Raw genomic sequence first — 57,128 nt, 5'->3', positions numbered from 1 at the left:
CGAAGCCTGCGAGCCCGGCGCCGGACGGGTTGCGTTCATTACATAAAGATAACGGATCGCGGGGCGAGCGCGGCCGCTCCGCACTCGTGAACCAGAAACATCGTCTGCAACCTCGCTGTCACTACCCCACTAGAACGTTCAACGGCGACAGTAGACCACTTCGGTTTGAGCGTGGTGGAGGCAGGCTTCAGACGGTCAGCGCGAGGCTCAGGAGCGCGAGCGGGAGGGCGAGTTCGATGGTCGCGCCGAGGACGTCGCCGGTGGTGCCGCCGAGGGCTGTCTTTGCGCGGTGGGTGGTGGCGAAGCTGGTCCCGACGGCGAGGAGGACGGCGGCTACGGAGCCTGCCAGGTGGGCCGGAGTGGGCCAGGTCAGGGCGAGGGCGGCGGCGAGTACTACGGCTGTTGGGATCGCGGCTGTGAGAGGGCGGACGGTGCCGGCGACGTACACGCCGAGGCCGTCGGGGCGGGCCGCGGGGACCGACGTACGGCAGGACCAGGGGAGGGTGAGGCGGCTCGCGGTGGTGGCGATCAGGACCGCTTGCCAGCCGTAGCCGGACTGGGTGCAGGCGGTGAGGGCGGCGACGTCGAGGAGCAGTACGCCGACGATCGCGACGACGCCGAACGGACCGATGTCGCTCTGCTTCATGATCCGCAACATGGTCTCCCGATCCCGGCGGGACCCGAGCGCATCGGCAAAGTCAGCCAGCCCATCCAGGTGCAAACCGCCCGACAAAGCGGCAACCACCAACACCCCCAGCACAGCCGCCAGCAGCCCCGCCTCCGGCTTCACCAGTTGAACCAGCGCCACCACTCCAGCCGCAACCCCACCAATCACCGCTCCAACAACCGGTGCGAGCACCATCGCCCGCCCACCAACCACCCGATCAACCCGCGACGGAACCCCCGCCGGCAACACGGTCAGCGTGCCGAAGGCGAGCCGAGCCGCATCACCCCAACCGTTGGAGCGGGAAGGGGCAGTCATGTGAGCGGGATGGTTCGGCCGGCGATGGTCCAGAGGGCCTGGTCGGAGGACAGGGAGATGGTGGTGTTGAGGCGGCCCATCAGGTCGCGGAAGAGGCGGGTGCCGGGGTCGGCGGGGACGATGCCGGAGCCTACGTCGTTGCTGACGGCAACGACGCGGCGAGGGGTGGCGGACCAGGCTTCGGCGAGGGCGGCGATCTGTTGTTCCACCTCGTCGGCTCGATGCAGGTCGGACCAGACGTCGACGGCGTCCATCGTGCGGGAGAGCCACAACGTCAGGCAGTCGATCAGGAGCGGGGGCCCGGACGCTTCGAGCAGCGGGACGAGGTCGATGGTTTCCGCGAGACCCCAGGTCGCCGGGCGGCGGGCCCGGTGTTTGGCGACCCGGGCGGCCCACTCGGCGTTGCCCGAGTCGTCTCCGCCGGTGGCGACGTACAGGACGTCCGGCTCGGCGGCGAGCAGGCGTTCGGCGGCGACGGATTTGCCGGAGCGGGCTCCGCCGAGGATCAGGGTTCGGTCAGGCATCGGTCCTCCGCTCGAAAACCACCGGCGCCTCGAAGGCCGCCTTCCGCGCCGTACGGCGGAAGGCGTTCAGGATCGGCCGCCCCAGCACCAGCACGAGTACGGCGGACAGGATGCCGCGCGGGATGTCCCAGCCCAGCGACGTCGCCACCACGAACAGGAAGTACCGGTGCAGGTTCGCCGTCAGCGCGTCGCCGGGGATGAACGAGAAGGCGCTGCCGAACGTCGCGTACGGCCAGAACCACAGGTTCATGATCACGCCGTAGAACACCCCCGACACCAGCGAGTACGCCGCGAGCAGCAGCAACTCCAACCGGCCGCCGACCCGTGGCAGCAGCCCCGCCATGCACCCCACCCACGCGCACGCGAACATCTGGAACGGCATCCACGGCCCGACCCCGCCGCTGATCAATGCCCCGCCGAGCAACGACACCGCCCCGAGCACGAACCCGAACCCGGCGCCGAACGCCCGCCCCGCCAGCACCAGCAGGAAGAACCCGGGCTCGAGCCCCGCCGTACCCGGACCCAACGCCCGCAACGCCGCCCCGACCGCGGCGAGCATGCCGACCAGCGAGATCACCTTCGCGTCGATCCCGGACTCGGACAGCTCCGCGAGCACGACGGCCACCAGCAACGGCAGCAGCAACACGAACAACCACGGCGCGTCGGTCGTATGCCCGATCGCGGACGCACCCGCCTGCGACGTCCGGAAGAACAACGGCCACGCGAATGCGAGTACGCCGACCAAAGACGCAATAACCAACGCCACCGTGCTCCGCGGTTTGAGCCGGATCAGTCTCATGATGCTCGGTCCAAGGCGTCAGCGACCTCTCCGACGGTCAGGAACGGCAACGGGGCAAGGATCTTCGCCACCTGCGGCGCGAACGCCGGCGAGCCGGCGATCACCTCGGCCGTCTCGCCGTCACTCACCAACTCGCCTTCGGCGAGCACCATCACCCGAGTCGCGACCTCAGCCACCATCTCGACATCATGCGTCGACAACACGACCGCATGCCCGGCCGCGGCCAGCTCGCGCAGGATCGCCACCAGCCGCCGCTTGGCGCCGTAGTCCAGCCCGCGCGTCGGCTCGTCCAGCAACAGCAGCGGCGGAGCGCCACACAGTACGACGGCCAGCGCGAGGCAGAGCCGTTGTCCCTCGGACAGGTCGCGCGGATGCAGGTCCACAGCCACGTCCGGCGCCAGCCGCTCGAGGATCGCCCGGCAACTACCTGGGGGCACCTTGAAGTCCGAGTCGGCAGCGGCACACTCTTCGGCGACTGTAGCGGCGTAGAGGATGTCGGCAGGCTCCTGCGGGACCAGACCGACAGCTTTCACCAGCTGCGCCGGCTTCGTCCGAAGGGGGTCTGTTCCGGCCGTTGACGCAGTGCCGGACCGAGGCGGCAGGATGCCGACGAGGGTGTTCAGCAGGGTGGACTTGCCGGCCCCGTTACGGCCCATGAGCGCGACGACCTCACCAGCCCTGATGCTCAACGACACCCCACGCAGGGCCGTCACTGCGCCGTAGCCGACAACCAGATCAGTGCACCGAGTCAGCTCATCGCCCAGCGCAGCAACCGGCCGCACCGGCGCGGCACTGTCCAGCTGACGACGCAGCGCGACCGCTGCCCGGCGAGCGTCCCGCACGGACAGGGGGAGTGGCGACCAGCCAGCCAGCCGCCCCAGCTCGACCACAGGCGGTGCAACCGGTGCGGTGACCATGCGCTCCGCGGGTAGCCCCGTCGACACAGCAGCGGCCCCACCGGGTACTTCGATCACGCGGTCGGCGTACTGGATCACGCGTTCCAGCCGGTGCTCAGCCAGCACCACAGTGACGCCCAGGTCGTGCACCAACCGCTGCAGCGCAGCCAGCACCTCCTCGGCCGCCTGTGGGTCCAGTGCAGACGTCGGCTCATCCAGCACGAGTACGGCGGGATGCGACGTCAGCGCCGCCCCGATAGCCGTCCGCTGCCGCTGGCCACCCGACAAAGACGTCAACGCGCGATCTCGTACGTCGGCCAGCCCCAGTAGGTCGAGCGTCTCCTCGACGCGCCGCCGCATCACGTCCGGCGCCACGCCCAGCGACTCCATGCTGTACGCCAGCTCGTCCTCGACCGTGTCGGTGACGAACCCGGCCATCGGGTCCTGGCCGACCATCCCGACCACGTCCGCGAGGTCCCGCGGCCGGTACTTCCGGGTGTCCCGTCCATCCACGAGCACCCGGCCGGACAGCGTGCCGCCGGTGAAGTGCGGCACGAGTCCGTTGATTGCCCGCAGCAACGTCGACTTTCCGGACCCGGTCCGCCCGATTACCAGCGCCAGCTCACCCTCCGGCACGATGAAGCTCACATCCCGCAACGCCGGCTCGGAAGCGCCGTCGTACGTCACCGTCACGCGGTCGAACTCGATCATGCGACCGCCTCCTTCAACGGCGGTGCGACGACCGCAGGCGCCAGTCCGATCAGTACGCCGACAACCGGCAGCAATGGAACCGGTGGGACCACCAATGGCCCGTCCAGCAGCAGACCGTGCACGCCACGTGCTGCGGCGATCACCATCGCACCCGCAGCCACTGCACCCGACGCCACGACCAGCCACTCGGGCAGAGCCCACGGATCGGGCCGGTACCGCGTCCGTGCCACCCGCTGGCGCCCGACCGCCATAGCGCCGACCGCAAGCAGTACGCCGACCGCCAGTGCGCTCGCGGCGAGCGGGAACGACATGGAGTCGGTCAGCAACGCGTAGACGCCGAGCAGGATGCCCAACAGCCCCAGCAGCACGCAGAGCGCCGTGAGTCGACGCTGTGCGCGGGGCGCGTGCGCCGTACGGCCGTAGCCGCGGGAGTCCATTGCGGCGGCGAGCTCCACCGACCGGTCCAAGGCGCCTTCGAGGACGGGCATGGCCGTCGTACGGAAGGAGGCGTGGGTGCGGCCCCGCAGTCGGCGTGCGGCGCGGATCCGGCGGCCGTCCGTCACCAGCTGGGGTGCGAAGGTCAGTGCGACCACGCAGGCCACACCCATCTCGTAGAGGGCCCCGGGCAACGACTTCAGCAGGCGGCGTGGACTGGCCAGTGCGTTGGCAGCACCTACGCAGCAGAGCATGACGGCCAGCTGGAGACCGTCGTACAGAGCGGTCAGCAGAGCCTCGGCTGTCACCTCTCCGCCGAGCTTCACGCCCGCAGCCCAGTCAGGCAACGGAATCTGCGGCAGCGTGAACAGCACCGTGTTTCCCTGCGAGCGGGTGGACAGGAGCGCCTGCAGGACCACGCGGATGCCGATGACCAGCAGACCGAGCTTGAGGAACGCGGTGAAGCTGTGCGCCCACGGTGCATTGCTCCGGCGCGCCGCCACGACGAATCCGGTCACCGCGAGGATCAGGATCAGCAGGACCGGGTTGCGGGTCCGGCTGGCCGCCACAGCCATGCAGAGCGCCCACAACCACCAGGCCCCCGGGTGGAGTGCCCGGGGGAGCGTGAGGTGGTTGACGGCGCGCACTGCTACCTGGTCGCGGTACGACGGCGGTTGAGGAAGAACCCGCCTCCGCCAAGGAGGACCACGACGACCGCCGCGATGATGATGCCGGTCCACGGCGTACCGCTGTCTTCCTTCGAGGCCGTGGCCGGTGTCGGCTGGACCGCCGTGGAGCCCACCGCCGGTCCGATCTGCAGCGTGACGGGGGCGTCGGTGGCCGGGACGTTGATGCTCTTCACCTGGTCGCCGCAGCCCTTGGACGGGTAGCCGGCGATTCCGCAGGTGAGGCCCTTCTCGATCCGGACCGGCGCGACCGCGGCCAGGACCTGCGCGCCGTTCGACTTCAGGTCCGTCACCACACACGTGCCGGTGGGCTGAGCGGGCGTGTCACCTGTGACGGCGTCCTCCGGCGTACCGGGGTCGACGACCAGGGCTACCCGCTTCTTGCCGGCCTCGGCCGGGGTCTTGCCGCAGATCGCGTCGAAGTCGCCGGCGGCCCGCGGTACCCGCGGCTTGGCGCCGCCGACGGCGAACCGCCAGCCCTCGACGCCGCCGTCGGCCGGGACGAAGGCGTCGGCGCCCTTCTGTGAGAAGGCCCAGGCGCCGTTGGTCCACTGGTAGTAGCCCCAGAAGCGGTAGCCGTCCTCGGCCTGGGCTGTAGTTGCGACCGTCCCAGCCAGCAGGAGACCCGCCAGCAAGCTGAGGACCAGTCGTACGGTCCGGTGTGCAGTCATTCTCGTGTCCTCGTTCGGGCCGCAGCCCGGTGGAGGAGGTCCCGCCTGCACCGGCAGGGTAGGGGCTCTCCCCGCGGACCACGGCGGGTAGGTGAGCCTGTCTGCCTGCGCCACAGTGGTCCGGCTCGCCGCCCTCAGCCAGGCTGAGGGCGGCCTACGGTTGCGGGTCAGCGCCGGACTTGGACCGGCTTCCCTGTGACGCAGGCGTGTGGTTCGACCGGAACTCTACTCTGCCGACGAGAGACTCATCGGCCCGTAGACCTCGCGGTTGTCCTCGAGCAGGTAGACCTGGCTGACGCCGCGGTCGGCCAGATCACGCCAGACCTCGCCCAGCCAGCTCTCCGCGTCGCCCTGGGCCGAGAACTCGGCCCCGCCGACCTCACCGGGGTCGACCAGGGCGCCGGACGCGGTCTCGAACCGCCAGCTCCAGCTCATCACGCCACCCGAGCCTGCGGCGAGTTCTGCGCGGTCTTGGCCGGGTCACGCTCGACGATGCCGCCGAGGACCTCGTCGATCCGCTTCAGCAGGCCGTCGTCCAGCTTCACCCCGGAGGCCTTCACGTTCTCCGTGACCTGCTCGGGCCGGGAGGCGCCGACGATCGCGGAGGAGACGTTCGGGTTCTGCAGCACCCAGGCGACCGCCAGCTGCGACAGCGACAGGTCGACCTCGTCGGCGATCGGCTTGAGCTCCTGGACCCGGGTCAGTACGTCGTCGGTCAGGAAGCGCTTGATGAAGTTCGCGCCGCCCTTCTCGTCGGTGGCCCTGGAGCCCTCCGGCGGCTGCTGACCGGGCAGGTACTTGCCGGTGAGCACACCCTGCGCGATCGGCGAGAACACCACCTGGCCGATACCGAGCTCCTCGGAGGCCGGCACCACCTCGGCCTCGATCACCCGCCAGAGCATGCTGTACTGCGGCTGGTTCGAGACGAACGGGATACGCAGCTCGCGGGCCAGCCGGTGGCCCTCCTGCAGCTGCTCCGCGGTCCACTCCGACACGCCGATGTACAGCGCCTTGCCCTGCCGGACGATGTCGGCGAACGCCTCCATCGTCTCCTCCAGCGGCGTCTCGGTGTCGTACCGGTGCGCCTGGTAGAGGTCGACGTAATCGGTCCCGAGCCGCTTCAGCGAGCCGTTGATCGACTCGTGGATGTGCTTGCGGGACAGGCCGGTGTCGTTCGGTCCCTTCGGGCCGGTCGGCCAGTAGACCTTGGTGAAGATCTCCAGCGACTCGCGTCGCTGACCGGCCAGCGCCTCGCCGAGCACCGACTCGGCCGCCGTGTTGGCGTAGGTGTCGGCGGTGTCGAACGTCGTGATGCCGGCGTCCAGCGCCGCCCGCACGCAGGCCTTCGCCTGCTCGTTCTCCACCTGCGACCCGTGCGTGAGCCAGTTCCCGTACGAGATCTCGCTGACCTTCAAACCGCTGTTGCCGAGAAAGCGAAAGTCCATACCGCCGACCCTACCGTCCGATCAGGATGGCTTCTCGCCGCGTTTCACCATCGGCTTGGGCAGTCGCCAGCGGCGCATCTGCATGGTCCGCCGGACCGCGTAGAACCCGAGGCCCTTGGTCGACTCCTTCGGGAACTTCACCCCGACCTGCTTGCGCAGGCCGGCCGTCAGCAGGAACCAGTCCGCCGCGATCAGCAGGATCATCGCCAGGAACAGCAGGTTGACCATCCCGGCCAGCCAGGGGAACTGCGGCGAGAACACCACGCCGACCAGCGACACCACCAGCAGGATCGGCAGCGCGAACTCCATCACCGAGTACCGCGCGTCGACGTAGTCCCGGGCGAACCGCCGGACCGGGCCCTTGTCGGCGGCCGGCAGGTAGCGGTCGTCGCCGGTCTGCATGGCCGTCTGCATCTTGGACCGCTCGGTCCGGACCTTCTCCCGGCGGATCGCCGACGCCTCCTTGCGGTTGCGCGGCTTCTTGAACGCGGCCTTGCGCGCCGCCTCGGCATCGCGGCGGCTCGGGGTCGGGCGACCCTTGCCTCCCGGCTTGGCCTGGGGCTCGGCAGGTACGGTGGTAGCTGATTCAGACTTGGTACGACGGAACACGGGGTCAGAACCTCATTCGCAGGGCAGGTCGCGACTCGGGGTGGTCCCCGGACCTCACCACTACTTTATCCGGGCCGGTCCTGATGGTGTGGTGAACCTTGGGGACATAGGGTGGATGACACGCACGCTGGGTCTCACACCCGGCACAGAAGGGGTACGGATATCGATGAGCATCTTCAAGCGGATGTCGACGATCTTCAAGGCCAAGGCGAACTCCGCCCTGGACAAGGCCGAGGATCCTCGCGAAACCCTTGACTACTCGTATCAGAAGCAGCTCGAGCTGCTCCAGAAGGTACGGCGGGGCGTGGCCGACGTGGCCACCAGTCGCAAGCGGGTGGAGTTGCAGGCCTCCCAGCTGCAGTCCCAGTCGGCGAAGCTGCAGGAGCAGGCCCAGAAGGCGCTCTCGATGGGCCGTGAGGACCTGGCCCGGGAGGCTCTGACCCGCAAGTCCGGGCTGCAGGGCCAGATCGACGACCTGACCACCCAGCACGCCCAGTTGCAGGGTGAGGAGGAGAAGCTGACGCTCGCCTCCCAGCGGCTGCAGGCCAAGGTCGAGTCGTTCCGGACCCGCAAGGAGACCATCAAGGCCACCTACACCGCGGCCGAGGCGCAGACCCGGATCAACGAGGCCTTCTCCGGTATCTCCGAGGAGATGAGCGACGTCGGTCTGGCGGTCCAGCGGGCCGAGGACAAGACCCAGCAGATGCAGGCCCGGGCCGGCGCGATCGACGAGCTGCTCGCCTCCGGCGCGCTCGACGACGCCAGCGGCACGGTCAAGGACAACATCACCCTGGAGCTCGACCGGATGTCGTCCGGCTCCGACGTGGAGAACGAGCTGGCCGCGATGAAGGCCCAGCTCGCCGGCGGCAGTGCGCCGAAGGAGATCTCCGGTGAGGCACCGGGCGCGGCCCAGCAGCCGGCGCCCCAGACCGCCCAGCAGCCAGTGCAGCCGGCCGCCGAGCCGGTGAGACCTCAGGACGGAGATGTTCGGTGATCGTTCGCATCATGGGTGAGGGCCAGTGGCGACTGGCCGACGAGAAGCTCGACGCGCTCAACACCGTCGACGGCGACCTGGAGAAGGCCGTGTCGTCCGGTGACGAGACGGCGTACCTGTCCGCCTTCGCCGCGCTGCTGGACTTCGTCCGGTCCGGTGAGAAGGTGCCGGACGACGAGCTGCACGACTCCGACGCCATCCTGCCCCCGTCGGACAGCTCGCTCGCCGAGATGCGTGAACTGATCAGCGGCGACGGCTTGATCGCCGGCTGATCACTTCAAGTAATCATTTGAGACCCCTGAGGCCCCGAAACGGGCCTCAGGGGTCTTTTGCTGGGAGTCTGGTGGCACACGGGTAAACACTCGTGATCAGTGCTTTTGTCCGCCGCGTTCCCGGTGTACTGTCTGGACCACGCCGTTGTGGGGGCGGTGTTGGACGAAGTCCGTGACGGGGAGTGGGTTGGTCACGGGTTTCGGGGATCACCTGTGGGGGGTGACTGTGCGTGACTGAGTTTGTCATGTCCGAAGGGCTCGCTGAACCGGCTGATCTACGGCCGGCGCCGTCAGGGGAGCGTCGTCGGCCGGTCTGGGTCGTTCCGGACGAGGTGCCGGCAGTGCTGCCGCGCTCGGCCCGGTTCACCGAGGCACGCTGGGTGGCCAAGTACCGTCGGGCATCGTTGGCGGCTGATCTCGGCGCCGGGGTGATCGGTGCCGCGCTGGCGCTGGTGGCCCGGTTCGGGGCCTCGATCAACCTTGGCTACTTCGTGCTCGGCGCATTGCTGCCGATCACCTGGGTGGCGTGTGTGGCCTTGCAGCGCGGCTACGAGACCAGGTACTTCGGCACCGGACCGGAGGAATTCCGCTCGATCATCCGGGCCGCGGTCGCGTTGACCGCGGTGGTCGCGATCACGTCGTACGCGACCAAGAGTGAGGTTGCCCGAGGATTCGTGATCCTCGCGGTACCGACGACCTGTATCGCGGCCATGGTCGGCCGCTGGTTCCTGCACCGGCAGATCTCCTGGCGGAGGTTCGCCGGGCGCTGCATGCGCCGGGTACTCGTTGTCGGACGCAACGACCAGGTGATGACGCTGACGCGGCACCTGGAGGAGCGGCCGGCCGACGGGTACGTCGTGGTGGCGAGCTGTCTGCCACGCGGCGACGTGTTCGAGGACGCCGAGTTCGAACGGCTGGGCCGGACCGAGATGGACATCCTGGCCGGCGTCGACCAGTTCGACGTCGAAGTGGTCGCGGTGGCTGCCGATCCGGAGCTGGCCGGGCACTCGCTGCGCAAGCTGTCCTGGGCGCTCGAGCAGCGCGGGGTCGAGCTGATCGTCTCGCCGGGCATCGTCGAGGTCGCCGGTCCGCGGATCTCGATCCGGCCGGTCGCCGGCCTGTCGTTGCTGCACCTGGAGCGGCCGTCGGTGAGCGGCGGACCGCACATGCTGAAGAGCATCTTCGACCGTGTGGTCGGATGCCTGCTGCTGCTCGGGGTCTCGCCGATCCTGCTGGTCACCGCACTGCTGGTGAAGCTCACCAGTCGCGGGCCGGTGCTCTTCCGGCAGACCCGGGTGGGCCGTGGCGGCGTGGAGTTCAAGATGCTGAAGTTCCGCACGATGGTGGCCGACGCCGAGGCACGCAAGGCCGAGCTGCACGCGCTGAACGAGGGCAACGGGATCCTGTTCAAGATGCGTGACGACCCGCGGATCACCAGGGTCGGCAAGTACCTGCGGCGGTTCTCGATCGACGAGCTGCCACAGCTGATGAACGTGCTCCGGGGGGAGATGTCACTGGTCGGACCGCGGCCGCCGCTGCCGGCCGAGGTCGCGCAGTACGCGATCGACGACGCGCGCCGGATGCTCGTGAAGCCGGGCCTGACCGGCCTGTGGCAGGTCAGCGGCCGCAGCGACCTGACCTGGGAAGAGTCGATGCGACTCGACCTGCGGTACGCCGACAACTGGTCGATCGCGCTGGACCTGCTCATTTTGTGGAAAACCGCTCGCGCCGTGCTGGGGAGCGACGGCGCGTACTGAAGCGACGCACCAACTTTGTTCTTGCATTCCCGAGGGGGGAATTCGTGACTGCAGTACTGGAAGGATCAGGCGTGGCCCGATCCGAAGCCGCGACCTTTGTGATCGAGGCCGCGGCGGGGGACCAAGGGGCCTGGAGCCGGCTGGTCGACCACTATGCGCGGCTCGTCTGGGCCGTGACCCGCAGCTTCCGGCTGAGCGACAGCGACGCCGCTGACGTCTCGCAGATGGTCTGGCTGCGGTTGCTCGAGCACATCAACCGGGTCGACCCCGAGCGGGTCGGCGCCTGGCTGGTCGTCACCACCCGGCGCGAATGCCTGCGGGTGCTGGCGTTCCGCAAGCGGGTGCTGCTGACCTACGAGGCGACAGCGTTCGAGGACGTCGCCGGTGACCAGCCCGAGCTGGACTACGACCTGCTGGCGGGCGAGCGTGCGGACGACGTACGGCGTGCCCTGGAGAGCCTGCCGGACCGCTGGCAGCAGCTGCTCGGCATGCTGATGGCCGATCCGCCCGCGCCGTACGCCGAAATCTCCGCGACGATCGGGATCCCGATCGGCAGCATCGGCCCGATCCGCGGCCGCTGCCTGGAGAAACTCAGACTGCTGCTTGCCTCCTGAGGCAGCAGAGCCCGGTTCGGGCCGCACGCTCCGGTCGTCCCGATCAGAGCATGATCCACGCGGTCCGGACCGGGCGTTGTGCTGTCCCCGGCCAGCGGAGCAGGAAGCTGACCAGGCGGGCCCCGTTCGGTCCCTCGGCGTCGCCGCCGCGGGACTCGACCACGAGCGGCCCGGACGGCGAGACCCGCAGTTCGATGGTCAGGCCGGTGCGGCCGCTCTCGTGGATGTCGACGTCGAGCGTGATGCCGTGGCCGGAGAACCGCAGCCGGCGTACGTCGCCGGAGCCGGGCGCGTCGATGATGCTGTCGAAGATCAGGTCGAGTACGTCGAGATCCCGCTCGTGCCGCCCGAACGCGGCGTAGCCGACCGAGCGGAGCAGGGCGATCTGCTCACCGACGGCACGCTCCGGCGGCCCGATCATCACCGCTCACCGCTGACTTTGATCACGCTGTCGGAGTCCTGCCCGTACGGCGCACCCTGCCAGCTGGCCCAGTTCACCCCGTTGCCCTGCTCGTGCACGATGAAGTTCCACGGGCCGGAGTACGTGTTGTTGAAGAACCGGTTGCCCTGGTGGAACGTGATCGCGTCCTGGATCGTGGCGTTCTTGTACGGCGACCACTTCGGGAACGTGCCCCAGTTGGAGAACAGCCCGTTGTAGCCGCAGCCGGTGCGGACCGCGCAGGTCTTCCCGATGTTGTCCGGGTCGAGCGAGAACACGTTGTCGTGCACCCGGACGTTCTGCGTCTTCCACCGGCAGTCGCTGAGGTACGGCTGGGTCTTGATCGTGGTCGCGTTGCAAGTCTTGGCGTTGACGACCGACGGGTTGACCAGGGTGCCCGATCCTGTGCTGGTGTTGGCGGCCGACCCGGCGAACCGGTCGGCGTTCTCCCACAGCACCACGCCGGCCCAGTTGTCGGTGAAGGCGTTCCCGCTGATCTCGAAGGTCTGGTTGAACACGCCGGGCGCGCGCGGGTCGCTGCCGGACTCGGAGATGTACAGCGCGGGCGTCGGGAAGCCGGCGTTCTCCGGACCCTTGCCTAGGCCGTTGCGGACGAAGGCGTTGCCGCGGATCCCGGCGTTGTAGCTGGTCTCGTAGATCAGGCCCTCGGCCGAGTTGCCGGAGATGTAGTTGCCCTCGATCACGAAGCCGGTGTTGTTGGTGTCGGCCCACAACCCGGCGCTGTGGTTGTCGTGCACCCAGTTCGCGCGCACGATCGCCCCGGTGACCTCCCAGAACTTGCCGCCGCCGGTGCAGCCGCAGCCGCCCTTCAGCCGCTCCCAGTCGTCGGTGTTGTTACCGGCGATCTCGTTGTGGTCGATGGTGATACCGGACACCTTGCCCGGGTTGTAGGCGTTGAAGCCGTACTGGCCGTTCTCGGCCAGACAGTTGCTGCGGACAACGTTGTGGTCGCCGATCATCAGTCCGGCGCCGGCGTTGTGCTGGATCGTGTTGGCCTGCACCGTCCAGCGGGCGCCCGCGTCGTGGTTCACCACGCCCTCGTCGTTGTTGGTCCGCGGCGCCCCGAAGTTCTGGATGGTCAGGTTCTTGATCGTGACGCCGTTGGCGTACCCGGTGAACGCGTACCGGTTCTTCTTGCCGCCGTCGAGGATCGCGCCGGGCGCCCCGACGTACACGTTGCCGTCCTTCGGGATCACCTGGGCGAACTGCGCGGTCCCGAGCCGGTGCGTGCCCGGTGACAGCCAGAAGGTGGTGCCGGCCGGGTTCGCCGTGGTGAGGTCGTTCAGGTTCTGGGTGGTGCTGACCACGACCGCACCGGGTGGCGCGGTGGCCGGGCCGGACAGTGCGCCCGCGTTGTTGCAGATCCTCGCGGGTGGTGCCGTCGGCGCGGGCGGGGCGGGCGTCGTCGTGCCGCCTGGCGGGGGCGATACGACGGCGTCGGCCTTGTCGGACGAGCCGTTGTTGAAAACCGTCAGTCCGGCAGCGACCAGGGCGGCGGCCACGACGAGGCCGCCGGTGGCCAGCACGGGCGGACGGCGGTACCACGCGCGTGCGGTGGGCGGTTGGCGGCGCTCGGCATTTCGTTCGGGGGGCATGGGTGTCCTCGACCTAGCGGTGGGCGGTGACAGGATGTTCGATCGTGTACCGGTAGATCTCGAGCAGTTGCTCGATGCTCTGTTCCGGCCGGTGTTTCGTCTCGTACGTCGTGCGCGCCTGCCGGCCGAGCTCGTCGTACTTCGCGGGGGACGCGTCGACGTCGAGCAGCAGTTTGGCCAGTGCATCCGGACGGCCCGGTTCGAACAGTGCGCCGTCGACTCCGTCGGTGATCAGTTCCGGGAACGACCCGTGGCCCGAGGCCAGCGGCGGTACGCCGACCGCCATCGCCTCGATCACCACCAGGCCGAACGTTTCCTCCCACTCCGAGGGCAGCACGACCCCGCGGGACTGCCCGATCAGCTCGAACACCTGCTCCTTGCTCATCAGCCCGCGGAGGTCGACGGACGGCCGGGTGGCCGCCCAGGCGGTGACCTCGTCGAGCATCGGGCCGCCGCCGGCGATCACCAGCCGGAGCGCGTCGTCCCCGGCGACGGCGCGGTACGCGTCCCAGCCCTTCATCAGCAGTGGAGCACCCTTGGCCGCATCGAGCCGGCCGACGTACGTCACCTGCCGTTCCCGCGGTCCGCCGACGGGACCGTCGTACGGAACCGCATTGGGTTTGACGAACGACCGCTCCGGATCGAAGTTCATTGCCCCCAGCAACCGACGCTGCGACTCGGAGATGAAGATGTACGCCGACACCAGGCGCCGCCAGCTGCGACGGTGACCGCGTGCGTTGAGCACTGTGGTCGACGTCGCCAGCGCGGATCCCCGGTAGCAGCGGTGGACGACCGCGGCGGTCGGGTTGCCGCCGGCGCAGTCGTGGCACACCTCGCCGTCGCGAAAGAAGTCACCGCTGGCGCACAGCAGCTTGTAGTTGTGCAGGGTGATGACCACGGGTACGCCGGCCGAGTGGCACGCGTACAGCACGGACGGGCTGAGCAACGGGAATGTGTTGTGGACGTGGACGACATCGGGCCGGTCCTCGGCCAGCGCCGCCGCGAGGTCGCGCCGGCTCGCCGGGTTCCAGACGACCCGGCCGGGCAGCGTAGCCTTCTGCCACGCGGGCCAGTTCTCGATGTCGTCGCTGTGCCGTTCGAAGTGGCGGACGTCGTGGCCGAGTGCGGTCAGCGCCGCGCTCTCCTGATCGACGACCCGGTTCTCGCCGCTCGGTGCGGTCGACCGGTATCTGTTGTGTACCAGCAGGATCTTCATCGCGGTCCCTCGCGGGTCGACGTGTTGTAGACAAGTGATGCGGCCAGCGTCAGGTCGAGCAGGTACGACGACGCCTCGCTCAGCCCGCTCTCGGTGAACGACGCGATCACGCAGTACGCGACCAGGAAGAGTGCGAGCGCCCGATGCGGCCCCTGCGGGCGGAACCAGGCGGCGATCAGTACGAACAGCACGAGCATGATCGTGATCGCGACCCCGACCAGCCCGACGTCGTAGTACGTGCCGAGCCAGTTGCTGTCGATCGGCAGGCCGTTGAACGACTTGTTGGACAGCCCGAAGCCGAACAACGTCTCGAAGGTCGATCGCGGCTGGGCCAGGATCGCGTCCCAGACCGCCTTGCGTCCGGTCAGCGCGCCGAGCTCCTGGGCGTCCTGCCCGCGGGCGAGCCAGGTCGTCACCACCGTGCTGAGCGTGAGTGCCCCGACCGAGAAGACGACGATGCCGATTGTGAACGCCTTGCGCACCCGCGAGCGGCCGGTGAACAGGCTCAGCCCGGCGATCAGTACGCCGACCACCAGCGCGAGCAACGCGGTCCGGGTGTGGGTCAGCAGCAGAACCGGAATACAGACCAGCACGCTGGTGAGGGCGATCCAGCGGCGCAGGTGGCCGGACATCCAGAGCACGATCGTCAGGCCGGCGGCCCCTGCGGTGTAGTGACCGACCTGGGTCGGCGGGATCGGCCAGAGGATGCCGGCGAGGCGGTTCTCGGTCATCGCCAGGCCGGGCGCGACCATCAGGCCGACGACCACCGAGCCGACGATCGCCCACAGCACCATGAGATGCGTGCGCAGTAGCAGCAGGTCGCGGCGCGGCCACCAAGGCGTCAGCAGCCACAGCACCAGAGCGAATCCGCACAGCCGTCCGGCCCGGAACAGCGCACCGAACAGGAACTCGGCCCGGATACTGGCCAGCAGCGCTTCCGCGGCCAGCAGCATCACCAGGAACACAAACACGCTCGGCCGGATCCGCACCGGCCGGTTCACCGACAGCGCCACCATCAACGCCCCGACCAGCGCCCCCTGCGCGATCAGCTTTCCGACCGATCCCGGGATCGGCAGGATGTGCGGCGCGCCCGGGAAGAACGTCATCACGTTCAGCACCATCAGCGCCCACGCCAGCTGCACGCGATGCCGCCGCCGTACCTCCGGCGCGACGGCCCGCCGGGTGGGGCGGATCCGCGTGGTCAGCTGGGTACCGAGGCGGGTGGTGATCGTCGTCATCGGCGGAACATCTCGACATCCACACTCAGCGGTCGTCCGGACTCGGTCTCGGTCACGCCGATGCCCTCGTCGGTGCGGTCGGGCCGCAGTACGACGGCGCTGTTGATCTCCAGCCCGGCCAGCCGCAGCATCTCGCCGGTGGCCTGGATCTTGGTGGTGGTCGACTGGCCCGCGGTCACCACGACGGTGGCGTTGGACGCCCACGTGGCCAGGTGATCGGCGCCGAGCTCCGGCGTCAGCGTGCTGAGACTGAGAACGACGTCGGCGACCTCCCAGGCCGAGTCGAGCGCGATGTCACCGGAGCCGGACGGCCGGTTGCTGTCGCTCAGGTGCAGGTAGCAACCCTGCGCCGGACCGCGGGTCTGGTCGGGACGGTAGACGTCGACGCGCTGGCCGGGTGCGCTGAAACGCGACTCGTGCGTACCGGGAGTCTTCGCGCCGAGCATGCCTGCGAGCCGGCCGGACTCGGTCAGGTCGGCAACCAGCACGTGCTTGCCGTCCTCGGCCAGCGCCACTGCGAGCGAAGCCACGACGAGCGCGCAGGTGGTGACGTCGTCGACGCTGACCACGGTCATCGCCGGCGTCGGGTGCTCACCCCAGAAGATGCGCTGATCGAGGTGCTGCATCATCAGCTGTACTTCGGGCGCCTTCCGCTGCGAGGGACGCAGGTATCGCGGCCGCGGCAGCAGTTGCAGACGCGACGGTCGTGGGCTGCTCAGCCGGATCCGGGCGCCCAGGGCCTGCGAGATGTCCTGGCGCTTCCACAGCCGGTCGGAGATCAGCGCGCGTACGACGACGAACGCCAGGCCGATGAACAGACCGGCGATCAGGCCCGTGCCGGCGTTGATCACGAGCGTCTTCTTGAGCGAGACCGGTACTGGTGCGGCCACGTCGAGCACCCGGCTGCTGTTCATCCGCAACGCCTCGACCTGCGAGTCGAGCAGCTGCTGCCGGACGTACACGTACTGGTCGCGGGCGGCGCCGAGCCGGACCCCTTCGGGGCTGTTCGGGTGCTTCAGCTCGTTCGCGGTCGGGTCGTCGCCGGTTGCGCGGACTGCCTGCTCGGCCACGGCCAGGTCGTTCTTGGCCTGGGTCTCGTCACGCACGAGCGGGGCGTCCTGCAAGGCGATCTGCTCCTTACGGTAGATCAGGAAGACCTGCGCGATCACGCCGGCCAGCTTGGTCGCGTCGTCGCTGGTCTTCCCCGCCGCGTTGATCTGGAGCACCCGGTCGGTGTTGGCGACCACGGTGTACTCCTTGAGCAGATCGTCCTGGCTGATCGGCAGCTTCAGCAGGTCGATCACGCGCTGCGCCACGGTGTGCGTGGTCGCCAGGCTGACGTCGGTCGCCATCGCCTTGGTCGGGTCCTCACCGTCGCGATGGGTGATCAGCAACCGGGTGGCGGACACGCTCGGAGCGGGCAGCGCGAAGGTGGATCCGAGTCCGACGAGAAAGCCCGCCATCGCGAGCACGATCCAGATCCGCAGATGCCGGCGGATCGCGTCGCGGAGGAACCGCAGCGTGACCAAGGCGTCCGGCGGGTGCGCGTTCGTCGGCTGGTCGTCGAACAGGCCGTCCTGGTCCGCCCAGGCGGGTTCGCTGACCACCGGTTCCGTGTACGGCTGGTTGCTCATTTGGTCCTCCTCGCGGTGCCGGTGAGGAGGGTGGGCAGCCGCGAGCTCGACCGGCGCATCGACTGGGAGACGCGTCCGATGGTGCGATCCGTCGGGTCCGGATCGGTGACGACGATGCCGTCGATGGAGCGGTCGTCGGCCGCTGCGGCAACCGCCAGCCGGGCGAGTTCCTCGGCGGTGACGGTGCCGGCCGACAGCGCGACGATCGTGTTGGTGGTCGGTTCGGAACCGACCACGATCGGGTCGTCGCGGTCGACGACGATCAGATGGATGCTCAGCGTCGGGTCGCCCGACGGTTCCTGGTGCGAGTCGACCACGATCGAGGTGGAGATGCCGATCGAGTTGGCGAGCGTGGCCAGCTGCGGGCCGAGCGGCAGGGCCTTGTCGTCACCGGCGAACGAGAGGACGGCCAGCGAGACGTGCGACTGGCCCTTCACGTCCAGGCCGAGGTGGTGCAGCGTCTTGCGCAGCCCCCACGCCTCGACCGCGGTCGGCGAGTAATGCTCGAGTAGATAGGTCCAGTCGGACACGTCGTTCGCCTGGTACGACGAGACCGACGCCAGCACCGGAAGCCCGACCGCGTCGGCGATCTCGTCCCGCAGCCGCAGCCGGCGATCGCCGCGCTCCTTGGCCAGTACGCCGATCGATCCGACGATCGCGCCGATCAGCGCGCCGAGCAGACCGTAGATGCCGAGATGAATCGGCACGTTTCCACCACGTGCGGTTGTCGCCTGCTCCAACACCCGTGCCCCCGTTTTCTTCCCCAGATCGCCGGGCAGGTTCTGGTCCGTGGTGACGAAGACCAGATAAACCCCGGCGACAGCGTTCGCCAGTGCCATCGACTGACTGGCCGTCGTTCCCTTGGCGTCGATCTTGATGACGTCGTCGGTGACGGCGGTGACCTTGACCCGGCTGCGGACGACCTCGGTCGACAGCGGCGGGTTCAGGTTCTGCCCGGCGCTCTTCAGCACCGGCTCGCTCTCCGCGATGAACACCTGCGTGTCGGTGCTCTGCGTACCGGCGGCCTTCTCCGCATCGGTCGTCGGTGCCGGCGGTAGCACCACGAGCGAGGTTGCGGTGTGCAGGGGCGGCACCAGGAACCCGGCGGCGACTCCGCCGAGCAGGCCAACGGCCGCCACGGCGGCCACGATCCAGCGATGCCTGCGGATGGCCCGCCAAGATTTCTTGACGTCGAGCTGCTGTGCGCTCACAGCTCCACCTCGCTGCGCTCGGCTCCGCTGTGAGCGCGGGCGCTGCTGTGCTTGATGGTTCGCTCGCTGCGCTCGCTCACGGTTCCCCTCCAGTCGCCGCCACTAACTGTCTTGTTAATAGAGGGCTGCGGACGGAGGGTGATACAGATCAGGACCGGAATCGAAAGGTGCTCACCGCGGGCTGTTCTGCGGCCAGTTTTCCGGTCCCGATCAGGGTCGTGCTGGGCACCTTGCGGCCGAATCGCGGTGAGTACCAGCCCAGCAACGGATCGTTGCCACCGCGGTGTGCCGTCCAGGTCAGTCCGGCCGGCAGCTCGACGATCGCCGAGCCGGTGGACCACTCCAGCCGTCCGGTCGACTGGTCCAGCTCAACGGACACCTCCGGCCCCAGATGCCAAGCAATACGTACGTCAGACGCCGTATCGAGCCGGTCTTCAACCCGCAGTACGCCATGGTCGAGTACTGCGGTCCGCCGGTGCGTGACGGGTGAATCGCCGACCCGGTAGCCGTCGTGCTCGGCCTCCCAGGTGTTCGGCGCATACCGGCGTACCTTGCCTGTCGCCCCGCGCAGCCAGAGGAACGCTCCGCCCAGGGCGGACTGTTCGGCGCCCGCGACCTCGACGGTGTTGTGGGCGATCGTGGAGCGGAAGTAGTTCCGCCACTCCTCTTCGCCGTGGTAGCAGTACGTGCCGGGGTCGGCGAGGATATCGACGCCGTCGACCCGCACCTCGAGCGAGAGCGCGTCGGAGTGGGCGTGGGCTGCAATGGACAGGAAGCCGTGCGGACCCGCGTCCGCGCGGCACCAGATCTCCGGACCGTCGTCGTTGCTCCGCAGAACGGTCAGACCCGCGTCCTCGAAGTGATCCGGTCGTACGGCGGGGCGGTCCGGCTGCTGCTCTTTGACCAACGAGCTGATGATGTACGACGTCGCAGTGGGCGGGCTGTCCGGCCACCAGGGCGCTGCACCGACGGCGGCTGCTCCTAGCGACAGGAACGCCGACCAGTGGTGGATGTCCGGCGGATCGAGGACCAGGACCATGCCCTCGTCGTCGTCGCCCTGGCGTGGTGGGCGGAGCGTGGTGTCGACGATTGCGGCTGCCACGTCGATCGTGCGGGTCAGCAGTGCCCACGTCTTCTGACTGAGTGGGTGGCCGGACCAGTCTGCTTCCAGAGCGGCGTACAGGCCGAGCTCGGAGACGAAACGGTGGTAGTCGGTCGCCAGCTCGCGGTTCACGCCCGATGGGAAGGTGTTGGCGTCGAGTTCCTTCTCCAGCAGGGCTGTCGCGTCCTGACGCCAGCGGGTGCTCTTGGTGAACCACGGGAAGGCACAGGCCGCGACGAGCTGTCCGGCGGCCTCGGCGATCACGTGGTTGTTCGCCGACGAGCCATGGCTCTGGAACGCGGCCAGGTAGCGCTGGTGCCAGTAGATCTGCTGGAGCGCCAGTTCGTTGTGCTCGAACAGGTCGGTGATCTCCGGCCAGTCGTTCAGCAGGCGGCGGATCCACGTCCAGCTGATCAGGCGGATGCCGATCTCGATACCGCTGGCCCAGTGCACTCCGGACAGGAACGGGTTCGTCCGCCACCAGTCGTTGAGGTGGTCGGCGACACGTTCGGCGTACCGGTCGTCGTGGGTCAGGAACCAGGCGGCGGCCAGCTGGGTCAGGTGGTGGTGGCGGGACAGCTCCCACACCTGCTTGATGTTGCCGACGGCTTCCTCGTTGCGGTGGTTCAGCTTGAAGACGTACTGCGCCGGGTCGGACCGGCGGCCCGTGATCGGGTCGCGGAACCAGTCCGGCTCGGTCAGGTCGGTCCGGTCGACGCCGAGGACCTCGAGGTTGCCGGCCATGATCGCGTCGGCTGTCTGGATGACGGCCTTGCGGGCGTCCTCCGGTACGGCGCAGGCGGTGTGCGCCGGCAGCGTCGTACTGAAGGTCAGCTCTTTGCGGAGGGGGAGGTGAACGGCCGTGTTCTGCCCGGGCCTGACCTGTTGGTAGGCCCAGGCAGTACGGCGTCCGGTGTCGCGAGCGCGCAGGATGAGTTCGGTGGGGGACATCCGGCGCAGGCGGCGGACGTACCAGCCCAGGGGCTGGCGGCTCACACCTTCTCCGGTTTGCCACTCGCCAGACTGCGGTCGACCGCGATCGTGGCCCGGGTGGTGGCGACGAGCTCGTCGAAGGAGATCGGCATCGGGCCGCCGGACTTCACCGCGGCGACGAACGCCTCGAGCTCGATCCGCTGACCCTTGTCGGTACTGCGGGTCTTGCGGGTGGACGGTTTGCGGCCGGTCCACACCGACGCGCTCTGGAAGTTGTCCAGCCGCCCGTTGCGGCCGCCGCCGGTGATGTCGAGCGTCTCCTTCGGGAAGCGCGAGTTGCCGCCGGCGACGTAGTTGATCGTGCCGACCGAGCCGTTGGCGAACCGGAGCGTGACGATGACGTCGCCGGTGTCGGGTCCGGGTACGGCGTACACCTCGGTCGGGAGGCTGTTCAGCCACCAGGTCAGGGTGTCGATGAAGTGCCCGCCCTCACCGGCGAACCGGGTGCCTTCCTTGCCGGCGTCGAGGTACCAGCTGGTGGAGTCGAGCGTGCCGGCGTTCACGAGGTAGCGCAGCGAGAACGCGCCGCCGGGGTCGCCGAAGCGGCCCTTGAGGTCGGTCAGCAGCGGGGCGAACCGGCGGTTGAACCCGACCATCAGGCGATCGTTGCCGGTGGCATCAACCGTGGCGACGATGCGGTCGAGCTCCTCGTCGGTCAGCGCGAGCGGCTTCTCGACGAAGACGGCCTTCCCGGTCTCCAGCGCCTGGCACGCCAACTCCGCATGCGAACTGTGGCGGGTCACCACGAAGATCGCGTCAAGCCTGTCGTCCGACAGCACTTCCTGCGCATCCGTAGAAATCTGCTCGAACCCGAACCGCCGCTGAGCATTGGCCGCCGACAACGACTTGTTCGTCGCCACCCGAGCCAACACCGCATCCTCATCCTTCTGCAAATGCGGCAGAAGCATGCTAGACGCATAATTCCCAGCCCCAACAAACCCAAGCCGAACAGATCCTGTGGTCGGGTTCGCAGCTCGGGCGACAGTTGCCGTCGGTGCCGTCTCCTGCTGTGGTACGTCGGGGTACTCGAAGAGGAAGCCGACGCCTGGGAGGGCGCCTGAGCTGAGTTGTTGGTAGACGTCGGTTGCATCGGCGATCGGGAACTGGCCGGCGATCAGCGAGCCTACGTCGATCTGTTCGCGGGCGATGAGGTCGATGAAGCATTCGAGGTTGCGGCGTTCGGTCCAGCGGACGTAGCCGGCGGGGTAGTCGATGCCCTGGAGTTCGTAGCGGTCGTCGTAGCGGCCGGGGCCGTAGGAGCGGGAGAACCGGACGTCCAGTTCCTTGTCGTAGTACGCGTTCCACGGCAGGTCGAGTTTTGTCTTGCCGATGTCGACGACGCGAGCACGGTCACGAGCCAACCGGGCAGCAGTCTCGACCGGACCGTTGGAGTGACCACCGGCAGCCAGCAGGATCCGGTCGGCGCCAAGCCCGTTCGACGCCACGAGCAGAGCCCGCTCCAGGGACGCGATCCCCGCCTCATCAGCCGACGAGCACGCCAGCGCACCAGCCTTCTCCGCCATCCGGCAGCGATCCGCAACGGTGTCGATCCCGAACACCCGCACCCCGGCCGCAACCAGCAACCGCACCACAAGCTGCCCGACGAGACCGAGCCCAATCACCACAGCCGTCTCACCAAGCTGCACCTCGGCCTGCCGCACACCCTGCATCGCGATCGCGCCAACCGTCGAGAACGCAGCCTGCTCAGCCGGCACCCCGTCCGGCACCGGCACGCACAGATTCAGCGGCACCCAGTTGTACTCCGCGTGCAGCGCGAACTCGTTCCCCGCCGCGGCAACCAGCTGCCCGACGCTGAACTCCTCCGCACCAGCCCCGACCTCCACAACGACCCCGCACAACGAGTACCCGAGCGGCGTGTACGAGTCGAGCTTGTTCATCACCTTCTTGTAGGTGTTCAACGCGCCCTGCTGCGCAACGGAGTCCAGCACCTTCCGCACCTGGTCCGGCCGCGCCTTCGCCTTGCCGACCAGCGACAGCTTCGCCTCGCCGACCTTCATCAGTTCGGTGCCGGTCGAGATCAGCGAGTACAGCGAACGGATCAGCACGCCACCGGGCGCACAGGTGGGCGGAGGCACGTCCAGCACAGCCAGCTCACCGGACTTGTAGTTCTGTGCAACCTGCTTCATGTCCGTCCCTCAGAGAGAAGTGATGGTGACGCCGAGGTCACGCATATGCCTGGTCCAGGTCTCCAGCGTCAGCAACTGCCAGATCTGCTTCGAGTAGTCCTCACGCCCGGCCCGCTCGTCGTCGACGAGCTTCTGTACGGCGGCCCGCTGCAGGAACCCGCTGCCGACCAGCTCGCCGCGCAGCAGCGTGTCGTCGACCAGCTCGCGCAGGTCGTTCCGTACCCAGGCCCGCAGCGGCGCACTGAACGACGCCTTCGGCCGGTAGATGATCTCCTTCGGCAGCCACGCCTCGGCCGCCTTCTTCAACGCCAGCTTGCTGACCCGGCGGTGGATCTTCTCGCTGCCCGGGATCGAGAACGCGGCCCGCGCCACGATCGGGTCCACGAACGGCGTCCGCACCTCGGTCGACGCCGCCATGCTGGACCGGTCCGTGTACGCGAGGTTCAGCCCCGGCAGGAACATCCGCGAGTCCGCCAGGCACATCCGGTTCACGTGATCGTCGAGCGTGGTGTCGTGGTAGATGTCGGCGTGCTCGGACAGCAACTTCCCGACGTACGGCTCCAGGTCCGGGCTCAGCAGTCCGGCCAGCTGGTCCCCGTCGTACATCGTGTAGCTGCGCCGGAACGCCGTCTCCTCGGACAGGTTCGCGAACGTCTCGAACCGCTTGGCCCAGCGCGCGTACCGCAGGCCGCGACCGTTCACCGTCACCGGCAACCGTCGTACGGCGGGCCCGATCACCCCGTTCCGCAGTACGCCGGGGAGCCGCTGGTACTGCGCTCCCATCACGCATGCGAGGTGCTTGCGGTAACCGCCGAACAGCTCGTCGGCGCCCATCCCCGACAGCAGCACCTTCACGCCGGCGTCCCGTGCGGTGTCGCACATCAGCAGCGTGTTGATAGCGGCCGGGTCGCCGATCGGCTCGTCGAGAATGTCGACGATCCGCGGGAGCAACTCGACCACATCGGGCGCGATCTCGATCTCGTGCAGGTCGATGCCGAACTGCTGCGCCACCTTGCGCGCGTAGATCGCGTCGTCGGGCATCGCTTCGAGCTTCTGGTCCTGCGCCCGGAACGTGATCGTGTACGAGTCGACGCTCGGATCCATCCGCTTCGCCAGCACAGTCACGAGACTGGAATCCAGACCGCCGCTGAGGAACGTGGAGACCGGTACGTCGGCGACCATGTGCGCGGCGACCGACTCCTCGATGATCGTGCGCAGATCCGCGGGCGGACCGGCGGCAGCCTCGGTGGCGACATCGGTCACCCGCCAGTACATCTCGTGCCGGCTGCTGCCGTCCGGCCGGAACTCGGCCCACGAACCCGGCGGAAGTTTCTCCACCCCGTCGATCGCACAGCGCTGCTCGGGCAGCCAGTAATAGAGCATCGACGCGATCAGAGCGCCGGGCTCGGTCCGCAGCTCGGATCCGACGGCCGTGACGAGCGCCTTCAGTTCGGAGGCGAAGACGACTCCGGCTTCACGGCGGAGGAAGTACAGCGGCTTGATGCCCAGCGGGTCGCGGGCGAGGTACATGCTGCCGCTGTCCTCGTCGAGCATCGCGAACGCGAACATGCCCCGGAACCGCTTCAGCGCGTCCGGTCCCCAGCGGCGCCAGGCCTCCAGCACCACCTCGGTGTCGCCGTTGGTGCGGAAGCCGACGCCGGCCTTGGACAGCTCGGCGCGCAGTTCCTTGTAGTTGTAGAGCTCGCCGTTGTAGCAGATGGTCAGCCCGCGCTTGCTGAACGGCTGGTCGGCCTCCGACGACAGGTCGATGATCGACAGCCGGCGATGCGCGAGGAACGCCCGTACGTCGCCCTCGTCGAACGCGTAGATCCGGTCGGCGTCCGGACCGCGGTGCGCGATCCGGTCGCTCATCGCCTCGGCGAGTGCGAACCCGTCGTGCTGCTGGTAGCAGCCGGCGATGCCGCACACGTCAGGACCCCGTCGCGCGTGCGACGTCCCCGATGTGGCTGACGTGACCGGTCAACGCGTCGTACACCTGCAGGTACGCCCTCTGCTGGTGCTTCCACGCCAGCACCTGCTCGACCCGCTCGCGGCCGAACTTGCCCATCCGGCGCCGGCGTACCTCGTCGTCGAGCAGGTCGACGATCGCCTCGCCGTACTGCGCGACGTCGTTCGGCTCGACGTACACCGCGGCGTCCGCGGCCGAGACCTTGGTCTCGATCAGGTCGAAGGCGACGACCGGCAGCTCGAAGGCCATGTACTCCATGGTCTTGTTCATCGTCGACACGTCGTTGAGCGGATTCTTCGGGTCGGGGGACAGGCCGATGTCCGCGGTCGACATCACCGCGCGCACGGTCTCGTCCGGCACCCGGCCGGTGAACTCGATGTACTCGTCGAGCCCGAGGTCGTGCCGCAGCGCGACCACCTCGTCGAACGAGTCCCCGCCGCCCATCAGCGTGAACGCGATGTCCTTGCGGCCGAGGTTGTTGACGATGTGGTCGGCCGCGCGGACGACGATGTCGACACCGTCCTGCGGTCCCATCACGCCGATGTACGTGACCAGGTAGCGGTGACCGCGGCGCAGCGTCTCGTCCACGGCGGCCGGGTCGCGCTGCAGCTTGTCCGGGTCCGGCCCGGTGCGGACCACGGTCACGTCGTGGTTCGCCTTGCCGCTGCGGGTGATCGCGATCCGGCGGTACGAGTCGTTCGTCGAGGTCACGTGGTCCGCCGTACGGTGCGTGGTCCGCTCGAGGAAGCGCAGGCCCTTGTACGGCAGGCTGGTCGTACCGCCGAAGCGGGACTGGAACAGCTCCGGGCACAGGTCGTGGTGGTCGAAGACGAACTTCGTCCCGTCGAGCCGGCGCAGCAGCATCGCGATCGGCCAGAAGATGTCCGGCGGGTTGCAGGCCTGCATCACCTTGAACTTGCCGGCCTTGCGGGCCCGGAAGACCAGCCGCAGTGTCAGCAGGAACGAGTACGCGTACTCCCAGACGAAGCTGATCTTGCTGCCGCCCGGTGCGTAGGCCTTGTACTTGTGCACGGTGACGCCGTCGATGACCTGGTACGCCGGGTCGCCCGGCCCCTTCGGGCAGACGACCGTCACGTCGTACCCGCTCGCCACCAGCGCCTGGCACTCCAGCCAGACGCGACGGTCGAACGGCACCCAGAGGTTCTGGATGATGATGAGGACCCGCGGACCGCTCACCAGCCCACTCCTTCGTATCCGGGCAGCGCCTCGACGTCGGCGCCGAGCCGGCCGATCAGGTCGATCGTGCGGGCCGGCGGCGCTTCGAGCAGGGCGTTGATCGCGGCCGTGTCGGTGGCCGAGACGATGGCCAGGTCGGCGCCGGCGAGCGCCGCCGTCGGGTCGTCGGTCAGGACGCGCTGCAGATGCGGCAGCTTCGACTGCACGTGGCGGAGGTTCGCGCCGACCAGCCGGGTCGGGTTCACGATCGCGTCGTAGATGCGCAGGTTGTAGCCCTTGCCGATCAGGCGCTCGGCCAGCTCGACGTTCGGGCTCTCGCGCAGATCGTCGGTGGCGTGCTTGAAGCTCAGACCGAGCAGCGCGATCTCGCGGCCGGGGCCGGCGATCACGCGGTCGACGACGTCGCGGACGCTCCGCTCGTTGGTGGCCAGCGTGCCGGCCAGCAGCGGGAGTTCGGTGTCGTTCATCCGGGCCAGGTGCAGGACCGAGCGCAGGTCCTTCGGCAGGCAGGAACCGCCGAACGCGAAACCGGGCTTCAGGTAGTACGGCGAGATGTTCAGGCTGGTGTCCTGGACGAAGATCTTCATCACCTCGCGCGAGTCCACCCCGAAGTGCCGGAAGATCCGGCCCATCTCGTTCGCGAACGAGACCTTGGTGGCGTGGAACGCGTTGCAGGCGTACTTCAGCGCCTCGGCCGTCCGGACGTCGACGACCTCCACCTCCGTGCCGAGGAAGCTGAACAGGTCGGTCAGAGCGGTACCGACCTTCGGGTTGCGGGTGCCGACGACAACGAACGGCGGCGCGTAGAAGTCGGCCAGGCCGGATCCTTCCCGCAGGAACTCCGGGCACATCGCCGTACCGAAGGTCAGACCCTCCGGCGGCGGTACGTCGGCCAGCACCTTCTCGACGATCTCGTCGACCGTGCCCGGCGGAACCGTCGAGCGGACCACGATGCTGTGGAACCCCGACGCCGGCCGGACGACAGTCTGCGCGGCCTCGGCGATATCGCGGACCGCGCGTTTGATGTACGTCAGGTCAGTACTGCCCGCCGGAGTCGACGGCGTACCGACACAGATGAGTGAGACATCGGCCCGCTCGAGCGCGATCCGTGGATCGGTGGTCGCGTGCAGGCGACCCGAGGTCGCTCCCTCCGCCACCAGCTCGTCCAGACCAGGCTCGACCACCGGACTGTGTCCCTGAGTGATCGGATCGACCTTCGCGGTATCGACATCGACTCCCCAGACGTCGTGCCCAGCAGCAGCCAGACAAGCAGCCGTCACCGACCCCACATAGCCCAAGCCGAATACGGCAACCTTCATAACGCCCCCCACAGGCTCATGACGCGGCATCCCCACGTCCGCAGCGCCCATGAGAGCAGCCGCGGCACCGTCCTGATACACGCGATCAGAACAAATTGGCTGTATCAGGCGCTTGTCCCGGGGTTCTTTATGGGCGACAGGGGACTGGGCTGGGGTGAGGGGAAGACGAATGAGGGTTCTGGTCACCGGGGATCGGGGTTATATCGGGGCCGTCATGGTGCCGTTCCTGCGCGCCGCCGGGCATAGCGTCGACGGTCTGGATACGGGCCTGTACGAAGGGTGTGACCTGCTCGGCGGGCCGGACCCGATCGGGGACAGGGCGCCGCGGGACATGCGGGACGTGACCGCGCGGGAGCTCGAGGGGTACGACGCGGTGGTCTGTCTGGCCGCCCTGTCGAACGATCCACTCGGCAACCTGGACAAGGCGGCGACGTACTCGGTCAACCTGGACGGCACGCTGAACGTCGCGCAGGCCGCCAAGGACGCCGACGTCGAACGGTTCCTGTTCGCATCGTCGTGCAGCTTGTACGGCGCGGCCGGTTCCGAGGCGGTCGGCGAGGACGCCGAGATGTTCCCGGTCACGGCGTACGGCGAGACGAAGGCGCTGGCCGAGCAGGAGCTGTCGAAGCTTGCCGACGACACCTTCAGCCCGACGTACCTGCGCAACGCGACCGCGTACGGCGCATCGACCCGGCTGCGGCTGGACATCGTGGTCAACAACCTGACCGCGATCGCGCTGACGTCCGGTCAGGTCCGGCTGGAGAGCGACGGTACGCCGTGGCGCCCGCTGGTCCACATCGAGGACATCAGCCGCGCGTTCCTGACCGTGCTCGAGTCGCCGCGGGACGTGATCCACGACGAGGCGTTCAACGTCGGCCGGTCCGAGGACGTCGTCCAGGTCCGCGACATCGCCGAGATGGTCCGCGAGGCGGTGCCCGGCTCGACGCTGTCGATCGCCGAGGGCGCCGGCCCGGACCTGCGCAACTACAAGGTCGACTTCAGCAAGCTCAACGACACCTTCCCGGAGCTGCAGCTGCAGTGGACCGTCCGCAAGGGCGTCGAGGAGCTGTACGACGCCTACCAGCGGCACGGCCTCACGCTCGACGACTTCAACTCCGCCCAGTTCGTCCGCCTGCGCCGGATCCAGCAGCTGCTCGGCGCCGGACTCGTCGACGGCCAGCTGCGGCGCCAGACCGACGGGCAGTTCCCGGGACCGAAGGAGATGCAGTGATGAACAGCTGCCGGATCTGTGGTGCGGAACTGACGCGCACCTTCGTCGACCTCGGCATGTCGCCGCCCTGTGAGAGCTACCTGCGCGCGGACCAGATCGACAGCGGCGAGACGTTCTACCCGCTGAATGTGCGGATCTGCGACAACTGCCTGCTCGTCCAGCTCCCGGCGTACGTCGCCGCGGACGACGTATTCAGCGACTACCTGTACTTCTCGTCGTACTCGACCAGCTGGGTGGAGCACGCCCGCCGGTTCGTCGTCGACATGCAGGAGCGGCTCGACCTCGGTGCGGAGAGCCTGATCGTCGAGGCCGCCAGCAACGACGGCTACCTGCTGCAGCACGCGACCGCGCTCGGCATCCCGGTGCTCGGCATCGAGCCGGCGGCGAACATCGCCAAGATCGCGAACGAGAACGGCATCCGCACCGAGAGCTACTTCCTCGGCGAGGAGACCGGCAAGGACGCGGCCGCCCGGCACGGGCAGGCGGATCTTGTCGTCGGCAACAACGTGTTCGCGCACGTGCCGGACATCGTCGACTTCGCCAAGGGCCTGCGTGCGCTGGTGAAGGACGACGGCCTGGTCTCGCTGGAGTTCCCGCACCTGCTGCGGCTGATCGAGCGTCGCCAGTACGACACGATCTACCACGAGCACTACCAGTACCTGACGCTGAAGACCGCCGCGCTGGCGCTGGAGAAGGCCGGCCTCAAGGTTGTCGACGTACAGGAGCTCGCCAGCCACGGCGGGTCGCTGCGGCTGTTCAGTACGCCGGTCGAGACCGCCGGCGAGCCGACCGAGCTGGTCGGGAAGGTGCTGCAGGACGAGAAGGACGCCGGCCTGCACACGGTCGAGGGCCACCTGGGGTTCGCCGACGAGGTGTTCGCGATCAAGTCCGACCTGCTGGAGTTCCTGATCCAGGCCCGCCGCGAAGGCAAGACGGTGGCCGGGTACGGCGCTCCCGGCAAGGGGAACACGCTGCTCAACCACTGCGGCATCCGCGAGGACCTGCTGCCGTACACGGTCGACCGCAGCCCGCACAAGCACGGGATGTACCTGCCCGGTACGCATATCCCGATCTTCGCCCCGGAGCGCCTGGCCGAGACGCGCCCCGACTACATCGTGATCCTGCCGTGGAACCTGCGCGCGGAGATCGTCCACCAGCTCGGCTACGCACGGGAGTGGGGCGCGAAGTTCGTCGTACCCATCCCGCAGCTCGAAGTGATCTGAACGAAAGTCGTGGGGGGAAGGAAAGTCAGATGAAGGTCGTGATCTTCTGCGGGGGCCTCGGGCTGCGGATGCGCAGCGGCGTCGATTCCGCACCGAAACCGATGATGACGATCGGCGACCGGCCGGTCCTGTGGCACATCATGCGGTACTACGCGCACTTCGGCCACACCGAGTTCATCCTGTGCCTGGGCTTCGGGGGAGCCGCGGTCAAGAACTACTTCCTGAACTACGAGGAGACCGTCTCCAACGACTTCGTGATGACGAAGGGCGGCGAGCACATCGAGCTGCTCGACTCCGACATCAGCGAGTGGAAGATCACCTTCGTCGACACCGGCATCGACACCTCGATCGGTGAGCGGCTGCGCCGGGTCCGGCCGTTCCTGGAGGACGACGACGCCTTCCTGGCCAACTACGGTGACGTGCTCACCGACGCGCCGATGGACAAGATCGTCGATCACGTGATGACCAGCGACATCACCGCCAGCCTGCTCGCGGTGCCGCCGCAGGCGTCGTTCCACACGGTCGAGTTCGGCACCGACTCCCGGGTCACCGGGTTGCGGTCGGCGGTCGACCTGAACGTCTGGATCAACGGCGGGTTCTTCGTCATCAAGAAGGAGATCTTCGACGTCCTGCACGAGGGCGAGGACCTGGTCGGCGACGCGTTCCCGCGGCTGGCCGCGATGCGCAAGCTCGAGGCCATCCCGCACCACGGGTTCTGGGCGCCGATGGACACGCTCAAGGAGCGGAGCCAGCTCGAGGAGCTGTACCGGTCCGGCAAGAAGCCGTGGGCGCTGTGGAGCCACCAGGTCCGCCAGCAGCAGGCACAGGTGCTGGACAAGGAACCCGCGGTGTCGGCGGACGCGCCGGTAGTGGTGGCGATCTGATGCTGCCGTTCCAGCTCGGCCTGATCGACGGGCCGGTCCACCTGGTTGCCCTCGGCGCGCATCCGGACGACATCGAGATCGGGTGCGGCGGCACGCTGCTGAAGCTGGCCGAGTCGGTGCCGGAGCTGTCCGCCGAGTTCGTGATCGCGACCGGTACGCCGTTGCGCCTGGAGGAGGCCCGCCGCGCGGCGGAGCTGTTCCTGCCGGACTGTGAGGTGAGCGTCACCTCGGCCGAGCTGCCGGACGGCCGGCTGCCGGCGTACTGGAACCAGACCAAGGAGTTGCTCGAGGAAACGGCTCGGGGGAGCCGTCGCCCCGACCTGGTGTTTGCCCCGAGCAAGCACGACGCGCATCAGGACCACCGGCTGATCGCCGAGCTGGCGCCGACCGTCTGGCGCAACCACCTGGTGCTGCACTACGAGATCCCCAAGTGGGACGGCGACATCAGCCGGCCGTGGCTGTACGTCGAGCTGTCCGAGGAGCAGATGCGCGAGAAGGTCGCGCTGCTGCACAAGGCGTACCCGTCCCAGGTCCCGCACGACTGGTTCGACGAAGAGGTCTTCTCCGGGCTGGCCCGGTTGCGCGGGATGGAGTGCCGGGCGACGTACGCCGAGGCCTTCACGACGGCCAAGGCGACATTGACATGGTGACCGAGGGGGCAGCAGTGAGCTTCAACTGTCGCGGGTGCGCGTCGGAGAACGTCGTACTCGTGGTGGACGTCGGCGACCAGCCGCTCGCCGACCACTTCCCGCCGGCCGAGGACGCCGGTCCCGATCCGCGCTGGCCGCTCTCGCTGTGGCTGTGCCGCGACTGCACGCTGGTGCAGCTCGGTCCGGTCGAGGCGCAGCTGGCCGAGGAGCCGCTGGCCGTCGAGTCGGCGACCAGTCGCGCGCATGCGGAGACTTCGGTCAAGGAGATCCTCAGCGATCACCCCGAACTGAGCGGCGGCACGGTCTTCGAGTTCGGGAGTCCCCATGGCGGATCCTGGCTCGACCATCTGTACGTCGCGGGCTGCCGGCTCGCCGGCGACGGTGAGAAGGCCGACCTGGTCGTCGACGTACACGGGATCGTGCACGAGCCGCAGTACGGCGACTCGCTGAAGCTGCGGGCGGATCGGCTCGCGCCCGGCGGCCTGCTGGTGATGGAGTTCCACCACCTGCTGCCGCTGTTCATCGGCAACCAGTTCGACACGATCCGGCACGGCCACTGGGCGTACGTCTCGCTGCGCGCACTGCGGAACATCGCCGCGCTGCACGGTCTGACCGTCGAGTCGGTGACCCAGGCCGAGATGTACGGCGGGAGCCTGATGGTGATGCTGCGGCACACCGAGGACGCCCGGCCGGACGCATCGGTCGACGTGGTGCTGGAGGACGAGGACGCGGCCGGGATCGCCGACGAGGTCCAGCTCGGCAGCCTGCACGAGGCTGCCCGGCACGCGGCCGGCGCCCTGCACGAAGAGCTGACCCGCCACCAGGCGGCGGGTCGCACGGTACTCGGGTACGGCGCGCCGTCGAAGGCGCCGGTGCTGCTGGACCTGAGCAAGGTGACGACGGATCTGCTCCCGTTCACCGTCGATCTGGCGCCGGGTAAACACGGCCGCCGGATCCCTGGTGCCTGCATGGTGCCGATCCGCCCGATCGAGGAGCTGAAGGCCGCGCGGCCGGACGTCGTCCTCGTGCTGACCTGGGATATCGCCGACGAGATCGTCGCGCAACTCGAAGCTGATGGCGGCTGGGGCGCCACCTACCTGGTCCCGTTGCCCGAGCCACACGAGATGGGGACTCGTCGTCAAGACGCAAGGTGAATCGGGAAGAAGGAACGGAATGACATCCGTTGTGAGCAGCCTACGCAGTTCCGGGCTGGATATGTTCAAGCGCGTACTCCGCGGGCCGTTGGCCCGCTTGACAGCTGTGCACCGCCTGCGGTGGCGGGTGACCTCGCGAGAGGCGCTGTTCACCCAGGTCTACGAGACGTCCGGCTGGGACAGCGCGGAGTCGGGATCCGGTACCGGGTCCGAGCTCCGGGCCACCGTCGACATCCGCGAACGTCTGCCCGAGATCCTGACCCGGCTCGGTGTGAAGACGATGCTCGACGCCCCGTGCGGCGACCTGAACTGGATGCGTCACATCGAGCTTCCGGTGGCGAAGTACCACGGCGTCGACATCGTGGCGAGCGTGATCGAGAAGAACCAGCAGGAGTACGGCGACGAGCAGCGCGACTTCGAGGTCCGCGACCTGACCCGGGACACGCTGCCCCAGGTCGACCTGGTCCTGTGCCGGGACTGCCTCGTGCACGTCTCGTTCCAGGACGCGGCCGACATCCTGGAGAACCTCCGCTCCACCGGTGCGGAGTGGCTCGTGATCAACACCTACGACAACGTCGAGCGGAACCACAACCAGTTCACCGGCCGCAACTGGCGGCAGCTGAACATGTCGCTCCCACCCTTCAACTTCCCCGCACCGCTCGAGTCCTTCCCGGACGGTGGCGAGGTTGACCCGAACCGGCTCGGCCTGTGGCGCCTCCAGGACCTGCCGGCCGTCCAGCGAAGCGCTGTGTGAGCCAACGATGAAATCTGTCCTGCGCCGCCTCACCTGGGGTCTTGCCGACCAGGCTGTGACCAGTCTGGTCAGCTTCCTGGTGGGCGTTGTCGTGGCCCGGCAGCTGGGCGCGCTGGAGTTCGGCGCGTTCAGCCTGGCCTGGGTCACGTACGGCGTGGTCCTGAACATCTCCCGCGGTCTGGCGACCGACCCGCTGGCGGTCCGGTTCAGCGGCCTGGAGCGGCCGGTGTGGCGGACCGCGGTCGCGAAGTCGTCCGGGATGGCGATCGTCGTCGGTCTCGGCGCCGGAGTGATCTGCGCGCTCGTCGGGCTGTTGCTCGGCGGGCACGCGGGGAAGGCATTCATTGCCCTGGGCATCGTGTTGCCGGGCCTGATGCTGCAGGACAGCTGGCGGTTCGCCTTCTTCGCCTCGGGACAGGGCGGTAAGGCCTTCGTCAGCGACATCACCTGGGCGCTCGGTCTGGTGCCGCTGCTGTACCTGGCGTCGCAGAACGCCAGCGTGATCAGGTTCGTGCTGGCCTGGGGTGGAGCAGGCATCTTCGCAGCGCTCGTGAGCGGGCTGCAGGCCGGCGTCCTGCCGCGGCCGGCCCTGGCTCGCCGCTGGTTGTCCGAGCACAAGGACCTCAGCCTTCGCTATCTGACCGAGAACCTCACGCTCAGCGGCGCCTACCAGCTCCGGATCTACGGCCTGGGTGCGTTTGCCGGCGTCGCGGCGGTCGGTACGGTGCGTGGCGCGGAGATGCTGCTCGGACCGTTCTTCATCGTGCTCTCGGGCATCGGGCTGGTCGCCGTACCAGAGGCTGCACGGGTACTGCGCAGGTCTGTCCGCGCGCTGCCGATCTTCTGCCTGGCGCTGGGTGGTGCGCAGGCGATGGCTGCACTGGCCTGGGGTCTGCTGCTGCTGTTCGCGTTGCCGGACGCGTGGGGACACGCGCTGCTCGGCGAGGTCTGGCTGACCGCGTCGGCATTGGTGCTGCCGGCAACTTTGTCGGTGGCGTGCGCGGGCTTCAACACGGGAGCCGCGGCCGGTCTGCGTGCGCTCGGGATCGCCCGTCGCAGTCTCAAGGCCCAGCTGTGTGCGTCGGCGTTCTACCTCGTCGGCGGCGTGCTCGGTGGTGCACTCGACGGTGCGCGCGGTTCGGCCTGGGGCGCTGCGTGCGCGACGTTCGCGGCGGCGTTCGTCTGGTGGTACACGCTGCGGGTCGGTGTCCGGGAGCGCAAGCAGCTCGAGTCGGCGGTGGACTCCGACGAGGCTGAGGTTCCTGAGGTTCCTGAAGTGAGAAGCACATGACCGCCGTACCGCGGCTGACCGTCGGCCTCCCGGTCTACAACGGGGAGAAGTACCTGGCCCAGTCGCTGGATGCACTGCTCGGACAGACGTACGACGAGTTCGAGCTGATCATCTCCGACAACGCCTCGACCGACGGCACGGAGCAGATCTGCCGGGAGTACCTGGCTCGCGACCCGCGCATCCGCTACATCCGCCAGCCGATCAACATCGGCGCCACGCCGAACCACAACTTCGTCTTCGAGCAGTCACACACCGAGCTGTTCAAGTGGGCGTCGTACGACGACCTGTACGGGCCGAAACTGCTGGAGCGCTGCATCGAGGCACTCGACGGCGATCACGAGCTCGTCCTCGCCCACGCCTGGGAAGCGATCATCGACGGGGACGGCGAGGTCCTGCTAACAGTCGACTATCCGTTGGCGACCGATTCTCCCGACCCGGTCGAGCGGTTCAGGAGCATGCTGTTCGCGGTCGGCGGCGACGACTTCTACGGCGTGATGCGCTCGGAGACGCTCCGCCGTACGCCGCTGCACGGGAGCTACCACCACGCGGACCGCACGTTGATGGCCGAGCTCGCGCTGTCCGGGCGGTTCTACCAGGTGCCCGAGGTGCTGTTCTTCCGGCGCGACCACGCGGACCGCGCCGAGCGGGCGAAGCCGACGATCCGTAGCCGCGCCGCCAACATGGAGCCGCGGCGCGCGCACCGGCTGAGCAACCCGACCGCGCGGTTGCTCGCGGAGTACATCGGCGGCTTCGTCGGCGCGATCCGGCGGGCGCCGCTGTCGTCGGCCGAACGCCGTGGCTGCTACGCGCAGCTGCTGCGCTGGGTGGCGAGCCGGGCGGTTCACCGATCGTCCGCCCGCATCGAAGACACGGTGCCGCGTGGGCATCAGCAGCCTCTTGCAGAGATGAGGAGAAGATGAACGCAGTACCGCGGCTGAGCATCGGCCTGCCCGTCTACAACGGCGAGAAGTACCTCGCCGAGGCCCTCGACGCGCTGCTCGGGCAGACGTACGCCGACTTCGAGCTGGTCATCTCCGACAACGCCTCGACCGACGGCACGGAACGGATCTGCCGCGAGTACATGGCTCGCGACCCGCGCATCCGCTACATCCGCCAGCCGGTCAACGTCGGCGCGTCGCCGAACCACAACGTCGTCTTCACCGAATCCCGCGGCGAGCTGTTCAAGTGGGCGTCGTACGACGACCTGTACGCGCGGGACCTGCTGGAGCGCTGCATCGCGGCGCTCGACGAGACCCCGGACGCGGTGCTGTGCCACTCGTGGAGCGCGATCATCGACGAGGCCGGCGACATCGTCGCGAAGGTCGGCTACCCGTTGACCACCGACTCGCCGGATCCGGTCGAGCGGTTCCGCAGCCTGCTGTTCGACGTCGGCGGCGACGACGACTACGGCGTGGTCCGGGCCGACGTACTGCGGAAGACCGCGCTGAACGAGAGCTTCTACCACGCCGACCGGACGATCGTGGCCGACATCGCGCTGCACGGCCGGTTCATCCACGTACCGGCGTCGTTGTTCTTCCGCCGCGATCATCCGGACAGCGCGCTGCGGTCGAACCGCACGGTCCGTTCCTGGTGCGGCAACCTCGACCCGCGCCGCCGGAAGCACTCGACGGTCCGGCTGCTCGTGGAGTACCCGCTGGGTTACGTCCGGATGGTGTTCCGCGCGCCGCTGACCGCCGGCCAGCGAGCACGTTGCCTCTGGCAACTGACGCGCTGGATGACGAGCCGGGTGGTGCCGCCGTCGATGCGCCGGCAGGACACGCCGGTCGAGCAGGTCAGCGAAGTGGTATCGGTATCCATGGTGGTAGCAGGCCAGAGCGGACGACTCGGATGAGCGACGACAGTTTCAGCACAGCGCCCAAGGGCGGCCCGCGGATCGGGTTCTTCGGCCTGCTCGGCCACGGGAACCTCGGCAACGACGGGTCGCTGGAGGCGTTCCTCGCCTACCTGGCCAAGTCGTACCCGGACGCGGAGATCGACTTCCTCTGCTCCGGTCCCGAGGTGGTCGAGGAGCGCTACGGCCTGCCGTCCACCCGGATGAACTGGAACCGCGACGAGTACAACACCGCGAGCAGTCCGCGGCTGGTCGCGCTCAAGGGGATCGGGAAGCTCGTCGACTTCTTCTGGACCGCCTCCTGGGTACGGCGCCACGACGTGGTGGTCGTGCCGGGTATGGGCGTGCTCGAGGGCGGCCTGCCGCTGCGCTGGTGGGGCTTCCCGTACTCGCTGCTGCTCCTGACCGCCTCCGGTCGCCTGGTCGGTACGAAGGTCGCGCTGGTCAGCGTCGGCGCCAACACCTCCGGACGACGGATGACCCGCCGCGTCTTCACCTTGGCCGCCCGTCTGGCCTACTACCGCTCGTACCGCGACCAGCTGTCGAAGGACGCGATGCGCACGACCGGCCTGGGCAACGTGGACGACCCGGTCTACCCGGACCTCGCCTTCTCGCTGCCGATCCCGGCGGTCCGCTCCGCCACGCCGGCGGGAGAACCGACGACGGTCGGCGTCGGCGTGATGACCTACCGCGGTACGGACGACGACCGCGACCGCGCCGAAGAGGTCTTCGACGAGTACGTCGCGAAGATGACCCGCTTCGTCCACTGGCTCGTGGACCACGGGCACCGGGTCCGGCTGCTCACCGGCGACCACGAGGACGAGCTGGTCTCGGCCGCGATCCTCGCCGACGTACGGGAGAAGCGGCCCGAGCTCGATCCGTCCTGGGTCGTGGAGAACCCGCCGAAGTCGCTGGACGACCTGATGGAGCAGATGGCAGCGCTCGACACGGTCGTCGCGACCCGGTTCCACAACATCGTCTGCGCACTGATGCTGTCCAAGCCGACCGTCTCGATCGGGTACGCCGCGAAGAACGACGTACTGATGGCCGACATGGGTCTTGCCGAGTTCTGCCAGAACATCCGCTCGCTCGACGTCGATCGACTGATCAGCCAGTACACCGCGCTCGAGTCCCGCCGCGACGTGGTCGGACCGGCCATGGACGAGCGCAACGCCGTCAACCGCAGCCAGCTCGAGGACCAGTACGACGTCCTGTCGTCGAAGGTCTTCCCGAAGCCTGCGGACACCTTGGAGGGACGCTCATGAAGGTGACTCAGGTACCCGAGATCGCCGGGGTCTATCTGTTCGAGCCGACACCGCACGTCGACGAGCGGGGCTTCTTCAGTCGCACGTTCGACGCCGAGATCGCCCGGTCGGTGGGGATCGACCCGGACGGGTTCGCGCAGGACAGCCTGTCCCGCTCCCGTAAGGGCGTGCTGCGCGGGATGCATCTGCGCTCCGGACAGGGTGAGGCGAAGCTGGTCCGCTGCTCCGCGGGCGAGGTGTTCGACGTCGTCGTCGACCTCCGGCCGGACTCACCGACGTACCTGCAGCAGGCGCACTTCACGCTGTCGGGCGACACCCAGGCCTCGGTGTACATCCCGGCCGGGTGCGGGCACGGCTTCCAGGCGCTCACCGAACCTGCGGACATCGCGTACCGGATCGACCGGCCGCACGATCCGTCCGAGGACGTCGTGATCGCGTACGACGACCCCGATCTCGCCATCCCGTGGCCGCTGCCGGTCACCGTCATGTCGGCCCGCGACCAGCGCGCCGTTTCTCTTGCCGACCTCACCGCGGGCGCTCCAAGCGCTCGCTGACCGAGCACCACCATCCGGAAGGGGGCCCTCATGGCTCACACCGCATCGATATCGCAGCTCCAGACGCCGCCGTGGGCGCTCGTCAACGGCGAGCTCGTGCCGTACACCGACGTCAAGATCCACATCGGGGCCGAGGCACTGACCCGCGCGCTGAGCGTGTTCGAGGGCGTGAAGGGCTACTGGGACACCGCCGGCGAGATCTTCTCGATCCGGACCCCGCGCCGTCACTACGACCGGCTCTGCCGGAGCGCGTCGCTGTTCCACATCCCGGTCCGCTTCAGTTACGAAGAGTTCCTCGCCGGACTGTCGAAGCTCGCGAGTGAGTTGCTCGTACCGGACAAGGACCTGTGGTTCCGGCCGACCATGTACGTGACCCACGGGCACTGGGGTGAGGCGACCGAGGCCGACCTGGTCGTGACCGCCTTCAGTCAGCGCAAGCTCGACCCGGACCCGATGCGGCTCGGCGTGACGAGTTGGCGCCGGGCCTCCGACCTCGTGCTGCCGACGCGGGTGAAGAGCAGCGCGAACTACGTCGGCGCCCGAATGGCCCGGATCGAGGTCCGCCGGCTCGGGTACGACGACGCGATCATGCTGAACGACGCCGGCCGGGTCGCGGAGGCGACCGGTGCCTGCGTCCTGATCGCCCAGCGCGGACGGATCGTCACGCCGCCGACCAGTGAGTCCTGCCTGGACAGCATCACGGTCGACATCCTCGAATCGGTCGCGAAGGACCTCGGCCTGTCGTTCGAGCGGCGGCCGATCGAGCGGACCGAGCTGCTCGCGGCCGACGAGTGCGGTCTGGCCGGCACCATCTCTGAGCTCACGCTGGTCGCGGAGCTCGACGGTGTCGAGTACGAACAGTCGGGGCTGCTGGCACAGGTCCGGCAGCGTTACCTGGAACTCATGCGTGGCGATCTGGTCCTGCCCGACGTCGACCTGGTGCCGTTGGTCGACGCGTCACGTGAAGCACTGGCCGGCTGAGTACGAAACCAGCCGGACCGGGGGATAGCGCAGTACGAACAAGGAGGGGGAACTCCCATGCATTCCATTTACGTCGACGCCGAGTTCACTGACGACGAGCGTAGACAGAAGCTGTACGACGGCGACCTGTTCGTCTACTCACCGCGTCCGTCGACGCTGGCGCTGACCGAGTTCGCGGCGGAGATGGCCCGGGAGGCCTTCCACCCGCTGGACCCGGAGACGGCCCAGTTCGACATGGCCGTCGAGGACTACGCGGCCCTGCTCGCCGAGCTGAAGCCGCGGTTCATCCACCACCCGGAGTCGAAGCGGCTGATCCAGGAGATGCTGGTCGACTTCGGGTGCGACCCCGAGCAGGTGTACTTCGACGTACCGCGGATGCGCAGCTCGACGTCGGACGACTACCTGACCACGGGGATCGCGTTCGCGTTCCACCCGCACCGCGACACCTGGTACTCCGCGCCGTACACGCAGCTCAACTGGTGGCTGCCGATCTTCGCGATCGGCGACGACAACGGGCTGGCGTTCCACCCGCGGTACTGGCAGACCCCGGTGAAGAACAGCTCCCGGGTCTACAACTACGCGGAGTGGAACGCGACCAGCCGGAAGATCGCCGCGACCCAGATCGGCACCGACACCCGCGTGCAGCCGGTGCCGGAGGAAGAGGTCGAGCTGGTGCCGCAGATCCGGCCGATCTGCAAGCCGGGCGGGATCATCCTGTTCTCCGGTGCGCAGTTGCACTCCAGCGTGCCGAACACCTCGGGCCGGACCCGGTTCAGCATCGACCTGCGCACCGTGCACCTCGGCGACGCGGTCGAGGGCCGGATGGCGCCGAACATCGACTCCAAGTGCACGGGTACGACGATGGGCGACTACCTGCGGGTCAGCGACCTCGAGCACATCCCGGCCGAGGTGGTCGCGGAGTACGACACACCGAGTCACGCGACTGTCTGACCAGTCGTCAAGATTCTCCGGCCGGCGTCGTCCGCGACGCCGGCCGGAACTGCCTTGTTTTCTTGATCATTTCGTGATGAAGCAACTGGTTCCCGGCTCACAATGCAAGTTCTCCACAAGGAAGGCGGCCTGGTGGTCGCCGAGGCCCGTGGTGCGTAGTAATCTTCGGTGACTCGTCGCCGACGCGCGGGTGAATTCTGGGGACGGCTAGCTGCGGGAAGCCCTGGGCACGGAGCGTGTCCGAGTGGCCGCAACGTGAGACCGAAGGACTGGTGTGAGCGGAGCTGAGGCGCCCGGCCGTATGGACGGGCACGGACCGCTCTGGGTTGTGCCGCATGAGGTCCCGGCGATCGTTCCGCTGCCCTCGCGTTCGACCGAGCCGCGCTGGGTCGGTGTGTACCGCTGGGCCGCTGTCGGCGGTGACCTGCTGGCCGCGATGCTCGGCGTCTCGATCGCCCTGCTGACCAGGTTCGGGTACCACGTCGGTCCCAGCTATCTCGTCGTGAGCAGCCTGCTGCCGCCGGCCTGGGTCGGTGTGGTCGCGTTGTCGAAGGGCTACGACCCGCGGTACTTCGGCGCCGGGCCGGACGAGTTCCGTTCCCTGATGCGTTCCGGTGTCGGACTCACCGCCGCGGTCGCCATGACGTCGTACGTGACCAAGACCGAGATCGCCCGCGGCTTCGTGGTGCTGGCGATTCCGGTGATGGTGGTCTCCGCTCTGCTGCTGCGGTATGCGTTGCGCAAGGACCTGCACCGGCACCGGGTCAGAGGTCGCTGCATGCACAGGGTTCTCGTGGTCGGGCGAAGTGGCCCGGCCGCGACACTTTGTGAGCACTTGGAGAAGCGTCCGACCGACGGCTTCCGTGTGGTGGCGACGTGCCGGCCGCGCGGCGACGGTCATGGACACCTGCAACCCGACGAGCTGGCCGAGCCGGACATCCTGGCCGCCGCCGACCGGCACGCAGTGGATGTGGTTGCCATCTCGACCGATCCCGAGCTCGTCGGCCAGTCGCTGCGGCGTCTGTCGTGGGCACTGGAACAGCGCGGCATCGAGCTGATCGTCTCGCCGGGCATCATCGAGGTGGCCGGTCCCCGGATCTCGGTCCGACCGGTCGCCGGTCTGTCGCTGCTGCACCTGGAGCGGCCGTCCGTCAGCGGTGGGCCGCACCTGATGAAGGCCGTCTTCGACCGGGTCGTTGCCCTCGGCTTCATCGCCGTACTGTCGCCGTTGCTGATCGGCCTCGCGCTCGCGGTCAAGGTGTCCAGCCCGGGTCCGGTGCTGTTCCGGCAGCAGCGGATCGGCCGCGGGGGCGACGAGTTCACCATGCTGAAGTTCCGCAGCATGTACTCCGACGCCGAGCAGCGGCTCGGTGATCTGTACGCGTTGAGCGACGGCAACGGCGTGATCTTCAAGATGCGCGACGACCCGCGGATGACGCCGCTCGGCCGGTGGATCCGGCGGTTCTCGCTCGACGAGCTGCCGCAGCTGTTCAACGTGCTGCGCGGTGACATGTCGCTGGTCGGTCCGCGGCCGCCGCTGGCCGAAGAGGTCGCGTTGTACGCCGCCGATGACTCGCGGCGGATGCTGGTCAAGCCCGGCATGACAGGTCTGTGGCAGGTCAGCGGCCGCAGCGACCTGTCCTGGGACGAGTCGGTCCGCCTCGACCTGCGGTACGTCGACAACTGGTCGATGACCCTGGATCTGCTGATCCTCTGGAAGACCGTGCGCGCGGTGGCCTACGGCGCGGGAGCGTACTGATGGACCTTCAAGCACCCGTATATGTAGCAGGCCATCGCGGACTCGTCGGTTCCGCGATCTGGCGACGGCTCGAGGCTGCCGGTCACACGAACCTGATCGGCGCGTCGTCCTCGGAGCTGGACCTGCGGGACCGTGACGCCACCTTCGCGTTCCTGCGCGAGCACCGGCCGGACGTGGTCATCGATGCCGCGGCGCGGGTCGGTGGGATCCTGGCGAATCGCGATCACCCGACCGAGTTCCTCAGCGACAACCTGCGGATCCAGGTGAACCTGATGGACGCGGCGCTCGACGTACGCACGCCGCGGCTGTTGTTCCTCGGGTCGTCGTGCATCTACCCGAAGTACGCCGAGCAGCCGATCCGCGAGTCGAGCCTGCTGACCGGTGAGCTCGAGCCGACCAACGACGCGTACGCGATCGCGAAGATCGCCGGCATCATGCAGGTCCAGGCGGTCCGTCGGCAGTACGGTCTGCGCTGGATCTCGGCGATGCCGACCAACCTCTACGGTCCCAACGACAACTTCGATCCGGTGTCGTCGCATGTGCTGCCGGCGTTGATCCGCCGGTTCCACGAGGCGCGTGAGACCGATGCACCCGAGGTCGTGTTGTGGGGGAGCGGTACGCCGCGGCGCGAGTTCCTGCACGTCGACGACCTGGCCGACGCGTGCCTGCACCTGCTCGAGCAGTACGACGCGCCCGAGCCGATCAATGTCGGCGTCGGCACGGACGTGTCGATCCGCGAGCTGGCCGAGCTGGTCGCCCGGGTCGTCGGCTACACCGGTGCCTTGAGCAACGATCTGTCCAAGCCGGACGGCACCCCGCGCAAGCTGCTCGACGTGAGCAAGCTGCTGGCGCTGGGCTGGAAGCCGTCCATCGACCTCGAAGACGGTGTGGCCGCCACCTACCGCTGGTATGTGGAGAACCATTCATGAAAAAGGCCTTCGTTACCGGCATCACCGGCCAGGACGGCTCGTACCTGGCCGAGCTGCTGCTTGCCAAGGGCTACGAGGTGCACGGCCTGATCCGGCGGGCGTCGACGTTCAACACCAAGCGGATCGACCACCTGTACGAGGATCCGCACGCGAAGGACAAGCGGCTGTTCCTGCACTACGGCGACCTGACCGACGGCTCGCGACTCGTCACGCTGCTCGCGTCGATCCAGCCGTCGGAGGTGTACCACCTGGCCGCGCAGTCTCATGTGCGGGTCAGCTTCGACGAGCCGGAGTACACCGGTGACACCACCGGCATGGGGACGACGCGGCTGCTCGAGGCGATCCGGATGATCGGGCTGGACTGCCGCTTCTACCAGGCCTCGAGCTCGGAGATGTTCGGCGCGACACCCCCGCCGCAGAACGAGGACACCCCGTTCTACCCGCGTTCGCCGTACGGTGCGGCGAAGCTCTACGGCTACTGGATGACCCGGAACTACCGCGAGGCGTACGACATGTTCGCGGTGAACGGGATCCTGTTCAACCACGAGTCGCCGCGGCGCGGTGAGACGTTCGTGACGCGGAAGATCACCCGGGCGGTCGCCGCGATCAAGCTGGGGCAGCAGGACCGCCTGTACCTGGGCAATCTCGACGCCTGCCGGGACTGGGGCTACGCCCCGGAGTACGTCGAGGGCATGTGGCGGATGCTGCAGCACGACACCCCGGCCGACTACGTGATCGCGACCGGTACGTCGTACTCGGTCAAGGATTTCGTCTCGCGCGCCTTCGACCATGTCGGGCTCGACTGGGAGCAGTATGTCGACTACGACGCGCGGTACGTCCGCCCGACCGAGGTCGACTCGCTGATCGGGGACGCGTCCAAAGCCATGACCGAGCTGGGCTGGAAGGCCCAGGTGCACGTGCCGGAGCTGGTTCAGATCATGGTCGACGCGGATCTCGCCGCGCTGACCCCGGAGGACTGACTGATGACCGATATGCAGACCGCGGCAACCACCACAGCCGACCGGGTCGATGTCCTGGGCATCCATGTCAGCATCACCAATCCGGACCACACCGTCGAGACGTTCGCCCGCTGGATCGACCACGACGCCCGCGAGCTGGTCTGCGTCACGGACATGAACGCGCTGCTGCACGCACGCGCCGACAAGCGGCTGACCGAGGTCTACAACACCGCCGGGCTGACGGTTCCGGACGGCATGCCGCTGGTCTGGGCCGGTCACAAGGCCGGGTTCGAGCAGATGGACCGGGTCGCCGGGCCGGACCTGCTCGAGCGGGTGATGGCGGACGCGGCCGAGCGCGGCTGGACGCAGTACTTCTACGGCGGCGCCGAGGGTGTGGCCGAGGAGTTGCGACAGGTCTTCCAGGAGCGTCATCCGGCGTTGAAGGTCGTCGGCACCGAGTGCCCGCCGTACCGGCCGCTGACCGAGGCTGAGGATGCGGCCGCGGTCGCACGGATGAACGAGGCGCGCCCGGACATCATCTGGGTTGGGCTCGGCGCACCGAAGCAGGAGCGCTGGATGGCCGATCACCGCGACCGCCTGAACGCGTCGATCCTGATCGGCGTCGGGGCCGCGTTCGACTTCCACACCGGCCGGCTGGACCGCGCCCCGCTGTGGATGCAGCGCGCCGGGCTGGAGTGGAGCTACCGGCTGTACAAGGAGCCTCGCCGGCTCTGGAAGCGCTACGTACTGGGCATCCCGCGTTTCCTCCTGGGCATCCTCCGTCATCCGCCACGTCCGCTCTAGAGTGAGCCGGTGAAGTTCCGGCGGCCGAAGTTGCGTCGGCTGGCCGGGCCGGCCGGTCGCGCCAGTTGGGGTTTGGCCGATCAGGCGCTGTCGAGCCTCAGTAACCTGGCGGTTGGCGTCGTCGTTGCGCGGTCGAGCACGGTCGCCGACTTCGGTGTCTACGCGCTCGCGTTCGGCGGTTACACGATCGCTCTCAACGTGTCCCGGGCGGTCGCCACCGAGCCCCTCGCCGTACGGCACTCCGGTTCCCGCACGCCCGACTGGCAACGAGCAGTCCGGGCCAGCACGGCAACCGCACTGCTCACAGGCTTTCTGGCGATGCTCGTCGCGTTGGCGATCGCGGCATTCCCGGGTGTGCCGTCCAGAGGTGTGCTGATCGCGTTCGCGGTGACGTTGCCGGGGCTGCTGCTGCAGGACGCGTGGCGCTGGGCGTTCTTCGTCGTCGGGGAAGGCAGGAAGGCCTTCGTCAACGATCTGATCTGGTTGCTCGCCATGCTCGCGATCTTCGGCGGCCTCTACCTGACCGGTACGACGTCCGCGTTCAGCCTCACGTTCGGCTGGGGGCTCGGTGCCGTCATCGCCGCGATCGCGGGTCGCTTCCAGGCCGGTGTGGCGCCACGCAGGCAGCTGATTCGCGAATGGGTGAAGCGGAACTGGGACCTGAGCCCGAAGTACGTCGGGGAGATGCTCGCGGTCTCGGGCACGATCCAGGTCTACATGCTCGGCATCACCGCGGCCGCCGGCCTGGTCGCCACTGCGGGCATCCGCGGCGCCCAGGTACTGCTCGGTCCGGTCAACGTACTGAACCAGGGCATCCGGATGATCTCCGTACCCGAAGCCGCCCGCGCACTGAAGCACTCCTACCGCCGGCTGTGGCTCGTCGGACTGGCCATCTCGTTCGGCGTCGGAGCCGGTGCACTGGCCTGGGGCGGTATCTTCCTCCTGCTACCGGCCGTCGTCGGCCGTGAACTGCTCGGTCCGGGCGTGTGGACGCAGGCTCACAGCGTCCTGATCCCGGTCATCCTGCTGCAGGCCCTCGGCGCCTCGAACGCCGGTGCCTTCGCGATCATGCGAGCCCTCACCGCGGCCACTCGCGGCCTGCGCGTCCGCCTGATCTCGTCGGTCATCCTGATCACCTGCGGTATCGGCGGGGCCTTCCTGTGGGGCCCGAAGGGCGCGGCGTGGGGACTGGCCGGCGCCTCGTTCACCACGTTGCTGCTGTGGTGGAACGAGGCGCACCGAGCCATCGCCGCCCATCGCCGCGCGGCTGCTGCAAGCTAGGGAATCTTCACGCTCGCAGTGGCGCCCTTCATGATGTTGCGCCCGTCGTGCACCTCGATGTGGTACGCGTACGTCGACCCGCGCTTCAGGCCGCGATCCACCACCTGGTAGGACTTCCGCGGCTGCCAGAAGTACGACGTGTAGGCGGTCGACCCGACGTTCAGCGACCCGCGGAACACGTTGTAGGTCAGCGTCAGGTTGTCCAGGTCGTAGGTGTCGGAGTACGTCACGTACACCCGCCCGGACGTCGTCGCGCTCAGCGTCGGCGCCTTCGGTACGCCGGGAGCCGCGCCGCCGGCCGCGTTCGTGAACCGGGCGATGCCGACCTGGAGCTGGCCGTTCACGTGCAGGAAGTCGCCGCCGATCCACAGGTCGGTGTCGCCGCCGGCCATCGCCAGCGGACCGACCTTCGTGGTGCTCTTCAGGTTCGCGTCGGTGTTCGGGAACCACGGGCCGAGGTTGCCGTTGATCGCGCTCTCGACCAGCAGGTAGTGCGTCCCGCTGCCGTTGGCGAAGCCGTTGGGCGAGGACGAGCAGTCGTGCGCGTGCGAGCCCTTGTAGACCCAGTTGCCGATCGCCTTGATCGCCTCGGTCGCGCCCAGGCACTTGTTCTGCCAGAGCAGCTTGCCGGTCGAGACCTGCGCGGCGAGTACGCCGTCGTAGCAGCCGCCGCCGTCACCGCCGTTCGAGACGAACACCTTGTCGCCGAGCGTGTCGATGTCCTTGACCCGCGTGGTGCAGGTCGCGGTCGGCTTCGGGATCGCCGCCGCGGCCGGGAACGCGAAGGCCGCGCCGGTGGTGTTGTTCAGCATCGCCAGCGAGTAGTGGTCCTTGCCGTTGATCGTGCTGAACGGGCCGCCGACGAACACCCGGGTGCCGTTGTCGGCCACGTCGATCGCGTACACGTCGTTGTTGGCGTTCGGGTTCCACGGCAGCAGGTCGCCCTGGATCAGCCGGACCGCGCCGAGCCGGTTGCGGACCGCGCCGTCGATCTTGCCGAACGCGCCGCCGATGAACACGCTGTTGCCGTAGATGGCCAGCGCCTTGACGCGGGCCGCGACCACCGGGTCCCAGGCCGAGACCAGCTTGCCGGTGGCGATCGAGAACATCGCGATCTTGCTGCGGCGGATGCCGTTCACCGTGGTGAAGTCGCCGCCGATCACGACCCACTTGCCGTCCGGGCTGGTGGCGATGGCATAGACCGGGCCGTTCAGGACCGGTGCGAACGCTGTCGGTGCCCCCGTACTGCGGTTGAACGCTGCGACGTAGCTGCGCTGGGTCTCCGGCGCGGCGCCCGAGGCCTTGCCCGGCTGCCGGAGCCTGGTGAACAGACCGCCGGCGAACACAGTGTTCCCGGAGACAGCCAGCGCGTTGACGCTGTTGTTGGTCTGCCACGACGTCTGCTTGATGGCGGATACGGCGGATGCGAAGCCCGGAGTCGCCGCCTCCACCGGCGGTCCCGAGGGAATCAACGCCGCGGCCACGACAGCCGCTGCGGTGACAAGGGCCAGCACTAACTTCTTCATTTATGTCCTTACACAGGCGGGGGCCGTACAGCGCGTGCCTCATCACGCACCAGCGGCGGACATTACCGCTGTGGGAGGCCCACCGGAAGCAGGCCTCCCAATCGCGTTACAGGTTTGTGCCAAACCTTGCAGTAAGCGTTCTTTTCACTTTGCTGCAAAGTGGTTTTGGACCTGTACCGGTGTGAGTGCGTACGGGTAGACCGCCGCCTCGTCGATCCCCATCCCGGTCTGCGTCGCGCCGCCGCCGGACCACGAGCTCGTTTGGTCGTAGCCGACCCGCCACCAGCCGTAGTACAGCGATGCCTGGCCCACCAGCGAACTGCCGCTGAGCACGCCGTCGACGTACAGCTTCATCATCCCGTTGTCGAACGTGCCGACCACGTGATGCCACAGGCCGTCGTTCTTGCCGGACGGGCTGGTGAGGGTGCGCTGCGCGCCGTCGTTCACACCGAAGACGATCGAGCCGTTGGTCCGCATGTACAGCATCCGGTCGTTGATCGCGCTGCTCTGGGTCTTCCCGTTGCCGAAGCCGATGATCCGGCCGCCGCGGCCGACACCGCTCTGCTTCACCCAGGCCTCGACCGTGAACTGCTGCGGGAAGCTGTACCCCTTCTCGCCGACCATCCGGCCGGTGGTCGTGCTGGTCGTCATCGCCGTGTTGCCGGAGATCGCACCCGCGCCGCCCAGCGTCACGCCGGTGAACGTGCCGTTGTTGCTCTGACCGGAGGAGTCGACCGAGGTCGTCGTACCGGCAGCTTCACCGAGTCGCCAGTACGCCTGCGGCCCGTCCGCGTTGACGATCTGGTCGTACGCCGTCGATGCGGTCGATGCGACCGTGATCGGGTCGGAGTAGTTGCCGCGGATCGTCGTACTGCCGTCGGTGACCTCGACGCGGTAGTTGGTGGACTCGCCCGGCGCCGACGACGTGTCGGTGTAGCTCAGCCACGGCCGGTCCCACGGCGTGGACTTGGCCGTCCAGGTCGCGATGGTGGTGTTGCTGAACCCCTTCAGCAACCGGTAGGTCAGCGTGCTGTCGTCGTTGTCGACCACGGTCGGGAAGTGGATCTCCACGACGCCCGGCTGGACGGAGTACGGAAGCAGCTTGGCCGGCTTGGCCGGTGCCGCACCCGGGACCGCGTTCGTGAAGTGGGTCAGACCCTGCTGCGCGACCCCATTGACGTGCAGGAAGTCGCCGCCGGCCCACAGGTCGTTGCCGCCGGTCGCGAACGCCAGCGGACCGACGTTGGTCACGCTGTTCGGGTCCGCGTCGGTGTTCGGGTACCACGGGCCGAGCGATCCGTCGGTCAGCTTCTCGCTGAGCAGGAACCGGTAGTCGAAGCCCTGCGGGAAGCCGCCCGCGCCCTGGTTGGCGCAGTCGTGGGCGTGCGAGCCCTTGTACAGCCAGCCGTTGACGACCTTGACCGCTTCGGTCGCGCCGAGGCACTGGTTCTTCCACTTGAGCGTGTTGGTCGCGATGTCGACCGCCCAGGTGCCGTCGAAGCACCCGCCGCCGTCACCGCCGTTCCCGAAGTACACGGTGTCGCCGCTGGCGTCGATCGACTTGACGCGGGTCGTGCAGGACCCGTTCGGCGGCGGTACGGCGGAGGCGCCGGGGAAGGGCAGTACTGCGCCGCTCACCGGGTCGAGGCTGGTCACGGTGTTCTGGTTCGTACCGTTGACGGTGCTGAACTGGCCGCCGGCGTACACCTTGGAGGCGTCGTCGGCAGCGTCGACGGCGTACACGTCGCCGTTCACGCTCGGCGCCCACGGCAACAGCGTGCCGGTGTCGGTGGTGACCGCGGCGAGCCGGTTGCGGGTCAGGTTGTTCACCAGGCCGAACGAGCCGCCGAAGTAGACCGTCGTACCGGAGACGGCGATGGTCTTGACCCGGTAGGACACGGACGGCTTCCAGTTCGCGACCAGGGCGCCGGTGGCGGTGTCGAAGGCGGCGATCCGGTTCCGGGTCTGGCCGTTGACGGTGGTGAAGTCACCCCCGACGAAGATCCGCGAGCCGTCCGCGGAGGCGGCGACGGCGTAGACCTGCCCGTTCAGCACCGGGTTGAACGCGGTGATCAGTGCGCCGGTGCTGGCGTCGAACGCGGCCAGGTACGCCTGGCCGACCTCGCCGGTCCCGGCGGCGGCGCCCGGCGGGCGGACGCTGGTGAAACGGCCTCCGGCGTACGCCTTCCCGGCGGCGACGGCGATGCCCTGGACGCTGGCGTTGGTCTGCCAGCTCGAGCTGTTGGTTGCCGAGAGCGAGGCCTCGATGCTCTGCGCGGGCGGCGCGAACGCCACCACCAGCGCTCCGGCGAGCAGAGTGCCCACGACCCCCAGCCGCGTGAACAGTCGTCTCTTCGTCATGCTGCGATGTCCCCCCTTGGACATAAATGTGAAAACCCCAGATTCCCCCGAGAAGAGAGTAGGGCACCGGAGGAGGTGCTGTGATCACATTCCGGTGCCTATATCCTGAGGCGCTGGCATCAACGGAGTGTGAGGTAGTCGATGGAACCGGGCACCGTGGTCTGGCGGGAAACCGCTCAGTCTCTGCTGCGGCAGAAGTGGCTGATCATGGGCTGCATCGTGCTCGGATTGCTCGGGGCGTCCGTGTTCGCGCTGTCCCAGACGATCCGCTGGACGGCCTCGAGCCAGCTGGTGATCGGCCCGGCCGTGCCGCCGGCTCTGGTCGGGAAGCTGTCCGACGGCGCCGACAAGAGCGGCCCGCTCGGGATGGACCTCCCGGCCGAGACGCAGGCCCGCGTGATGGCCAGCCCGACCCTGCTGGCGGCCGTGGTGAAGCAGCTCGGTATGCCGACCGACGACAAGACGATCCAGGAGCTGGCCTCGGTGACCCGGGTGAAGGCGGTCACCGACAACGCCTACCTGGTCACGACCGACGGGCCGACCGCGCAGAAGGCGGTCGACCGCGCGAACGCGATCGCGAGCATCTATCTGGCCCAGCGCAACACCGAAGCCAAGGCGCTGCTCACCAACCTGGCCGAGCAGGCGCAGGCCCGCTCCAAGACGGCCACCCAGCAGTCCCGCAGCCTGGTCAGCCAGATCGACGAGGCGGTCGGCCGCGGCGACAACCAGACCGCGGCGGCGCTGCGTGACCAGCGGGTCGGCCTCGCGACCGAGGCGCGGCAGGCTGCCGACGATGCGGCCGCGATGCTCAAGGCGCTCACCACGGTCGGCGCCGGCAGCCAATTGGTGACACCGGCAACGACCGACACCGCGAGCTCGTCCCCGATGGTTGCCCGCGACATCCTCGTCGGCGGCATTCTCGGACTCGTGCTCGGCTTCGGTCTCGCGCTGCTGCGGTCCCACCTGACGCCGTACATCCTGACCCGGGACCAGGCGGCGCGGGCGACCAGCTCGCCCGTGATCGCGGCCTCCGAGGGGCATCGGCGCCGGTTCTGGCAGCGGTCGGCTCCGGAGCTTCCGCAGTACGAGATCACTGCCTTGGGGGCCGAGGCGAGTGGTGCGCTGGCGCGCCGGGAGCTGAGCCCGCGCGCCTTCGCGGGCGGCGGTCCGGGCGCGCTGCTGGTGGTCTCGGCGTCGCCGACGCCGAACTCGGCCGGCATCGCGCTCGCGATGGCCGAGGCGAACGCTCGCGACGGCCGGGAGACCCTGCTGGTCCTGGCGGACATCGAAGGTACGCCGGTGTTGCCGCACCTCACCGGCCACGAAGGACTCACCGACCTGGTGAACGAGCCGGCGGCCACCCGCGCGATCCGGGCCCGGAAGCTGTTCCGCCCGGGCACGGTCGCGGACCTGTACGTGCTGCCGCCCGGCCTGAACCACGAGGAGACCGCCGAGGCGGTCGGCCCGTCGCTCGTCCCGGGCATCGTCGCCGACCTCCCGCCGGGATACTCCGTCGTCATCCACGGCCCGGCCTCGGTCGGACGGCACGGCATCACGCCGCTGGCCGCCGCGGTCGACGCGTCCGTGCTGGTGGTCCAGGTCGGTCTCGACAAGGAGATGGACGTCGCGCGGCTGACGGGTGCGCTGCAGTTCGCGGGCGCTCCGGTCCTGGGCGTCGTACTGATCGGCGCCGCGGTGCAGGACGAGACGCTCGGGATCCCGCTGAACTACAAGCCGCTGGACTCGGCTCCACCGATGCGCTGATGCAGAGCACCTACTCTCGCGACAATCGGTTGGCCCCGGCGGTGCCGGGGACGGTCGCGGGCGAGATCGAGCGGCCGGCCTGGTTCTGGCTGATGCTGTGGTGCCTGTTCGTCCTCGGCGTACAGCCGTGGTCGTCGCGGGTCGCGGCGCCGCAGGGCACGACCGGGTCGACGAACAGCATCGCCAAGGGTCTGCTGCTCGGGGCGGTCTTCCTGGTCGCGGTCGCGGCGACCAAGCCCGGGTTCCGGACCCGGGTGAATCCGGCCAGCTGGCTGTACGTGATGTATGTGTTGTTCGCGTGTGCGACCGCGTTCCTGCTGGCCGAGCCGATGGGGCCGTTGACACGGTTGGCCCGGTTCCTGATCGGGCTGCTGTTCGTGTTCTTGCTGTGGCGACCGCTGGTCGAGGTGCCGGAGCGGTTGGTGCGGGCGCATCTGTGGGCCCATGTGTTGCTGGCGGCAACCGTCGTACTGAGCCTCGTCTATGACCCGGGCCAGGCGTGGCGGCCGCTGAGCTCGCTGGGCACGGGGTCGCGGCTGCAGGGTGTCATCATCCCGATGCTGCCACCGCGCGTCGGCGAGGTCGGGGCGATCCTGCTCGGGCTCGCGCTGATCGGGCTGGTCTGTCGGAAGCTGTCGGTGGTGCCGGCCGTCGCGCTGATCGGGCTGGGCGGTGTCCTGATCGCCGCGAGTCGCACGCGGACGTCGGCGGCTGCGGTCGCCTTCGGGCTGGTGGTGGCGCTGATCATCACCCGGAAGACCTGGCTCGGCCGGATCGCGTGCCTGGTGGTGCCGGGGTTGCTCGGGCTCGCGTTCCTGACCATCGGGTCGCTGCACACCTGGCTGTTGCGCGGTCAGGGCACGCGGCAGATCACCTCGTTGAGCGGTCGTACGACGAGTTGGCAGGCGGTCGTGGACGAGAAGGTGTCGACGCAGACCGCGATCATCGGCCACGGCCTCGGCAACAAACGGGTCCTGCTGACCCGCGGCGAGGGCGACGTCGACGTGATGGCGATCGACAACAGCTGGCTGGGCCTCTACTGGGAGACCGGTCTGCTGGCAGTCGCGATCGTCGCGGTCGCGCTGATCCTCGCGTGGATCTCGGTCCTGCGTGCGCCCACGCCGTACATCCGGGCGTGCGGAGCGCTTCTGCTGGCGTACGTCACCGCGGCCTCGCTCAACGAGAGCGGCCTGTCAGACCTGTCGTCGATGACCGTGCACCTACTGGTCGCCGCCGCGATCTGCGACGCCGACCGCATCCGACATCGAAGACGAGTGTTAGCTGCTCACTGAGTCCTGGTCGAAGCCGGACTGCTGCCATTCGGACCAGCTCATGGTCTTGCCGCGGTAGGCGAAGTGGTCCGCGCCCTGGTAGCTGTTGCGGCGGAACGTGATCGCGCCGGGCTGCGTCGGGGAGCGCTTGTTCTCGACGACGCCGAGCGACGACTGGTTGTCGCTCATCACGACCAGGTTGCCTTCGACGAGGACGTTGCGCAGTACGTACGTCCCGCGTGGACCGTCGCCCCGCGTGCGCGATTGGATCGACAGGGCGTTGCGGTTGTCCTTGATCAGGTTGCCGCGGACCTGTACGTCGGAGGACGTGTTGACGTTGATGCCGCCGCCGTCCCAGAGCGTCCCGCCCGAACCGCGGCCGGTGCCGAACCCGTTGTGCTCGACGACGTTCTGGTCGATGACGGCCGCGTAGCTGATCTCGTACCGGATGCCGTCCGCCGCGTTGTCCCGGATCCGGTTCCCGGTGATCCGGCGGTCGTACTCCGCGATGTCGCTCCACATGCCGATGCCGCGGTTCGCGATGATGTCGTTGCCGCTGACCTCGCCGGACGACCGGGTCGACTTGATCCCGCCGGACTCCCAGTCCGCGATCCAGAAGCCGTCGGTGTTGTTGCGGGTGACCAGGTTCGCGGTGATCTTCACGCCGGCCGACTTGTACTGACCGATGCCGAGCTGGCCGTTGTCGGCGACGGTGTTGCGGCTGACCACGGTGTTGTCGCCCTCGATGACCATGATGCCGACGGCGTGGTTCCAGCGGACCTCGTTCGCGGTCACCTTCCAGCCGGCTCCGGCCTGCAGCGCGCCGGCCTGCGGGCGGCTCGCGAACTGCTGGATCGTCAGACCGGTCACGGTGACGTTGTCCGCGGACTTGTCGATCGCGGTCTGCGTCTTGGCCATCTCGATGACGTGGCCGGTGGGGTCGTCGCCCAGGTAAAGGGTGTTGGCTTTGTAGTCGCCGAAGAACGTGCCTGGCTTGAGCTGGCTCGGGCTCATGACGCGGGTCAGGTGGTTGCCGTCTTGGAAGACCTGCTCGCCGAGCTGGCAGGGCTTGGTCTTGTTGTCCTCACACTGGCCCTTCAGCGGGTACGCCGCGGGTAGTGCGCCTTGGACCGTCCAGCTGCTGCCTTCTTGCTTCCAACCGGTCAGCCGGACGGAGCCGCTTAGTACTGCGCCCGCGTTGCCGGCCAGCGTGTCGTTGGCGCGTGGCTGGATCGGGCGGGTGAGGCGATGGACGCCCTTGGCGAAGCAGAAGGTGGTGCCGGGCGCTGCCGCGTCGATGATCGGCTGCGGGTCGGTGCCGACCGGGATGTCAGTGCCCTTGCAGGGCTTCGCCGTACTCGGGCCGGTTGGCCCGAGTACGGCGGCCGCGGCGGTCGGGGGAGCGGTGGGGACGGTGACTGTGGTGGTGGCAGTCGGCTTCGGAGGCTCGGGTGAGCCTCCTGTGCCTGAGCAGCCCGACACCAGCAGCAGCGCGACACCAGCGGTCGCGACAACCCCACGCCTCATCCAGGTCCCTTCACACACCCGACGGTGCTGTACCCGCCCCCGGCGAACAGATCTGCGTGAGACTACCTGTTCTAGAGGTACGTGTCCTTCGCCAGGTCGTAGGCGAGTGCCTTCGCGACGGTGAACGCGTCGTCCTCGTCGAGTCGGTGCTGTACGACGAGGTTGGCGAGGTAGCCGGCGTCGATCCGGCGAGCGAGGTCGTGGCGGGCCGGGATCGACAGGTACGCGCGGGTGTCGTCGACGAAGCCGGACATGTTGTAGAAGCCGGCCGTCTCGGTGACGAGCTCACGGAACCGCCGCATGCCGTCCGGGCTGTCGAGGAACCACCACGGCGCGCCGAGGCGTACGGCCGGGTAGACGCCGGCCAGCGGGGCGAGCTCGCGGGAGTACACGGTCTCGTCGACGGTGAAGAGCACGATCCGGAAGCCGTCCGCGTGCCCGAACCGCTCGAGCAGCGGACGGAGGGATCGGGTGAACTCGGTTGTCACTGGGATGTCGTGGCCCTGGTCCGGGCCGTACGTCGCGAAGATCGCCGGGTCGTGATCGCGCAGGACGCCGGGGTGGAGCTGCATGACCAGGCCATCCTCGGCCGACATGACCGCGGATTGGTAGAGCATGTGTCCTGCGAAGGCAGCTGCGTCCTCGGCGGTGACGTCGCCCTTCAGTGCGCCTGCGTAGATCCGGGTGGCTTCGGCATCCGACAGCGGGATGGCGGCGGCGCTCAGGTGGCCGTGGTCTGTCGCGCGTGCGCCGGCCGCGACGAACGCCTGGCGGCGTTGGCGGATCGCTTGCAGGAATCCGTCGTACGTCGTGGTGTCGACGTCGGCCAGCGTGCCCAGCTGTGCGATCAGGTCGGGCCAGCCGGCGCGGTCTGGGTGGGCGATGGCATCGGGGCGGAAGGTCGGGACGACGCGGCCGGGGAGGTCGGCGGCGAGCTTGGCGTGCTGGGCGAGGTCGTCGGTGGCTGCGTCAGTGGTGGAGATCAGCTCGATGTTGAACCGGTCGAGGAGCGCGCGTGGGCGGAACTCGGGCTCGGCGAGGCGGGCGGTGATCTGGTCGTAGAGTTCGTCGGCATTCTCGGCGGAGGGGTGCTCGGTGAGGCCGAGGACCTCGGCGAACTCGTGCTCGAGCCAGTAGCGGCTGGGGGTGCCGAGGAACAGGTGCCAGTTCGCGCAGAACTCGCGCCAGATCTCGCGCGGCTCGGCGGTCTGCTTGCCGTCGCGGCGGGGGAGGCCGAGCTTGTCGGGGGAGACGCCCTGGGAGACCAGCATGCGGGTCACGTAGTGGTCCGGGACCACCAGCAGCTCGGCCGGGTCGCCGAACGGCGTGTCGGTGGCGAACAGCCCGATGTCGACGTGCCCGTGCAGACAGAGCAACGGAAGATCCTTCGTCGAAGCATGAATCCGCCGGGCAACGTCACGCGCTTCCCCGGCCGGGAACGCACGATCCGGATGAGGCTGCAGAGCCTTCGACATAGATCCTCCGATGCGATGGGCTGAAACGTGTACTGCAAAGGATTGCAGTAGCTTTCTACAAGCACAAGACGCTGTCCGCTGGGCGACCGCTTGACACAGGTTGCAACCGATTGCAAACTCAACCCGACGGGAATGGAGGGTGGCATGGCGGCGACTATTCGGGATGTGGCGCGGTTGGCCGGGGTGTCGGCGTCTACCGTGTCGCGGGCGCTTTCGCTTCCCGGGATGGTTAATGGGGCTACTCGGGCTCGGGTGGCGGCTGCGGTTGAGCAACTGGGGTATGAGCCGAATCGGGCGGCTCGGGGGTTGATCACCGGGCGGACGGGGACCATCGGGCTGGTGGTGCCGGATCTGGCTAATCCGTTCTTTGCGAGTGTTACCAAGGGTGTGCAGGAGCGCGCCCGCCGGCACGACGTCGCCGTGTTCGTCGCCGACACCGACGAGGACCCGGCAGCCGAGGCCGGGCTGGTGCGGGCGTTGGCGAAGCAGGTGGATGGCGTCGTGCTGTGCTCGCCACGAGCAAGCGACGAAGAGCTGACCGCGATCGCCCAGGACACCACCGTCGTGCTCGTCAACCGAGCCGCCGCAGGCATCCCAGGAGTCACCTACGACAACGAAGGCGGCATGCGCCAGGCCGTCGCCCATCTTGTTGCCCTCGGCCACCACCGGATCGCCTGGGTCGGCGGACCGTCCACCTCTTGGTCCACCAAGCACCGCGGCCTCGGCCTCCGCAACGCGGTCGAGGAACTGCACGCGAAGCTCGCCCCGGTAGGCAACTTCGCCCCGACGTACGAAGGCGGCATGGCAGCCGCCGACCAGGTCATCGCCACCGGCGCCACCGCCGTCGTCGCCTACAACGACCTCGTCGCGATCGGCCTACTGGCTCGACTACATGCCCGCGGCCTCTCGGTCCCCGGCGACCTGAGCGTGGTCGGCGTCGACGACATCGCGATGTCATCGATGGCCCGCCCCGCACTCACCACGGTCCGCCTGCCCAAACAGGAGGCCGGCCGCATCGCCGTCGAACTGCTGCTGGCAATGCTCGACGACCCTGAGCGCCCGGCCGGCACCCACGGGGAACTGCAAGGCGAACTGATCGTCCGGGACAGCACCGGACCCGCACCACACAACCAGAAAGGTGCTCCGGCTTGACCAGGCTGAGTCTCACCAACCTTCCCGTCACCCCCGCCGTAGACCCGCGCGCAT

At 68.4% G+C, this 57,128-nt stretch carries 51 protein-coding genes, 1 pseudogene and 1 riboswitch (2 of these 53 cut by a window edge); of the genes and pseudogenes, 27 read left to right on the top strand and 25 right to left on the bottom strand.

Features of this window, described 5'->3' with window-relative positions:
- The 10 genes from ACFWUU_RS01895 to ACFWUU_RS01850 form a co-directional block, all read right to left on the bottom strand.
- Positions 1-39 carry the beginning of an ROK family protein gene (locus ACFWUU_RS01895; protein ID WP_380171859.1) on the bottom strand. The gene continues 1,137 nt to the left of window position 1, outside the view, so 39 of the gene's 1,176 nt are visible here — the first part of the coding sequence; it begins with the start codon at positions 37-39; the stop codon falls past the left edge of the window.
- 148 nt (positions 40-187) lie between these two features.
- Positions 188-982, bottom strand: a complete 795-nt coding sequence (cobS, locus tag ACFWUU_RS01890) for an adenosylcobinamide-GDP ribazoletransferase (RefSeq protein WP_380171857.1) — start codon at positions 980-982, stop codon at positions 188-190.
- Entirely contained in the window at positions 979-1,506 is a 528-nt protein-coding gene (locus ACFWUU_RS01885; RefSeq protein WP_380171855.1) for a bifunctional adenosylcobinamide kinase/adenosylcobinamide-phosphate guanylyltransferase, read from the bottom strand. Before ACFWUU_RS01885 ends, cobS begins: the two co-directional genes overlap by 4 nt.
- Positions 1,499-2,305 (bottom strand): ECF transporter S component, encoded by an 807-nt coding sequence (locus ACFWUU_RS01880; protein ID WP_380171853.1) that lies wholly within the window; start codon positions 2,303-2,305, stop codon positions 1,499-1,501. The genes ACFWUU_RS01885 and ACFWUU_RS01880 overlap by 8 nt, the downstream gene beginning before the upstream one ends.
- On the bottom strand, positions 2,302-3,912 hold the full coding sequence (locus ACFWUU_RS01875; protein WP_380171851.1) for an ABC transporter ATP-binding protein: 1,611 nt from the start codon (positions 3,910-3,912) through the stop codon (positions 2,302-2,304). The genes ACFWUU_RS01880 and ACFWUU_RS01875 overlap by 4 nt, the downstream gene beginning before the upstream one ends.
- Positions 3,909-4,994, bottom strand: coding sequence for an energy-coupling factor transporter transmembrane component T (locus tag ACFWUU_RS01870; protein WP_380171849.1), 1,086 nt, complete (start codon positions 4,992-4,994; stop codon positions 3,909-3,911). The genes ACFWUU_RS01875 and ACFWUU_RS01870 overlap by 4 nt, the downstream gene beginning before the upstream one ends.
- 2 nt (positions 4,995-4,996) lie before the next feature.
- Positions 4,997-5,704, bottom strand: a complete 708-nt coding sequence (locus ACFWUU_RS01865; RefSeq protein ID WP_380171847.1) for an SCO2322 family protein — start codon at positions 5,702-5,704, stop codon at positions 4,997-4,999.
- A gap of 117 nt (positions 5,705-5,821) precedes the next feature.
- Positions 5,822-5,898: riboswitch (cobalamin riboswitch) on the bottom strand.
- A gap of 31 nt (positions 5,899-5,929) precedes the next feature.
- A complete protein-coding gene (locus tag ACFWUU_RS01860) occupies positions 5,930-6,139 on the bottom strand; it encodes a hypothetical protein (protein WP_137254347.1) in 210 nt (69 codons plus the stop codon).
- A complete protein-coding gene (locus ACFWUU_RS01855) occupies positions 6,139-7,149 on the bottom strand; it encodes an aldo/keto reductase family protein (protein WP_380171845.1) in 1,011 nt (336 codons plus the stop codon). Before ACFWUU_RS01855 ends, ACFWUU_RS01860 begins: the two co-directional genes overlap by 1 nt.
- Positions 7,150-7,170: 21 nt before the next feature.
- Entirely contained in the window at positions 7,171-7,758 is a 588-nt protein-coding gene (locus ACFWUU_RS01850) for a DUF3043 domain-containing protein (RefSeq protein WP_380171843.1), read from the bottom strand.
- 166 nt (positions 7,759-7,924) lie between these two features.
- On the opposite strand from ACFWUU_RS01850, the gene ACFWUU_RS01845 reads away from it, so the two are divergent.
- The 4 genes from ACFWUU_RS01845 (at position 7,925) to ACFWUU_RS01830 (ending at position 11,395) form a co-directional block, all read left to right on the top strand.
- Positions 7,925-8,752, top strand: coding sequence for a PspA/IM30 family protein (locus tag ACFWUU_RS01845; RefSeq protein ID WP_137254350.1), 828 nt, complete (start codon positions 7,925-7,927; stop codon positions 8,750-8,752).
- Positions 8,749-9,024 (top strand): hypothetical protein, encoded by a 276-nt coding sequence (locus ACFWUU_RS01840; protein ID WP_137254351.1) that lies wholly within the window; start codon positions 8,749-8,751, stop codon positions 9,022-9,024. The genes ACFWUU_RS01845 and ACFWUU_RS01840 overlap by 4 nt, the downstream gene beginning before the upstream one ends.
- Positions 9,025-9,254: 230 nt before the next feature.
- A complete protein-coding gene (locus tag ACFWUU_RS01835; RefSeq protein ID WP_233714690.1) occupies positions 9,255-10,781 on the top strand; it encodes a sugar transferase in 1,527 nt (508 codons plus the stop codon).
- A 71-nt stretch (positions 10,782-10,852) separates the two neighbouring features.
- Positions 10,853-11,395, top strand: a complete 543-nt coding sequence (locus tag ACFWUU_RS01830; protein ID WP_170989722.1) for an RNA polymerase sigma factor — start codon at positions 10,853-10,855, stop codon at positions 11,393-11,395.
- A gap of 43 nt (positions 11,396-11,438) precedes the next feature.
- Here the strand turns inward: ACFWUU_RS01830 and ACFWUU_RS01825 are convergent, their stop codons facing one another.
- From ACFWUU_RS01825 to ACFWUU_RS01775, 11 genes are all read right to left on the bottom strand, one after another.
- Positions 11,439-11,816, bottom strand: coding sequence for a hypothetical protein (locus ACFWUU_RS01825; protein WP_137254353.1), 378 nt, complete (start codon positions 11,814-11,816; stop codon positions 11,439-11,441).
- Entirely contained in the window at positions 11,816-13,450 is a 1,635-nt protein-coding gene (locus ACFWUU_RS01820) for a right-handed parallel beta-helix repeat-containing protein (protein WP_137254354.1), read from the bottom strand. Before ACFWUU_RS01820 ends, ACFWUU_RS01825 begins: the two co-directional genes overlap by 1 nt.
- A gap of 13 nt (positions 13,451-13,463) precedes the next feature.
- Positions 13,464-14,666, bottom strand: a complete 1,203-nt coding sequence (locus ACFWUU_RS01815; RefSeq protein WP_380171841.1) for a glycosyltransferase — start codon at positions 14,664-14,666, stop codon at positions 13,464-13,466.
- Positions 14,663-15,904: an O-antigen ligase family protein gene (locus ACFWUU_RS01810; RefSeq protein WP_380171839.1), complete on the bottom strand. Its 1,242-nt coding sequence runs from the start codon at positions 15,902-15,904 to the stop codon at positions 14,663-14,665. The genes ACFWUU_RS01815 and ACFWUU_RS01810 overlap by 4 nt, the downstream gene beginning before the upstream one ends.
- The gene (locus ACFWUU_RS01805; protein WP_137254357.1) at positions 15,901-17,538 is read right to left on the bottom strand and encodes a YveK family protein; all 1,638 of its coding nucleotides are present in this window, start codon (positions 17,536-17,538) and stop codon (positions 15,901-15,903) included. The genes ACFWUU_RS01810 and ACFWUU_RS01805 overlap by 4 nt, the downstream gene beginning before the upstream one ends.
- Entirely contained in the window at positions 17,535-18,749 is a 1,215-nt protein-coding gene (locus ACFWUU_RS01800) for a Wzz/FepE/Etk N-terminal domain-containing protein (RefSeq protein ID WP_170989724.1), read from the bottom strand. The genes ACFWUU_RS01805 and ACFWUU_RS01800 overlap by 4 nt, the downstream gene beginning before the upstream one ends.
- 148 nt (positions 18,750-18,897) lie before the next feature.
- The gene (locus ACFWUU_RS01795; protein ID WP_380171837.1) at positions 18,898-20,847 is read right to left on the bottom strand and encodes an alginate lyase family protein; all 1,950 of its coding nucleotides are present in this window, start codon (positions 20,845-20,847) and stop codon (positions 18,898-18,900) included.
- Positions 20,844-22,991 carry a bi-domain-containing oxidoreductase gene (locus ACFWUU_RS01790; protein ID WP_380171835.1) on the bottom strand — a complete coding sequence of 716 codons (2,148 nt, stop codon included), beginning with the start codon at positions 22,989-22,991 and terminating at the stop codon, positions 20,844-20,846. The genes ACFWUU_RS01795 and ACFWUU_RS01790 overlap by 4 nt, the downstream gene beginning before the upstream one ends.
- A gap of 9 nt (positions 22,992-23,000) precedes the next feature.
- Positions 23,001-24,920, bottom strand: coding sequence for an asparagine synthase (glutamine-hydrolyzing) (gene asnB, locus ACFWUU_RS01785; protein ID WP_380171833.1), 1,920 nt, complete (start codon positions 24,918-24,920; stop codon positions 23,001-23,003).
- 1 nt (position 24,921) lies between these two features.
- Positions 24,922-26,157, bottom strand: a complete 1,236-nt coding sequence (locus ACFWUU_RS01780) for a glycosyltransferase family 4 protein (RefSeq protein WP_380171831.1) — start codon at positions 26,155-26,157, stop codon at positions 24,922-24,924.
- Positions 26,154-27,476 carry a UDP-glucose/GDP-mannose dehydrogenase family protein gene (locus ACFWUU_RS01775; protein ID WP_137254362.1) on the bottom strand — a complete coding sequence of 441 codons (1,323 nt, stop codon included), beginning with the start codon at positions 27,474-27,476 and terminating at the stop codon, positions 26,154-26,156. Before ACFWUU_RS01775 ends, ACFWUU_RS01780 begins: the two co-directional genes overlap by 4 nt.
- 169 nt (positions 27,477-27,645) lie before the next feature.
- Between ACFWUU_RS01775 and ACFWUU_RS01770 the strand changes: the two genes are divergently transcribed.
- The 19 genes and pseudogenes from ACFWUU_RS01770 to ACFWUU_RS01680 all read left to right on the top strand — a co-directional run bounded on the left by ACFWUU_RS01770 (position 27,646) and on the right by ACFWUU_RS01680 (position 45,998).
- Positions 27,646-28,707, top strand: a complete 1,062-nt coding sequence (locus ACFWUU_RS01770) for an NAD-dependent epimerase/dehydratase family protein (RefSeq protein WP_380171830.1) — start codon at positions 27,646-27,648, stop codon at positions 28,705-28,707.
- Positions 28,707-28,889: pseudogene (locus ACFWUU_RS01765) on the top strand (class I SAM-dependent methyltransferase); the annotation flags it as partial. The gene ACFWUU_RS01770 and the pseudogene ACFWUU_RS01765, both read left to right, overlap by 1 nt.
- Positions 28,890-29,003: 114 nt before the next feature.
- Entirely contained in the window at positions 29,004-29,930 is a 927-nt protein-coding gene (locus tag ACFWUU_RS01760) for a class I SAM-dependent methyltransferase (RefSeq protein WP_380174249.1), read from the top strand.
- 29 nt (positions 29,931-29,959) lie between these two features.
- Positions 29,960-30,814: a glucose-1-phosphate cytidylyltransferase gene (locus ACFWUU_RS01755; RefSeq protein ID WP_202877672.1), complete on the top strand. Its 855-nt coding sequence runs from the start codon at positions 29,960-29,962 to the stop codon at positions 30,812-30,814.
- Positions 30,814-31,464, top strand: a complete 651-nt coding sequence (locus tag ACFWUU_RS01750) for a PIG-L deacetylase family protein (protein ID WP_380171828.1) — start codon at positions 30,814-30,816, stop codon at positions 31,462-31,464. The genes ACFWUU_RS01755 and ACFWUU_RS01750 overlap by 1 nt, the downstream gene beginning before the upstream one ends.
- Before the next feature lie 14 nt (positions 31,465-31,478).
- A complete protein-coding gene (locus ACFWUU_RS01745) occupies positions 31,479-32,618 on the top strand; it encodes a class I SAM-dependent methyltransferase (RefSeq protein ID WP_380171826.1) in 1,140 nt (379 codons plus the stop codon).
- A gap of 127 nt (positions 32,619-32,745) precedes the next feature.
- Positions 32,746-33,372, top strand: coding sequence for a class I SAM-dependent methyltransferase (locus tag ACFWUU_RS01740; protein ID WP_380171824.1), 627 nt, complete (start codon positions 32,746-32,748; stop codon positions 33,370-33,372).
- A 7-nt stretch (positions 33,373-33,379) separates the two neighbouring features.
- A complete protein-coding gene (locus ACFWUU_RS01735) occupies positions 33,380-34,663 on the top strand; it encodes a hypothetical protein (protein ID WP_380171822.1) in 1,284 nt (427 codons plus the stop codon).
- Positions 34,660-35,583 carry a glycosyltransferase family 2 protein gene (locus tag ACFWUU_RS01730; protein WP_380171820.1) on the top strand — a complete coding sequence of 308 codons (924 nt, stop codon included), beginning with the start codon at positions 34,660-34,662 and terminating at the stop codon, positions 35,581-35,583. The genes ACFWUU_RS01735 and ACFWUU_RS01730 overlap by 4 nt, the downstream gene beginning before the upstream one ends.
- A complete protein-coding gene (locus tag ACFWUU_RS01725) occupies positions 35,580-36,515 on the top strand; it encodes a glycosyltransferase (protein ID WP_137254369.1) in 936 nt (311 codons plus the stop codon). Before ACFWUU_RS01730 ends, ACFWUU_RS01725 begins: the two co-directional genes overlap by 4 nt.
- On the top strand, positions 36,512-37,780 hold the full coding sequence (locus ACFWUU_RS01720; protein WP_380171818.1) for a polysaccharide pyruvyl transferase family protein: 1,269 nt from the start codon (positions 36,512-36,514) through the stop codon (positions 37,778-37,780). Before ACFWUU_RS01725 ends, ACFWUU_RS01720 begins: the two co-directional genes overlap by 4 nt.
- On the top strand, positions 37,777-38,334 hold the full coding sequence (locus ACFWUU_RS01715; protein WP_137254371.1) for a dTDP-4-dehydrorhamnose 3,5-epimerase family protein: 558 nt from the start codon (positions 37,777-37,779) through the stop codon (positions 38,332-38,334). The genes ACFWUU_RS01720 and ACFWUU_RS01715 overlap by 4 nt, the downstream gene beginning before the upstream one ends.
- A gap of 30 nt (positions 38,335-38,364) precedes the next feature.
- The gene (locus ACFWUU_RS01710) at positions 38,365-39,315 is read left to right on the top strand and encodes an aminotransferase class IV (protein ID WP_380171816.1); all 951 of its coding nucleotides are present in this window, start codon (positions 38,365-38,367) and stop codon (positions 39,313-39,315) included.
- Positions 39,316-39,372: 57 nt separating this feature from the next.
- Positions 39,373-40,266, top strand: a complete 894-nt coding sequence (locus ACFWUU_RS01705; RefSeq protein WP_137254373.1) for a hypothetical protein — start codon at positions 39,373-39,375, stop codon at positions 40,264-40,266.
- A 274-nt stretch (positions 40,267-40,540) separates the two neighbouring features.
- Positions 40,541-42,025: a sugar transferase gene (locus ACFWUU_RS01700; protein ID WP_380171814.1), complete on the top strand. Its 1,485-nt coding sequence runs from the start codon at positions 40,541-40,543 to the stop codon at positions 42,023-42,025.
- Complete coding sequence (locus ACFWUU_RS01695; RefSeq protein ID WP_380171812.1) at positions 42,025-42,954, top strand: GDP-L-fucose synthase family protein; 930 nt, start codon at positions 42,025-42,027, stop codon at positions 42,952-42,954. Before ACFWUU_RS01700 ends, ACFWUU_RS01695 begins: the two co-directional genes overlap by 1 nt.
- Positions 42,951-43,934 carry a GDP-mannose 4,6-dehydratase gene (gene gmd, locus ACFWUU_RS01690; protein ID WP_380171810.1) on the top strand — a complete coding sequence of 328 codons (984 nt, stop codon included), beginning with the start codon at positions 42,951-42,953 and terminating at the stop codon, positions 43,932-43,934. The genes ACFWUU_RS01695 and gmd overlap by 4 nt, the downstream gene beginning before the upstream one ends.
- A gap of 3 nt (positions 43,935-43,937) precedes the next feature.
- Positions 43,938-44,717: a WecB/TagA/CpsF family glycosyltransferase gene (locus ACFWUU_RS01685; protein WP_380171808.1), complete on the top strand. Its 780-nt coding sequence runs from the start codon at positions 43,938-43,940 to the stop codon at positions 44,715-44,717.
- A 9-nt stretch (positions 44,718-44,726) separates the two neighbouring features.
- On the top strand, positions 44,727-45,998 hold the full coding sequence (locus tag ACFWUU_RS01680; protein WP_380171806.1) for a hypothetical protein: 1,272 nt from the start codon (positions 44,727-44,729) through the stop codon (positions 45,996-45,998).
- Here the strand turns inward: ACFWUU_RS01680 and ACFWUU_RS01675 are convergent.
- The gene (locus ACFWUU_RS01675; protein ID WP_137254376.1) at positions 45,995-47,524 is read right to left on the bottom strand and encodes a fibronectin type III domain-containing protein; all 1,530 of its coding nucleotides are present in this window, start codon (positions 47,522-47,524) and stop codon (positions 45,995-45,997) included. The genes ACFWUU_RS01680 and ACFWUU_RS01675 overlap by 4 nt on opposite strands.
- Positions 47,525-47,668: 144 nt before the next feature.
- Complete coding sequence (locus ACFWUU_RS01670) at positions 47,669-49,885, bottom strand: LamG-like jellyroll fold domain-containing protein (protein WP_380171804.1); 2,217 nt, start codon at positions 49,883-49,885, stop codon at positions 47,669-47,671.
- A gap of 141 nt (positions 49,886-50,026) precedes the next feature.
- Between ACFWUU_RS01670 and ACFWUU_RS01665 the strand changes: the two genes are divergently transcribed.
- Positions 50,027-51,649, top strand: a complete 1,623-nt coding sequence (locus ACFWUU_RS01665; protein ID WP_137254378.1) for a Wzz/FepE/Etk N-terminal domain-containing protein — start codon at positions 50,027-50,029, stop codon at positions 51,647-51,649.
- Positions 51,649-52,941, top strand: coding sequence for an O-antigen ligase family protein (locus tag ACFWUU_RS01660; RefSeq protein WP_380171802.1), 1,293 nt, complete (start codon positions 51,649-51,651; stop codon positions 52,939-52,941). The genes ACFWUU_RS01665 and ACFWUU_RS01660 overlap by 1 nt, the downstream gene beginning before the upstream one ends.
- Here ACFWUU_RS01660 and ACFWUU_RS01655 read toward each other — a convergent pair.
- On the bottom strand, positions 52,927-54,447 hold the full coding sequence (locus ACFWUU_RS01655; RefSeq protein ID WP_380171800.1) for a right-handed parallel beta-helix repeat-containing protein: 1,521 nt from the start codon (positions 54,445-54,447) through the stop codon (positions 52,927-52,929). The two genes, ACFWUU_RS01660 and ACFWUU_RS01655, sit on opposite strands and share 15 nt — an antisense overlap.
- A 71-nt stretch (positions 54,448-54,518) precedes the next feature.
- On the bottom strand, positions 54,519-55,922 hold the full coding sequence (gene uxaC, locus ACFWUU_RS01650; protein WP_380171798.1) for a glucuronate isomerase: 1,404 nt from the start codon (positions 55,920-55,922) through the stop codon (positions 54,519-54,521).
- A gap of 132 nt (positions 55,923-56,054) precedes the next feature.
- Between uxaC and ACFWUU_RS01645 the strand changes: the two genes are divergently transcribed.
- On the top strand, positions 56,055-57,074 hold the full coding sequence (locus ACFWUU_RS01645; RefSeq protein ID WP_380171796.1) for a LacI family DNA-binding transcriptional regulator: 1,020 nt from the start codon (positions 56,055-56,057) through the stop codon (positions 57,072-57,074).
- A protein-coding gene (locus ACFWUU_RS01640; RefSeq protein WP_380171794.1) for a mannitol dehydrogenase family protein crosses the window boundary here: on the top strand, positions 57,071-57,128 show its start. It continues 1,325 nt past the right edge of the window; the window shows 58 of its 1,383 coding nt (coding positions 1-58); its start codon is at positions 57,071-57,073; the stop codon falls past the right edge of the window. The genes ACFWUU_RS01645 and ACFWUU_RS01640 overlap by 4 nt, the downstream gene beginning before the upstream one ends.

It is taken from the genome of Kribbella sp. NPDC058693, from assembly GCF_042715335.1.
GTDB lineage: Bacteria > Actinomycetota > Actinomycetes > Propionibacteriales > Kribbellaceae > Kribbella > Kribbella jiaozuonensis.
Note: the sequence above shows the minus strand (reverse complement) of the source record. Positions and strands in the feature narration are given on the sequence as shown.

What these genes read in the sequence shown, in the direction of transcription:
- cobS (WP_380171857.1), bottom strand. Translation starts at nt 982, where the DNA reads ATGACTGCCCCTTCCCGCTCCAACGGTTGGGGTGATGCGGCTCGGCTC.
- ACFWUU_RS01885 (WP_380171855.1), bottom strand. Translation starts at nt 1,506, where the DNA reads ATGCCTGACCGAACCCTGATCCTCGGCGGAGCCCGCTCCGGCAAATCC.
- ACFWUU_RS01880 (WP_380171853.1), bottom strand. Translation starts at nt 2,305, where the DNA reads ATGAGACTGATCCGGCTCAAACCGCGGAGCACGGTGGCGTTGGTTATT.
- ACFWUU_RS01875 (WP_380171851.1), bottom strand. Translation starts at nt 3,912, where the DNA reads ATGATCGAGTTCGACCGCGTGACGGTGACGTACGACGGCGCTTCCGAG.
- ACFWUU_RS01865 (WP_380171847.1), bottom strand. Translation starts at nt 5,704, where the DNA reads ATGACTGCACACCGGACCGTACGACTGGTCCTCAGCTTGCTGGCGGGT.
- ACFWUU_RS01860 (WP_137254347.1), bottom strand. Translation starts at nt 6,139, where the DNA reads ATGAGCTGGAGCTGGCGGTTCGAGACCGCGTCCGGCGCCCTGGTCGAC.
- ACFWUU_RS01855 (WP_380171845.1), bottom strand. Translation starts at nt 7,149, where the DNA reads ATGGACTTTCGCTTTCTCGGCAACAGCGGTTTGAAGGTCAGCGAGATC.
- ACFWUU_RS01845 (WP_137254350.1), top strand. Translation starts at nt 7,925, where the DNA reads ATGAGCATCTTCAAGCGGATGTCGACGATCTTCAAGGCCAAGGCGAAC.
- ACFWUU_RS01825 (WP_137254353.1), bottom strand. Translation starts at nt 11,816, where the DNA reads ATGATCGGGCCGCCGGAGCGTGCCGTCGGTGAGCAGATCGCCCTGCTC.
- ACFWUU_RS01820 (WP_137254354.1), bottom strand. Translation starts at nt 13,450, where the DNA reads ATGCCCCCCGAACGAAATGCCGAGCGCCGCCAACCGCCCACCGCACGC.
- ACFWUU_RS01815 (WP_380171841.1), bottom strand. Translation starts at nt 14,666, where the DNA reads ATGAAGATCCTGCTGGTACACAACAGATACCGGTCGACCGCACCGAGC.
- ACFWUU_RS01810 (WP_380171839.1), bottom strand. Translation starts at nt 15,904, where the DNA reads ATGACGACGATCACCACCCGCCTCGGTACCCAGCTGACCACGCGGATC.
- ACFWUU_RS01805 (WP_137254357.1), bottom strand. Translation starts at nt 17,538, where the DNA reads ATGAGCAACCAGCCGTACACGGAACCGGTGGTCAGCGAACCCGCCTGG.
- ACFWUU_RS01790 (WP_380171835.1), bottom strand. Translation starts at nt 22,991, where the DNA reads ATGAAGCAGGTTGCACAGAACTACAAGTCCGGTGAGCTGGCTGTGCTG.
- ACFWUU_RS01775 (WP_137254362.1), bottom strand. Translation starts at nt 27,476, where the DNA reads ATGAAGGTTGCCGTATTCGGCTTGGGCTATGTGGGGTCGGTGACGGCT.
- ACFWUU_RS01770 (WP_380171830.1), top strand. Translation starts at nt 27,646, where the DNA reads ATGAGGGTTCTGGTCACCGGGGATCGGGGTTATATCGGGGCCGTCATG.
- ACFWUU_RS01755 (WP_202877672.1), top strand. Translation starts at nt 29,960, where the DNA reads ATGAAGGTCGTGATCTTCTGCGGGGGCCTCGGGCTGCGGATGCGCAGC.
- ACFWUU_RS01750 (WP_380171828.1), top strand. Translation starts at nt 30,814, where the DNA reads ATGCTGCCGTTCCAGCTCGGCCTGATCGACGGGCCGGTCCACCTGGTT.
- ACFWUU_RS01735 (WP_380171822.1), top strand. Translation starts at nt 33,380, where the DNA reads ATGAAATCTGTCCTGCGCCGCCTCACCTGGGGTCTTGCCGACCAGGCT.
- ACFWUU_RS01730 (WP_380171820.1), top strand. Translation starts at nt 34,660, where the DNA reads ATGACCGCCGTACCGCGGCTGACCGTCGGCCTCCCGGTCTACAACGGG.
- ACFWUU_RS01725 (WP_137254369.1), top strand. Translation starts at nt 35,580, where the DNA reads ATGAACGCAGTACCGCGGCTGAGCATCGGCCTGCCCGTCTACAACGGC.
- ACFWUU_RS01720 (WP_380171818.1), top strand. Translation starts at nt 36,512, where the DNA reads ATGAGCGACGACAGTTTCAGCACAGCGCCCAAGGGCGGCCCGCGGATC.
- ACFWUU_RS01715 (WP_137254371.1), top strand. Translation starts at nt 37,777, where the DNA reads ATGAAGGTGACTCAGGTACCCGAGATCGCCGGGGTCTATCTGTTCGAG.
- ACFWUU_RS01710 (WP_380171816.1), top strand. Translation starts at nt 38,365, where the DNA reads ATGGCTCACACCGCATCGATATCGCAGCTCCAGACGCCGCCGTGGGCG.
- ACFWUU_RS01705 (WP_137254373.1), top strand. Translation starts at nt 39,373, where the DNA reads ATGCATTCCATTTACGTCGACGCCGAGTTCACTGACGACGAGCGTAGA.
- ACFWUU_RS01695 (WP_380171812.1), top strand. Translation starts at nt 42,025, where the DNA reads ATGGACCTTCAAGCACCCGTATATGTAGCAGGCCATCGCGGACTCGTC.
- gmd (WP_380171810.1), top strand. Translation starts at nt 42,951, where the DNA reads ATGAAAAAGGCCTTCGTTACCGGCATCACCGGCCAGGACGGCTCGTAC.
- ACFWUU_RS01685 (WP_380171808.1), top strand. Translation starts at nt 43,938, where the DNA reads ATGACCGATATGCAGACCGCGGCAACCACCACAGCCGACCGGGTCGAT.
- ACFWUU_RS01675 (WP_137254376.1), bottom strand. Translation starts at nt 47,524, where the DNA reads ATGAAGAAGTTAGTGCTGGCCCTTGTCACCGCAGCGGCTGTCGTGGCC.
- ACFWUU_RS01670 (WP_380171804.1), bottom strand. Translation starts at nt 49,885, where the DNA reads ATGACGAAGAGACGACTGTTCACGCGGCTGGGGGTCGTGGGCACTCTG.
- ACFWUU_RS01665 (WP_137254378.1), top strand. Translation starts at nt 50,027, where the DNA reads ATGGAACCGGGCACCGTGGTCTGGCGGGAAACCGCTCAGTCTCTGCTG.
- ACFWUU_RS01660 (WP_380171802.1), top strand. Translation starts at nt 51,649, where the DNA reads ATGCAGAGCACCTACTCTCGCGACAATCGGTTGGCCCCGGCGGTGCCG.
- ACFWUU_RS01655 (WP_380171800.1), bottom strand. Translation starts at nt 54,447, where the DNA reads ATGAGGCGTGGGGTTGTCGCGACCGCTGGTGTCGCGCTGCTGCTGGTG.
- uxaC (WP_380171798.1), bottom strand. Translation starts at nt 55,922, where the DNA reads ATGTCGAAGGCTCTGCAGCCTCATCCGGATCGTGCGTTCCCGGCCGGG.
- ACFWUU_RS01645 (WP_380171796.1), top strand. Translation starts at nt 56,055, where the DNA reads ATGGAGGGTGGCATGGCGGCGACTATTCGGGATGTGGCGCGGTTGGCC.